This is a genomic window from Herbaspirillum rhizosphaerae (assembly GCF_001189965.1).
GTDB classification, from domain to species: Bacteria; Pseudomonadota; Gammaproteobacteria; order Burkholderiales; family Burkholderiaceae_D; genus Herbaspirillum; species Herbaspirillum rhizosphaerae.
The window spans coordinates 57,672-115,115 of sequence record NZ_LFLU01000006.1 but is presented as its reverse complement, the minus strand read 5'-3'; the positions used below and the strand labels follow the sequence as shown (position 1 = coordinate 115,115).

General features: G+C 60.4%; 49 protein-coding genes and 1 pseudogene (2 of these 50 running past the window's edge). 25 read left to right on the top strand and 25 right to left on the bottom strand.

The genetic code is table 11. The features are described 5' to 3' along the window. Nucleotides 1-600 carry the beginning of an efflux transporter outer membrane subunit gene (locus AKL25_RS10890; RefSeq protein WP_050477684.1) on the bottom strand. It extends 927 nt beyond the left edge of the window, so the window shows 600 of its 1,527 coding nt (coding positions 1-600); its start codon is at nt 598-600; its stop codon lies beyond the left edge, outside the window. A gap of 208 nt (nt 601-808) precedes the next feature. Between AKL25_RS10890 and AKL25_RS10885 the strand changes: the two genes are divergently transcribed. The 5 genes from AKL25_RS10885 (at nt 809) to AKL25_RS10865 (ending at nt 7,491) form a co-directional block, all read left to right on the top strand. Further along, entirely contained in the window at nt 809-1,750 is a 942-nt protein-coding gene (locus AKL25_RS10885; RefSeq protein WP_050477683.1) for a LysR family transcriptional regulator, read from the top strand. Between the two features lie 30 nt (nt 1,751-1,780). Then, nucleotides 1,781-2,155, top strand: a complete 375-nt coding sequence (gene crcB, locus AKL25_RS10880) for a fluoride efflux transporter CrcB (protein WP_050477682.1) — start codon at nt 1,781-1,783, stop codon at nt 2,153-2,155. Between the two features lie 9 nt (nt 2,156-2,164). Continuing rightward, nucleotides 2,165-2,728, top strand: a complete 564-nt coding sequence (locus AKL25_RS10875; RefSeq protein WP_083444648.1) for an NADPH-dependent FMN reductase — start codon at nt 2,165-2,167, stop codon at nt 2,726-2,728. A gap of 123 nt (nt 2,729-2,851) precedes the next feature. Then, the gene (gene clpB, locus AKL25_RS10870) at nt 2,852-5,443 is read left to right on the top strand and encodes an ATP-dependent chaperone ClpB (protein WP_050477680.1); all 2,592 of its coding nucleotides are present in this window, start codon (nt 2,852-2,854) and stop codon (nt 5,441-5,443) included. A 332-nt stretch (nt 5,444-5,775) separates the two neighbouring features. Further along, nucleotides 5,776-7,491 (top strand): sensor domain-containing diguanylate cyclase, encoded by a 1,716-nt coding sequence (locus AKL25_RS10865; RefSeq protein ID WP_050477800.1) that lies wholly within the window; start codon nt 5,776-5,778, stop codon nt 7,489-7,491. A gap of 189 nt (nt 7,492-7,680) precedes the next feature. Here the strand turns inward: AKL25_RS10865 and AKL25_RS10860 are convergent, their stop codons facing one another. Both AKL25_RS10860 and AKL25_RS10855 read right to left on the bottom strand, forming a co-directional pair. Further along, a complete protein-coding gene (locus AKL25_RS10860) occupies nt 7,681-9,909 on the bottom strand; it encodes an FUSC family protein (RefSeq protein WP_050477679.1) in 2,229 nt (742 codons plus the stop codon). Between the two features lie 141 nt (nt 9,910-10,050). Then, entirely contained in the window at nt 10,051-10,581 is a 531-nt protein-coding gene (locus AKL25_RS10855; RefSeq protein WP_050477678.1) for a PaaI family thioesterase, read from the bottom strand. 85 nt (nt 10,582-10,666) lie between these two features. On the opposite strand from AKL25_RS10855, the gene AKL25_RS24175 reads away from it, so the two are divergent. Then, entirely contained in the window at nt 10,667-10,861 is a 195-nt protein-coding gene (locus AKL25_RS24175; RefSeq protein ID WP_157050584.1) for a hypothetical protein, read from the top strand. Between the two features lie 138 nt (nt 10,862-10,999). After that, entirely contained in the window at nt 11,000-12,304 is a 1,305-nt protein-coding gene (gene aceA, locus AKL25_RS10850; protein WP_050477677.1) for an isocitrate lyase, read from the top strand. A 123-nt stretch (nt 12,305-12,427) separates the two neighbouring features. Here the strand turns inward: aceA and AKL25_RS10845 are convergent, their stop codons facing one another. Genes AKL25_RS10845 through modA form a run of 3 tightly spaced genes read right to left on the bottom strand, consistent with a single transcriptional unit; the run spans nt 12,428 to nt 14,597 of the window. Continuing rightward, nucleotides 12,428-13,099 carry a sulfate/molybdate ABC transporter ATP-binding protein gene (locus AKL25_RS10845; protein WP_050477676.1) on the bottom strand — a complete coding sequence of 224 codons (672 nt, stop codon included), beginning with the start codon at nt 13,097-13,099 and terminating at the stop codon, nt 12,428-12,430. After that, nucleotides 13,096-13,773: a molybdate ABC transporter permease subunit gene (modB, locus tag AKL25_RS10840; protein ID WP_050477675.1), complete on the bottom strand. Its 678-nt coding sequence runs from the start codon at nt 13,771-13,773 to the stop codon at nt 13,096-13,098. Before modB ends, AKL25_RS10845 begins: the two co-directional genes overlap by 4 nt. Nucleotides 13,774-13,811: 38 nt before the next feature. Beyond that, complete coding sequence (gene modA, locus AKL25_RS10835) at nt 13,812-14,597, bottom strand: molybdate ABC transporter substrate-binding protein (protein WP_205627235.1); 786 nt, start codon at nt 14,595-14,597, stop codon at nt 13,812-13,814. A 126-nt stretch (nt 14,598-14,723) separates the two neighbouring features. On the opposite strand from modA, the gene AKL25_RS10830 reads away from it, so the two are divergent. From AKL25_RS10830 to AKL25_RS10815, 4 genes are all read left to right on the top strand, one after another. Further along, a complete protein-coding gene (locus AKL25_RS10830) occupies nt 14,724-15,077 on the top strand; it encodes a winged helix-turn-helix domain-containing protein (protein WP_050477674.1) in 354 nt (117 codons plus the stop codon). Between the two features lie 11 nt (nt 15,078-15,088). Then, the gene (locus AKL25_RS10825) at nt 15,089-16,825 is read left to right on the top strand and encodes a ClcB-like voltage-gated chloride channel protein (RefSeq protein WP_050477673.1); all 1,737 of its coding nucleotides are present in this window, start codon (nt 15,089-15,091) and stop codon (nt 16,823-16,825) included. A gap of 194 nt (nt 16,826-17,019) precedes the next feature. After that, nucleotides 17,020-17,907, top strand: coding sequence for a 23S rRNA (adenine(2030)-N(6))-methyltransferase RlmJ (locus tag AKL25_RS10820; RefSeq protein WP_050477672.1), 888 nt, complete (start codon nt 17,020-17,022; stop codon nt 17,905-17,907). 162 nt (nt 17,908-18,069) lie between these two features. Then, nucleotides 18,070-19,410 (top strand): EAL and HDOD domain-containing protein, encoded by a 1,341-nt coding sequence (locus tag AKL25_RS10815; RefSeq protein ID WP_050477671.1) that lies wholly within the window; start codon nt 18,070-18,072, stop codon nt 19,408-19,410. 48 nt (nt 19,411-19,458) lie between these two features. Here AKL25_RS10815 and AKL25_RS10810 read toward each other — a convergent pair whose 3' ends face one another. Then, the gene (locus tag AKL25_RS10810; protein ID WP_050477670.1) at nt 19,459-20,049 is read right to left on the bottom strand and encodes a hypothetical protein; all 591 of its coding nucleotides are present in this window, start codon (nt 20,047-20,049) and stop codon (nt 19,459-19,461) included. A gap of 99 nt (nt 20,050-20,148) precedes the next feature. Further along, entirely contained in the window at nt 20,149-21,036 is an 888-nt protein-coding gene (locus tag AKL25_RS10805; RefSeq protein ID WP_050477669.1) for a hypothetical protein, read from the bottom strand. Between the two features lie 176 nt (nt 21,037-21,212). Between AKL25_RS10805 and greB the strand changes: the two genes are divergently transcribed. Further along, nucleotides 21,213-21,770, top strand: a complete 558-nt coding sequence (gene greB, locus AKL25_RS10800) for a transcription elongation factor GreB (RefSeq protein WP_050477668.1) — start codon at nt 21,213-21,215, stop codon at nt 21,768-21,770. A gap of 159 nt (nt 21,771-21,929) precedes the next feature. Further along, nucleotides 21,930-23,270: a DUF3422 family protein gene (locus AKL25_RS10795; protein ID WP_050477667.1), complete on the top strand. Its 1,341-nt coding sequence runs from the start codon at nt 21,930-21,932 to the stop codon at nt 23,268-23,270. 73 nt (nt 23,271-23,343) lie between these two features. Here the strand turns inward: AKL25_RS10795 and AKL25_RS10790 are convergent, their stop codons facing one another. After that, the gene (locus tag AKL25_RS10790; RefSeq protein WP_050477666.1) at nt 23,344-23,952 is read right to left on the bottom strand and encodes an FMN-dependent NADH-azoreductase; all 609 of its coding nucleotides are present in this window, start codon (nt 23,950-23,952) and stop codon (nt 23,344-23,346) included. Between the two features lie 140 nt (nt 23,953-24,092). Between AKL25_RS10790 and AKL25_RS10785 the strand changes: the two genes are divergently transcribed. Both AKL25_RS10785 and agp read left to right on the top strand, forming a co-directional pair. Next, nucleotides 24,093-25,043 (top strand): LysR family transcriptional regulator, encoded by a 951-nt coding sequence (locus AKL25_RS10785; RefSeq protein ID WP_050477665.1) that lies wholly within the window; start codon nt 24,093-24,095, stop codon nt 25,041-25,043. Nucleotides 25,044-25,330: 287 nt separating this feature from the next. Then, on the top strand, nt 25,331-26,596 hold the full coding sequence (agp, locus tag AKL25_RS10780; RefSeq protein ID WP_205627234.1) for a bifunctional glucose-1-phosphatase/inositol phosphatase: 1,266 nt from the start codon (nt 25,331-25,333) through the stop codon (nt 26,594-26,596). Nucleotides 26,597-26,599: 3 nt separating this feature from the next. Here the strand turns inward: agp and AKL25_RS10775 are convergent. From AKL25_RS10775 to AKL25_RS10760, 4 genes and pseudogenes are all read right to left on the bottom strand, one after another. After that, nucleotides 26,600-28,901, bottom strand: a pseudogene (locus tag AKL25_RS10775) (RelA/SpoT family protein). A gap of 37 nt (nt 28,902-28,938) precedes the next feature. Next, complete coding sequence (rpoZ, locus tag AKL25_RS10770) at nt 28,939-29,142, bottom strand: DNA-directed RNA polymerase subunit omega (RefSeq protein ID WP_007881846.1); 204 nt, start codon at nt 29,140-29,142, stop codon at nt 28,939-28,941. 92 nt (nt 29,143-29,234) lie between these two features. Beyond that, on the bottom strand, nt 29,235-29,876 hold the full coding sequence (gene gmk, locus AKL25_RS10765) for a guanylate kinase (protein ID WP_050477664.1): 642 nt from the start codon (nt 29,874-29,876) through the stop codon (nt 29,235-29,237). A gap of 60 nt (nt 29,877-29,936) precedes the next feature. Further along, nucleotides 29,937-30,830, bottom strand: a complete 894-nt coding sequence (locus AKL25_RS10760; RefSeq protein ID WP_050477798.1) for a YicC/YloC family endoribonuclease — start codon at nt 30,828-30,830, stop codon at nt 29,937-29,939. A 323-nt stretch (nt 30,831-31,153) separates the two neighbouring features. Between AKL25_RS10760 and rph the strand changes: the two genes are divergently transcribed. From rph to AKL25_RS10735, 5 genes are all read left to right on the top strand, one after another. Beyond that, nucleotides 31,154-31,888: a ribonuclease PH gene (rph, locus tag AKL25_RS10755; RefSeq protein WP_050477663.1), complete on the top strand. Its 735-nt coding sequence runs from the start codon at nt 31,154-31,156 to the stop codon at nt 31,886-31,888. A 190-nt stretch (nt 31,889-32,078) separates the two neighbouring features. Beyond that, nucleotides 32,079-32,663 carry an RdgB/HAM1 family non-canonical purine NTP pyrophosphatase gene (gene rdgB / locus AKL25_RS10750; protein WP_050477662.1) on the top strand — a complete coding sequence of 195 codons (585 nt, stop codon included), beginning with the start codon at nt 32,079-32,081 and terminating at the stop codon, nt 32,661-32,663. Continuing rightward, the gene (hemW, locus tag AKL25_RS10745; RefSeq protein ID WP_205627233.1) at nt 32,660-33,916 is read left to right on the top strand and encodes a radical SAM family heme chaperone HemW; all 1,257 of its coding nucleotides are present in this window, start codon (nt 32,660-32,662) and stop codon (nt 33,914-33,916) included. Before rdgB ends, hemW begins: the two co-directional genes overlap by 4 nt. 140 nt (nt 33,917-34,056) lie before the next feature. Next, nucleotides 34,057-35,259, top strand: a complete 1,203-nt coding sequence (locus tag AKL25_RS10740; protein WP_050477660.1) for an EAL and HDOD domain-containing protein — start codon at nt 34,057-34,059, stop codon at nt 35,257-35,259. A gap of 3 nt (nt 35,260-35,262) precedes the next feature. After that, on the top strand, nt 35,263-37,311 hold the full coding sequence (locus AKL25_RS10735) for a putative bifunctional diguanylate cyclase/phosphodiesterase (RefSeq protein ID WP_050477659.1): 2,049 nt from the start codon (nt 35,263-35,265) through the stop codon (nt 37,309-37,311). 21 nt (nt 37,312-37,332) lie between these two features. Here AKL25_RS10735 and AKL25_RS10730 read toward each other — a convergent pair whose 3' ends face one another. After that, a complete protein-coding gene (locus tag AKL25_RS10730; RefSeq protein ID WP_050477657.1) occupies nt 37,333-38,043 on the bottom strand; it encodes a GntR family transcriptional regulator in 711 nt (236 codons plus the stop codon). 265 nt (nt 38,044-38,308) lie between these two features. On the opposite strand from AKL25_RS10730, the gene AKL25_RS10725 reads away from it, so the two are divergent. Further along, nucleotides 38,309-39,625 (top strand): MFS transporter, encoded by a 1,317-nt coding sequence (locus AKL25_RS10725; RefSeq protein ID WP_050477656.1) that lies wholly within the window; start codon nt 38,309-38,311, stop codon nt 39,623-39,625. 38 nt (nt 39,626-39,663) lie between these two features. After that, the gene (locus AKL25_RS10720) at nt 39,664-40,938 is read left to right on the top strand and encodes a glucarate dehydratase family protein (protein WP_050477655.1); all 1,275 of its coding nucleotides are present in this window, start codon (nt 39,664-39,666) and stop codon (nt 40,936-40,938) included. A gap of 14 nt (nt 40,939-40,952) precedes the next feature. On the opposite strand, the gene AKL25_RS10715 is transcribed toward AKL25_RS10720, so the two are convergent. Both AKL25_RS10715 and AKL25_RS10710 read right to left on the bottom strand, forming a co-directional pair. Then, nucleotides 40,953-41,342: a hypothetical protein gene (locus AKL25_RS10715; protein ID WP_050477653.1), complete on the bottom strand. Its 390-nt coding sequence runs from the start codon at nt 41,340-41,342 to the stop codon at nt 40,953-40,955. Between the two features lie 141 nt (nt 41,343-41,483). Then, entirely contained in the window at nt 41,484-42,521 is a 1,038-nt protein-coding gene (locus AKL25_RS10710; protein ID WP_083444647.1) for a 5'-methylthioadenosine/S-adenosylhomocysteine nucleosidase, read from the bottom strand. Between the two features lie 203 nt (nt 42,522-42,724). Between AKL25_RS10710 and AKL25_RS10705 the strand changes: the two genes are divergently transcribed. Beyond that, on the top strand, nt 42,725-42,928 hold the full coding sequence (locus AKL25_RS10705) for a hypothetical protein (protein WP_050477650.1): 204 nt from the start codon (nt 42,725-42,727) through the stop codon (nt 42,926-42,928). Nucleotides 42,929-43,022: 94 nt separating this feature from the next. Here AKL25_RS10705 and AKL25_RS10700 read toward each other — a convergent pair whose 3' ends face one another. The 7 genes from AKL25_RS10700 to AKL25_RS10670 all read right to left on the bottom strand — a co-directional run bounded on the left by AKL25_RS10700 (nt 43,023) and on the right by AKL25_RS10670 (nt 53,538). Beyond that, nucleotides 43,023-43,958, bottom strand: a complete 936-nt coding sequence (locus tag AKL25_RS10700; protein ID WP_050477649.1) for an alpha/beta fold hydrolase — start codon at nt 43,956-43,958, stop codon at nt 43,023-43,025. Between the two features lie 320 nt (nt 43,959-44,278). Continuing rightward, a complete protein-coding gene (locus AKL25_RS10695; protein ID WP_050477648.1) occupies nt 44,279-44,866 on the bottom strand; it encodes a flavin reductase family protein in 588 nt (195 codons plus the stop codon). A 351-nt stretch (nt 44,867-45,217) separates the two neighbouring features. Continuing rightward, the gene (locus AKL25_RS10690; RefSeq protein ID WP_050477647.1) at nt 45,218-47,962 is read right to left on the bottom strand and encodes a nitrate reductase; all 2,745 of its coding nucleotides are present in this window, start codon (nt 47,960-47,962) and stop codon (nt 45,218-45,220) included. A gap of 13 nt (nt 47,963-47,975) precedes the next feature. Further along, nucleotides 47,976-49,238 (bottom strand): NAD(P)/FAD-dependent oxidoreductase, encoded by a 1,263-nt coding sequence (locus tag AKL25_RS10685; RefSeq protein ID WP_050477646.1) that lies wholly within the window; start codon nt 49,236-49,238, stop codon nt 47,976-47,978. Further along, nucleotides 49,235-49,591 (bottom strand): nitrite reductase small subunit NirD, encoded by a 357-nt coding sequence (nirD, locus tag AKL25_RS10680; protein ID WP_050477796.1) that lies wholly within the window; start codon nt 49,589-49,591, stop codon nt 49,235-49,237. The genes AKL25_RS10685 and nirD overlap by 4 nt, the downstream gene beginning before the upstream one ends. A 19-nt stretch (nt 49,592-49,610) precedes the next feature. Continuing rightward, nucleotides 49,611-52,187 carry a nitrite reductase large subunit NirB gene (gene nirB, locus AKL25_RS10675; RefSeq protein ID WP_050477645.1) on the bottom strand — a complete coding sequence of 859 codons (2,577 nt, stop codon included), beginning with the start codon at nt 52,185-52,187 and terminating at the stop codon, nt 49,611-49,613. Between the two features lie 13 nt (nt 52,188-52,200). Beyond that, nucleotides 52,201-53,538, bottom strand: coding sequence for an MFS transporter (locus AKL25_RS10670; protein ID WP_050477644.1), 1,338 nt, complete (start codon nt 53,536-53,538; stop codon nt 52,201-52,203). Nucleotides 53,539-54,015: 477 nt separating this feature from the next. On the opposite strand from AKL25_RS10670, the gene AKL25_RS10665 reads away from it, so the two are divergent. Together AKL25_RS10665 and AKL25_RS10660 are read left to right on the top strand one after the other, a co-directional pair. Next, complete coding sequence (locus AKL25_RS10665) at nt 54,016-55,464, top strand: aldehyde dehydrogenase family protein (protein WP_050477643.1); 1,449 nt, start codon at nt 54,016-54,018, stop codon at nt 55,462-55,464. Next, nucleotides 55,445-56,386 (top strand): AraC family transcriptional regulator, encoded by a 942-nt coding sequence (locus AKL25_RS10660; protein ID WP_050477642.1) that lies wholly within the window; start codon nt 55,445-55,447, stop codon nt 56,384-56,386. The genes AKL25_RS10665 and AKL25_RS10660 overlap by 20 nt, the downstream gene beginning before the upstream one ends. A 6-nt stretch (nt 56,387-56,392) precedes the next feature. On the opposite strand, the gene AKL25_RS10655 is transcribed toward AKL25_RS10660, so the two are convergent. Both AKL25_RS10655 and AKL25_RS10650 read right to left on the bottom strand, forming a co-directional pair. Then, complete coding sequence (locus AKL25_RS10655; protein ID WP_050477641.1) at nt 56,393-57,034, bottom strand: DUF1109 domain-containing protein; 642 nt, start codon at nt 57,032-57,034, stop codon at nt 56,393-56,395. Beyond that, nucleotides 57,031-57,444 carry the 3' portion of a sigma-70 family RNA polymerase sigma factor gene (locus AKL25_RS10650; protein WP_050477640.1) on the bottom strand. 171 nt of this gene lie beyond the right edge of the window, so 414 of the gene's 585 nt are visible here — the last part of the coding sequence; its start codon lies beyond the right edge, outside the window; the stop codon is at nt 57,031-57,033. The genes AKL25_RS10655 and AKL25_RS10650 overlap by 4 nt, the downstream gene beginning before the upstream one ends.

The window sequence follows — 57,444 nt, the reverse complement described above, 5'->3', positions numbered from 1 at the left end:
ACCGTATTGCAGCGACAACTGCACATAGGTGCGCACGACGTTGCTTTCCAGGTCGAGCTGGGCGGCGCGGGCATCGGCGGCGACGGCGTGGATTTCATCCTGGGCGCGTTCGGTGGTGTTGCGATTGCGGTCCCACAGGTCGAGGTTGTAGGAGAGGCTGAGCGCGGCGGTGTTGTTCCAGGTCAGCTTGTCGCGGAAGGCGGCGCCGTAATAGACGTTGTCGGACCAGTCCTTGCGGCCAATGGCAGCGTCCAGTTGTGCTTGCGGCAACTCGCCGGCATGGGCGACGACGGCCATGGCTTGCGCCTGGCGCACGCGGGCGGCGGCAATCGCCATACTGGGGTTGCCGGCGACGGCGGCGGCGACCAGACGGTTCAATTGCGGGTCTGCGTAGGTTTCCCACCAGGCGCGCTTGGGCCAGCCGGCTTCGGCGCCGGCCTGGCGGATGGCATTGCCGACATCGAGCGTGTTGGGCTGCTGCAAAGCCGCCTGCGGCTTGATGCCGCCATTGTCGGCGCATCCCGCAAGGAAGAGCAGTGACGTCATGCAGAGCGCCAGGAGCGGCGCAGCAAGAAGGCGTTTGTCAGCAGTGGTGTTCATCAGACTATCCCAAAAAATGCAAATATCAAGCGATACTCATTCTATTTGGTAACGATCTAGAGAAAAACTGCAGGAAACACAAAGGGTCTTTTCAATTATTGCAATAATGATTGCGCTGTTTTGGGTAACAATGCAGCATCCGGAAAGCCTTTTTGCCTCATTTTGTTGCTTCGCACTGCAAAAACGCCCGGATTCAAGACAGGAAGATATGGATACCTTGCAAAACATGCGCATTTTCATGCGCGTAGTCGATGCTGGCAGTTTTACGCTGGCCGCGCAACAAATGGATTTGACCACCGCGCACGTGTCGCGCGCGGTTGCCGATCTGGAGCGTCATCTGCGCACGCGCCTGCTCAACCGCACCACGCGCCGCATCGCCCTGACCGAGGCCGGCGAGCGTTATCTGCTGCGTTGCGAACAGATCATGTCCTATGTGCAGGAGGCCGAAGCCGAAGCCGGCGATGCCTACGTCAGGCCGTCCGGGCGCCTGCGCATCCACACCATGACCAGTTTCGGGCAGCGTTATGTGATCCCGGCGATTTCCAATTACCAGAAGCGCTATCCCGACGTCGCCATCGAACTGACGCTGGCGCAGCGCGTGCCGGATCTGCTGGAGGAAGGATTTGACGTCTCGCTGGTGCTGGCGCGCGAGTTGCCGGATTCGGGCCTGATCTTCCGCCAGCTCGGCAGCATTTACAGCATCTTGTGCGCGTCGCCGTTCTACCTGGAGAAGCACGGTGCGCCGCAAAAGCCGTCTGATTTGCTGGGTCATTCTTGCTTGCAACTGGTGAGTTCGGTGTCGCCATTGGATGAATGGGTCATGGAAGGTCCGGAGGGCAAGGAAACCGTGGCCATCAAATCCAACTTCCAGGTCAACGTCGCCGAAGCCATGCTGTTGAGCCTGAAAGAAGGCATGGGCATCGGCGTTTTGCCGATCTATTCCGCGGTCGACGCCTTGCGCGCCGGCACCATCGTGCGCGTGCTGCCGCAGTACCGCATGCAGCACATGGGCGTGTATGCGTTGTATCCGTCGCGGCAATATCTGGACGCCAAGATCAGCACTTGGGTTGACTGGATGCACGAAAGCGTCGACAAAGCCTTGCAAGACGATCATCAGGCGCTTGACCGGATCACGGTTCATTCGCCATGATCGCGTATCGATAAAAACGGAGTATCAAACATGCAATGGCTTGCAGTAGGAATGGGGGCGGCGCTGGGCGCCTGGTTGCGTTGGGGATTGAGCCTGTGGCTCAACGCCGCCGGCCAGGCGCTGCCGCTGGGAACGCTGGCGGCCAACTGGGGCGGCGGTTTCGTGATCGGATTTCTGGTGGCCTTTTTTGAAGGGCACGCGGCGTTGCCGCCGGAATGGCGCTTGTTTCTGGTCACCGGCTTTCTGGGCGGCCTGACGACGTTCTCGACATTTTCGGCGGAAGCCATGCTGCTGCTGCAACGCGGCGACTATGTCTGGGCCGTGGCGCACTCCGGCTTGCATCTGCTGGGATCGATTGCGCTGTGCGCGGCAGGTTTCGCCGCCTATCGCGCGCTGTTCGCGTAAAAGGCCGTCATGGAGCGTGCCGTACGGCCTTTTCGTGTCCTGACCCTATCGGGCAGTTTGCGGGCGGCATCGTCCAATACCGCCTTGCTCGAAGCCGCCGCCGCACTGGCGCCGGCACAGCTTGATCTGGCGTTGTATCGCCCGTGGGGCGAGCTGCCATCCTTTAATCCTGACCTTGAGGGGGCCGAGCCGGCCGAGGTGTTGCATTTCCGGACGGCATTGCGTGATGCCGACGCCGTCCTGATCGCCAGTCCCGAATACGCGCATGGCGTACCGGGAGCTTTCAAGAACGCGCTGGACTGGGTGGTCGGCAGCGCTGAATTCATCAACAAGCCGGTAGCCGCCATCAACGCTTCCGGCCGTGCGATACACGCGCAGGCATCTTTGCTCGATACGCTTGCCATGATGAACGCAGATGTCGTCGTGGCAGCTTGCCGGACCGTCGCTTTGCCGACCAACAAGCTCGATCGCACCGCGATGCTGGCCGATGCCGGGATTGTCGCGACGTTGCGTGAGGCGCTGCATGCGCTCCACGCGCACCTCTTGTCGCTGGAATTGTCGACTGGTAGTTGATTTGGCAAGTGAGCCCGCAGTTGATCTGCATCAAATCCGCTCAAGTCAGACCGGATGCTTCCTTGAAATACGTCCGTACGGCCCAATTTTCTAAGTATTCAAAATTCGGAGCGAAAGCACACCATGCGTATCGACAAACTCACAACAAAATTGCAGGAAGCTCTGGCGGATGCCCAGAGTCAGGCTGTCGGCAACGACAACCAGTACATTGACCCCGTCCATCTGACGCTGGCTTTGCTGGCGCAGGATGACGGCGGCGCCCGTTCGCTGTTGCAGCGCGCCGGCGTCAATGTTGCCGGGCTGACTTCAGCCTTGCAGCATGCTTTGACACGCTTGCCCAAGGTCTCGGGCAACGGCGGCGAAGTGCAGATCGGCCGCGAGCTGGTGGCCTTGCTCAACCTGGCCGACAAGGAATCGCAAAAGCATGGCGACCAGTTCATCGCCAGCGAAATGGTCTTGCTCGGCCTGGCCGACGACAAGTCCGACGCCGGCCGCGCCGCGCGTGAAAACGGCCTCTCGCGCAAATCGCTGGAAGCCGGTATCAGCACTGTACGCGGCGGCGCCAGCGTGTCTTCGCAAGAGGGCGAAGGGCAGCGCGAGGCGTTGAAGAAGTACACCCTCGACCTGACCGAGCGCGCCCGCAACGGCAAGCTGGATCCGGTGATCGGCCGCGACGATGAAATTCGCCGCGCCATCCAGGTGCTGCAACGCCGCAGCAAGAACAATCCCGTGCTGATCGGCGAACCCGGCGTCGGCAAGACCGCCATCGTCGAAGGCCTGGCGCAGCGTATCGTCAGCGGCGAAGTGCCGGACAGCCTCAAGTCTAAGCGCGTGCTGTCGCTCGACATGGCGGCCTTGCTGGCCGGCGCCAAGTACCGCGGCGAGTTCGAGGAGCGCCTGAAGGCCGTCCTCAAGGAAATCGCCCAGGACGAAGGCCAGACCATCGTCTTCATCGACGAGTTGCACACAATGGTCGGCGCCGGCAAGGCGGAAGGGGCGATGGATGCCGGCAACATGCTGAAACCTGCGCTGGCGCGCGGCGAGCTGCATTGCGTCGGCGCCACCACGCTGGACGAGTATCGCAAGTACATCGAAAAGGATGCTGCGCTGGAGCGCCGCTTCCAGAAGATCATCGTCGACGAGCCGAGCGTGGAAGCCACGATTGCGATTTTGCGCGGCCTGCAGGAAAAGTACGAAGTGCATCATGGCGTCGACATCACCGACCCGGCGATTGTCGCCGCAGCGGAGTTGTCGCATCGCTATATCACCGACCGTTTCCTGCCGGACAAGGCGATCGACCTGATCGACGAAGCCGCGGCCAAGATCAAGATCGAAATCGACTCCAAGCCGGAAGTCATGGATAAGCTCGACCGCCGCCTGATCCAGCTGAAGATCGAGCGTGAAGCCGTCAAGCGCGAGAAGGACGAAGCCTCGCAGAAGCGTCTGACGCTGATCGAGGAGGAAATCGTCAAGCTGGAGCGCGAATACGCCGATCTGGAAGAAATCTGGAAAGCCGAAAAAGCGACCGTGCAAGGCAGCCAGCATCTGAAAGAGGAAATCGAACAGATCCGCTTGCAGATGGACGATGCGACGCGCAAGAGCGACTGGCAGAAGGTGTCCGAACTCAAGTACGGCAAGCTGGCCGAACTGGAGAAGGCGCTGGAAACGCAAAACAAGCAGGATGCGGCCAGCGAACAGACCGTCGGCAAGCCGCGCCTGGTGCGTACGCAAGTCGGCGCCGAAGAAATTGCCGAGATTGTTGCGCGCGCCACCGGTATTCCCGTTTCGCGCATGATGCAGGGCGAACGCGAGAAATTGTTGCACATGGAGGAAGTATTGCATCAGCGCGTGGTGGGGCAGGACGAGGCGATTGTTGCAGTCTCGGATGCAATCCGCCGTTCGCGCGCCGGCCTGGGCGATCCCGGCAAGCCTTACGGTTCGTTCATGTTCCTCGGCCCTACCGGGGTCGGCAAGACCGAGCTGTGCAAGGCCTTGGCGTCTTACATGTTCGATACCGAAGAAGCGATGATCCGCATCGACATGAGCGAATTCATGGAAAAGCATTCGGTCGCCCGCCTGATCGGCGCGCCGCCGGGCTACGTCGGCTATGAAGAGGGCGGTTACCTGACCGAAGCGGTGCGGCGCAAGCCTTACAGCGTGATCCTGCTGGACGAAATCGAGAAGGCGCATCCGGACGTGTTCAACGTCTTGCTGCAAGTGCTCGACGACGGCCGCATGACCGATGGACAAGGCCGCACGGTGGACTTCAAGAACACCGTGATCGTGATGACCTCCAATCTCGGTTCGCACAAGATCCAGGCGATGGAAGACAGCGATCCGGCGGTGGTGAAGATGGCGGTGATGGCCGAGGTCAAGTTGCATTTCCGTCCGGAGTTCATCAACCGGGTCGACGAGATCGTGGTGTTCCATGCGCTCGACGAAAAGAACATCGGCGCGATCGCCAAGATCCAGCTGCATATCCTGGAAAGCCGTCTGGCCAAGATGGATATCGGCCTGGTGATTTCGGATGCCGGCTTGCAAAAGATCGCCGAGGCGGGATTCGATCCGGTATACGGCGCACGTCCGTTGAAACGCGCCATCCAGCAGGAAATCGAGAACCCCTTGTCGAAGCTGATTCTGCAAGGGAAGTTCGGTCCCAAGGACGTCGTACATGTTGGTGTCGAAAATGGTGCACTTTCGTTTAATGCCAACTGAGGCCAGCTGAAATGACTTGATCAAGCTCTTGTAATTATGTTATCTAGTTCCCTGATGTTCGGAAAAATGCCACAGAGAAAATCGGTATTTTTCATAGCATCAGGGAATTTTTTTGCGTAAACGATTAAACTCTGGGATCAGAGGACGAAGGCGCACCGATCAGGTCTTATCTGGTGCGAAATCGTATATAAAAAACAATAAAGCACGTGGTCAACCCGTATGGGCGATTATGGCAATGATGGCAATCTTAAAGATTCCGCCAACCGGCAAGGGGTGAAATTCTGAAGCAATCTTCATTACAGCGGCTGTTCATTCTGCCGTTTGTGTTCCTGATGTTATGCCTGGTGGTGACGATAGGCTGGTTTTTGTATCGCGCCGGCGATGATGCGACTGAGGTGCTGGCGCGCAATGCGCTGATGGACACCATGAGCCGCGTCGGCCAGGCGACCGACCGGCAATTGCTGGGCGCGCGCGAGACCTTGCGCGTCGTCGCGCCGGACCCGATTCCGCCGGCGGAAAAGGGCGGCCAGCCGGTGTTCATTCCTTTCCCCAAAGACAAGGCGATGCTGGAAGAGCGCTTGTGGCTTGCCAATAGTCTTTTCGACGATCCTAGCTATGTCTACTTCGGCGGCGCCGACGGCAGCTTCCTGGGCGTGAAACAGGAAGAGATGAATCTGTTCATGTACAGCACGCGCGATCCGCAGGGCAAGAACTACGTGTATCACCTGCGCGGTCCCGGCACGGCGCCGACGCTGATTGCCACCCAGGACTACGAACCGCGCACCCGCCCCTGGTACATCCAGGCGATGCAGCGCAAGCGCGAAACCTGGTCGCCGGTGTTTACCGACTTCCGCCTGAAATTCCTCGGCATCACTTTGTCCAAGCCGGTCTATACGCCGGACGGTACTTTGCTGGGCGTTGCGACCAGCAGCATCGGCCTGCGCCGCCTGAGCGAATTCCTGCAGGCGCTGCCGCTGAGCAAGAACGGCGTGGCCTTCATCGTGGAAATGTCCGGCGACCTGATCGCCACCTCGGTGAACGAGCCTGTGCACAAGGTCAACGGTTCCGATTTCATACGCCTGAACGCCAGCCAGAGCAGTTCGCCGCTGGTGCGCCAGGCCTATGCCGATCTGACGGCCTACCTCAAGAAGCAGAAGCTTGAGCCCGGCAAGCTGGTGATTCAGCCGTTGCAAGTCAGCGGCCCCAAGACCGAACTGGCCTTCCGTCTGCATCACGACGACGCCGGGCTCGACTGGGTGGTGGTCAGTGCTGTGAGCCGTTCGGATTTTCTCGGTTCCGTCACCGGCGGCGTCTATCAGACCTTGCTGCTGGGTTTGATTGCGGTCTGCATGACCTTTGTGCTGGGCTTTGCCATCTTGCGCTGGGTCTTGCGCGATATCCGCAAACTGACCCTGGCGGCCAAGAGCATCGGCAACGGCGAGCCTTTCCCCTTGCTTAACATTGATCGTCGCGACGAGATTGGCCAACTGGCGCAAAGCTTCCAGGAGATGGAACGCAACCTGCGCACCGACCGCCTGACCAACGTGCTCAACCGCGATTCCTTCATTGCGCAGATCGACTTCCGCCGCCGCAAGGGCAACGAAGCAACGCCGCTGCGCTTTGCCTTGCTGTTCATCGATCTCGACAAATTCAAGTCGATCAACGACCAGTACGGGCATGACGAAGGCGACAAGGTGCTGGTGTCGGCGGCGTCGCAATTGCAGCACGCCTTGCGCAAGGACGACTCGGTAGCGCGCTTTGGCGGCGACGAGTTCGTGGTCTATCTGCATGGTGTGTCGGATGAAGAAATCGCCAAGTCGATCGCCGAGAAGATCCGCAACTTCCTCAACCAACCGATCGAGGGGCGCGACGGCAATCAGTACATCGTCGATGCTTCCATCGGCGTGGCGCTGTTCCCGCAGGACGGCCTGGATATCGAGACCTTGCTGCGCGTAGCCGACGAGCGCATGTTCGAGCAAAAGCGGATGCACCGGGTAATGTCGTACGACGGGCCGGATACGCCGCCGGAGCCGGAAGACAAGGCCTGACGAGGACGCAGGGCAGCAAGGATGGCAGAGAAGAGCCGTGCAGACTGCACGGCTTTTTTTCGTCTGTTGCGGATGAACCGGCATTTCTCGAAGGATTGCGGTTCAAGACGTCCGATGGGATCGACTAGCCAGTGCTGTAAAAAGACGGAGGAAAAGTAAAACAGCGGGAGTGAAAGCTCCCGCCGTTTTTTATGCCAGCTCTGCTTTGCGCAGGATGTTTTCGATGGCGCCGGTCTGCGCCACGATTTCCTGCAAGTCGTTGTCGAGCAGGGCGGAGCGGCGGCGCAGCGTGTGCCAGCCGGACCATTCGATGGTTTCCGGCTGCGTGGCGAGTGCGACGTCTTCGGCGGCAACCGTGTCCGCCAGAGGATTTGCAACGGCCGGCGCAACATCTTCGACCGGCACGGTTTGCTTTGCGCCCGGTCCTTCAAGAATGCTTTGCGCCTGCAACAGATGTGCGGTTGCGTTCAGATAGGTCTGCTCGATCAGCTTGTTGACCGGCTCGCGCGGCAAGCCTTCGGCGTGGCGGCGCAGCATGATGCGCAGGGCGGCGATATGGGCCGCGACCAGATAGTTTTGCACCACGAAGCGGTTGATCTCGCGCACGGCGCGCTGCTTACTGATCGGCTCGTCCATCATGCGCACCTGCGCGGAGATCAGCGCCGACAGGCTGTCCATGAAGCCCTTGCGGCAGACGCGATAGAAGAAGTCGTCGCCGACCTTGCCTTCCAGCATGTCGCGGCTGGCCTTGATGTAGCGATGGCTGGCGTGCAGCACGTTCTTGAGCAGGCGCGGCAGGTCGCGGTATTCCCAGCTTGGCAGCACGTAGCTGAAAATGGTGGCGATGGCCACGCCGATGATGGTGTCGATCAGGCGTTCGCTGACCACGCCGTGATGGCCGGCCGGCAGAAGCAGGTTCAGCAGCATCAGGATTTGCACCGACGCCGCAATCGCGGTGTAGCGATATTTGACGTAGGTGAAGGCGGGTGCGGCCACGCTGGCGATGAACAGGACTGCCAGCAATCCCATCGGGTCGTGCACAAAGCGCAGGATCAGCGCCGTGATCAGGCAGCCGATGATGGTGCCGATCAGGCGGTCGCTCATGCGTTGCTTGGTCGAGCTGAAATTGGGTTTGAGGATGATGACGATGGTCAGCACGATCCAGTAGCCGTGCGACATGTAAGGCAGGGCGGAAGCGATCCACAGCCCGGTCGACACCGCCAGCGCCACGCGGATGGCGAAGCGGAAGATGGGCGATTGCCAGCGCAGGTTGGCGATCAGCAGCCCGGCCTTGTACTTTTGTTGCGTCAGGAACGGCGTCATGTCCGAGCCGGGCAGGATAGGGATGGCGTCAATCGGGGTGCGCGTCGCCAGATGCAGTTGCGAGATCAGTTCGATGATGTCGAGGATCTTGTTGTACGTCACGCGCAGCACGGTAATCGCTTCGTCCGGAATATGGCCGGCCAGGCTGTCCTGCTGCAACTGCTGGAGTTCGTATTGCACGGCGCGCAGCTCGGCCTTGTAGTTGACGGTCGGCGTCGAGGCGCGCTTGCGGGTGACGGCGTAGGCGATCGATTCGATGTCTTCGGCCGTCTTGTTGGCGAGGTCGCGCAGGAAGATGATGACGTCGGTGTCGCCGAAATGGCTGCGCAGCAGGGCGTAGTCGGCATGCGTCGACAAGACCTGTTCGTACAGCTCCAGCATGCTCAGGTGGACATGCACCAGCAAGCCGTCCTGTTTGGTGTGCATGTCGCGCAGCACCAGGTCGCGCGAGGCCTGCAGCTTGTCGGCCAGCACGATCTGCTGGCGCACCAGGGTCGTGAACTGCGCCTGCAAATCGCTGCGCACGTCGTAGAAGTCGGCCTTGATGCGCAGGTAGCGCGCCAGTTCGAACAGCGCTTCCGCGAGCACCTGTTGTTTGACGCGGCGCCGCAAAAAGTACGACACGATCATCGAGTAGGTCAGGTAGCCGAGGCCGCCGGCGAGGAAAAAGCCTGCGTGCAGGAAGGCTTCGTTGAACGGCACGCTGTTTTCCATCGACAGCGTCATCACCATCAGCGCGGCGAATTGCAGCGGCAGCGTCTTCTTGCCGTACACCACCATCATGCTGGCGAGGAAGCTGACCAGCACCATCGCCACGCTGACCAGCCAGTGGATAGGCGCGCACAGGCTGATGACCAGCATGACCAGGGTGCACAGCAGCACGCCGGCCAGCATTTCATTGAATTTGTGGCGCAGCGGACTTGGCAGGTCCATCAGGCTGGTGCAGAGCGCGCCGAGGAAGACCGTCATGGTGGTCTGCATGTCGGCCATGTTGAAGACCAGCATGGTGAGCCCGACGACACCCGTGGCGATGCGCAGGCCGGTATAGAAATAATGGCTGAAGAGGAAAGTGCGTATATCCAGGGCGTAATGCATGTAGGCAGTCGGCGTAAATTTCTATAAACGCCATTCTGACCCTTCTATCCCCAATAGACAACAGATTCACCACCGGAGGGCTTCTGAAAGAACTGTCGGACGATGCCGCCATTCATCCGACGTATTTGCTTGACTAATTATTTACGGCAGCGGGAACACCAGGCAGGTCGTCGTCGCGTGCGCGTAGATCTTGCCGTCGACGTCAACGATGCGGCCTTCGGCGATGCCGACGCGGTTGCCGACCTGGATGACCTTGCCTTCGGCGCGTACCGGGCCGGTTTTGGCTGTCAGCGCGCGGATCAGGTTGACCTTCAGTTCCAGCGTTGTATAACCCACGCCCTGCGGCAGCACCGAGTGCACCGCACAACCGACGGCCGAGTCGAGCAGGGTGCAGAAGTAGCCGCCGTGCACGCTGCCCAACGGGTTGTAGTGTTGCTTGCCTGGCGTGCCCTGAAACACGATGCGGCCCGGTTCGCCTTCAATCGGGATGAAGTCCATGGTTTCGCCGATCGGCACCGACGGCAACTCGCCATCCCAGATGCGCTGCAAAAATTCCATGCCGGTACCGGCCTTCAGATCATCCATCGAGGCGACGCCGGGTGCGGCGAGTTTGGCGCGGACTTCGGCTTCGCGGGTTTGCCATTGCTTGAGTGTCTCTTCTCTGCTGCTCATGTTTTTCCTTGTCTTTATGAATGAGGTCGATGCGGATAACTACGGATAAGGGAGGTGAATCGCCGGTCCCTGAATTGTTACTTTTATGATGAAAGAATGGCGTCATTATGCCTCGCCTGTTTTTGTTTGCGTGGTCGCAGGCGCGAAATCGACGGCAAAAAAGGCGATTTTTCATGATGCAAAAACATCGTTTCATAATGTGAAAAATACGATTGCGCAGCATCATGGATTTATTTCATTTTCAGAAATTTCGTTTCGTATCGCAAAATTGAACAATTAAGTATTTGAATAATAAGGAAAATAATTTATTGATATGTCTTATATAAGACATTGTTGCTGCGCACCTAAAAGCCTACTATGAAGTCATGGAATTCACTTTTTGACCTCCATTTTTCTACTACCTTCAAGGAGATTGACCATGACGACACGTGAACAGCAAATTCAGGCATTGGCAAAAGACTGGGCAGAAAATCCACGCTGGAAAGGCGTCAAGCGCAACTACAGCGCCGACGACGTGGTGCGTCTGCGCGGCTCGGTGCAGATCGAACACACGCTGGCCAAGCGCGGCGCTGAAAAGCTGTGGAATCTGGTCAACAACGAGCCGTTCGTCAACGCGCTGGGCGCACTGACCGGCAATCAGGCCATGCAGCAAGTGAAGGCCGGCCTGAAAGCGATCTACCTGTCCGGCTGGCAAGTTGCCGGCGACGCCAACCTGGCCGGTGAAATGTATCCCGACCAATCGCTGTATCCGGCCAACTCGGTGCCGATGGTGGTCAAGCGTATCAACAACACTTTCCAGCGCGCCGACCAGATCCAATGGTCGGAAGGCAAGAACGACATCGACTTCTTCGCACCAATCGTGGCCGATGCGGAAGCCGGTTTCGGCGGCGTGCTGAACGCCTATGAACTGATGAAGTCGATGATCGATGCAGGCGCGGCCGGCGTTCACTTCGAAGATCAGCTGGCATCGGTGAAGAAGTGCGGCCACATGGGCGGCAAGGTGCTGGTGCCGACACGCGAAGCGGTGGAAAAGCTGAACGCGGCGCGCCTGGCGGCCGACGTTTCCGGCACGACCACGCTGGTGATCGCCCGCACCGACGCCGAAGCAGCCGACCTGCTGACGTCCGACGTGGACGACAACGACAAGCCTTTCCTGACCGGCGAGCGCACTGTCGAAGGCTTCTTCAAGACTCGTCCCGGTATCGAGCAAGCCATCTCGCGCGGCCTGGCCTATGCGGAATACGCCGATCTGGTGTGGTGTGAAACCGGCAAGCCGGACCTGGCCTTCGCCAAGAAATTCGCCGAAGCCATCCACGCCAAGTTCCCGGGCAAGATGCTGTCGTATAACTGCTCGCCGTCGTTCAACTGGAAGAAGAACCTGGACGACGCCACCATCGCCAAATTCCAGAAGGAACTGGGCGCCATGGGTTACAAGTTCCAGTTCATCACGCTGGCCGGTTTCCACGCGTTGAACTACTCGATGTTCAACCTGGCGCACGGCTATGCACGCAACCAGATGTCGGCCTTCGTCGAGTTGCAGGAAGCCGAATTCGCCGCCGCCGACAAGGGCTTTACCGCGGTCAAGCATCAGCGCGAAGTCGGCACCGGCTATTTCGACGCGGTGACGCAAGCGATCCAGCAAGGCCAGTCGTCGACCACCGCTTTGCACGGTTCGACCGAAGATGAGCAATTCTTCGACGGCAAGGAAAAGAAAGTCGCCTGAGGCCGGGTCTCAAACAGAGAGAACGGTATCAGGCTGGAGAGAATGTCTGAGGAGACTGGGGGGCTATAGCCCCGATGATGGGAAAGCCGCACTTCACAAGAGTGCGGCTTTTTTTATTTGCGCTTATTTGTGTTGTTTGATCGTGCCGTCGCGCACTTCAAAGACGGCGTCGCCAAGGATGTCGACGTCGGCCGGGTCATGCGTGATGATCAGCATCGGCACGCGCAATTGCTGCTGCAAGTCGCTCAGCTCGCGGCGCATGCGTTTGCGCAGCGACAGGTCGAGCGCGGAAAAGGGCTCGTCCAGCAGCAGGATATCGGGCTGCGCCACCAGCGCGCGCGCCAGGGCCACACGCTGGCGCTGGCCGCCGGAAATCTGCGAGGGATAGCTGCCTGCCGTCGCTTCCAGGCCGAACGCCTGCAGCCACTTTGCCACCATCGGATGCGCTGCCGGACGGCGCAGATTGAAGCAGCCGCGTTGCAGGCCGAACGCAATATTCTGCGCCACCGTCAGATGAGGGAACAGGGCGTAATCCTGAAACAGATAAGCGACGTTGCGCTGCTGCGGACGGACGTTGATGTCGTGCGCGGCGTCGAACAGCGTGCGCTGATTGAGGTTGATCTTGCCTTCGTCGGGCGTCATCAGGCCGGCGATGGCTTTGAGCGTCAGGCTCTTGCCGGCGCCCGAGGGGCCGTACAGCACGATGCGGTCGCTGTCGGATGAAAAGGCGATATTGAGATCGAACACGCGGTCATTGGCGCGCAGTTCTTTGCGGATATGGACGTCGACGCTCATGACAGATCCGCCCGGCGCGCATGTCCCGGAACCAGCCGTCCGGCGAGCAGCAAGACCGCAACGCAAGTCACCGAGGTGATCACGACCAGCAAGGTTGCGGTGGCGTCGTCGCCGGCTTGCACCGCTTCGTAAATGGCGACCGACAAGGTTTGCGTACGTCCCGGCAGATTCCCAGCGATCATCAGCGTCGCGCCGAATTCGCCCAGCGCGCGCGCGAATGCCAGCAACACGCCGGCGGTAATGCCGCGCGCCGCCAGGGGCAGGCTGACGCGGAAGAACACGCCGGCCTCGGAGACGCCCAGCACGCGGGCGGCGTTTTCCAGTTGCTTGTCGACGTTTTCAAAGGCCGCGCGGGCCGATTTCAAGACCAGCGGGAAGGCGACGATGGTGGAAGCAATCACCGCGCCTTGCCAGGTGAAGACCAGCTCGATGCCCATGTCGGCCAGCCAGGCGCCGAAGACGCCGCGCTTGCCGAGCAGCACCAGCAGGTAGTAGCCAAGCACGGTCGGCGGCAGCACCAGCGGCAGCGTCAGGATGGAATCGATCAGGTCGCGCAGGGGCGAGCGCCAGCGCGACAGGCCGTAGGCCGCCGCGACACCCAAGAAAAGATTAAGCACCGTTGCCCAGCCCGCGACTTTCAGCGAGAGGAGCAACGGGGTCCAGACTGAACCCATATAGTCCGCGAATGAGAGTTGAATCAGCCCGCAGGGTATCAGGGTTTGAGGAAGCCGTAACGGGCCAGCACGGCCTGGCCGGCAGCCGATTGCACGTAGGCGAGGTATTTGTTGGCCAGGTCCGCTTGTGCGGTGTTGGCGGTGACGGCGATCGGATAAGTGGCAGGCGTGTCGGATGGAATGCGGATGGCAACCTTGACCTTGTCCGGCATCACGGCGGCATCGGTGGCGAACACGAAGCCGGCTTCGACTTCACCGCGCGCGACGTAGTCCAGGCTCTGGCGCACGTTTTGCGCCATCACGCCTTTGGCGAGCACGGCATCCCACAGGCCGGCATTTTCCAGCGCTGTCTTGGTGTAACGGCCGAACGGCACCGAGGCCGGATTGCCGAGCGCAACTTTCTTGACGCTGGCCTGGGTCAGGTCCTTCAGATTGGCCAGCGGCAGCGTGCTGTCGTTCGGCACGATCAGCACGATCTGGTTGGCGGCGAAGTTCTTGCGCGTGGCCGGCTGCACGGCTTTTTCCGCGACGGCTTTGTCCATGGCGGTCTGGTCGGCGGATGCAAATACGTCAGCCGGCGCGCCGCGCACGATTTGCTGCATCAGGATGTCGGACGCGCCGAAATTGTTGATGACCTTGACGCCGGGATTTTGCTGTTCGAACGCCGTGCCGAGATCCTTGAACGCATTGGTCAGGCTGGCGGCCGCGGAGACCACGAGGTCGGTGGCGTGCGCAGTCGTCGCCGCGAAAGGAATGGCCAGCAGGACGAAGGCGGCGGACGCAGCGAGCCGGCGCATGGTTGGTGCGGTGAAGGAGATGGACATGGGAGTTCCTGTGTTCTTGAATTGGGAAGGCGAATCTCGTCGGAATATACGTAAGGATATAGCGATAGTCAATTCGCTGCTGCATATACATATAATTTGGTGAAAGCCCTTGCTACAATCTGCTCCATGACAAATTCCAAAACCGTAAGACTGCGCCTGATGCAAGGCGAGACGATTGCCTTCGGCCCCGGCAAAGCCGCGCTGCTGCTGGCGATAGAACGCACCGGCTCGATCTCCGGTGCGGCGCGGGAGATGGAAATGTCTTATCGCCGCGCCTGGCTGTTGGTGGAGGAAATGAACCGCTGCTTCAGCAAGCCGCTGGTGGAGACCGCCACCGGCGGCGCCAAGGGCGGCGGCGCCAGCATCACCGAGATGGCGCGCGATGTGATCTCCTGTTACCAGCGCATGCAAAAGAAAGCCGATACCGCAGTTGAAAAAGACATGCAGTATCTGCGTTCCCTCATCGTCGACAAGGACTGAAGACTTCGTCGATGCGCACGACTCTCCTCAAATTTCGTTTTCGCCTGCAGAACCTGTTCCGCATGTCGGAAAGCCACGCCATGCTGCTGTGGGCGGCCATCATCGGTTTCGTCGGCGCACTGGCGACCATCTTTTTTCGCGAATGCATCGGTTGGGTGCAGTACCTGCTGACCGGCCATAGCGGCAGCTTTGTTGAAATCGCCAAGGGCCTGTCCTGGCAGATGCGCGTGCTGCTGCCGACCGGCGGCGGCGTGGTGGCCGGCCTGATCCTGATCTGGGCCAAACGCATGCCGGCCGGGGCCACATCCGACTATATGGAAGCAGTCGCCATCGGCGACGGCCGCATCCCTGTCCGTCATACCTTGCTGCGCAGCCTGTCGTCGCTGGCGACGGTGGGCTCGGGCGGCTCGATCGGGCGGGAAGGGCCGATGGTCCAGCTGGCGGCTTTGTGCGCTTCGCTGGTCGGGCGTTTTGCGCACTTTCCGGCGTCGCGCATGCGGCTGCTGGTAGCGTGCGGCGCGGCGGCGGGGATTACGTCGGCTTACAACGCGCCCATTGCCGGCGCCTTCTTCGTGACGGAGATCGTGCTCGGCGCGCTGGTGATGGAAAGCTTCGGCCCGGTGGTGGTGGCGTCGGTGGTGGCCAACATCACCATGCGCGAACTGCCGGGTTACGCGCCGGCCTATGAGATGCCGTACTTTCCCGAAGTCGGCGGCGTCGAGATCATCCTGTTTGTGGTGCTGGGCATCATCGCCGGCCTGCTGGCGCCGCAGTTCTTGCGGCTGCTGGATATCAGCAAGCAGCTGTTCCAGAAAACCCGTTTGCCGCTGCCGCTGCGCCTCGGTGTGGGCGGCTTGCTGGTCGGCTTGCTGTCGATTCAGGTGCCGGAAGTCTGGGGCAACGGTTACAGCGTCGTCAATTCGCTGCTGCATACCAACTGGCTGTGGTCGACCGTGCTGGTCGTCATGCTCTACAAAATCGTCGCGACCGCGTTGACCACCGGTTCCGGCGCGGTGGGCGGGATCTTTACGCCGACCCTGTTCGTGGGCGCGGCCATCGGCTTCCTGTTCGGCGACGTGGCGCATGCGCTGTGGCCGCATGCGATCTCGCAGCCGTTTGCCTATGCGATGGTCGGCATGGGCGCGTTTCTGGCGGCGGCCACCAATGCGCCGTTGATGGCGATCCTGATGATCTTCGAGATGACGCTGAGCTATCAGGTCGTGCTGCCGCTGATGCTGTCGTGCGTGGTGGCGTATTTCATTGCGCGCAGCCTCGACGGCAATTCGATGTACGAGATCACCCTCAAGCGCCATCGCGACGCCGCCGAGCGCATCCGGCTGCGCGGCACCCACATGAGCGAACTGATCAAGCCGGCGGAAACCGTGTTGCAGAAGGACGCGCCGTTTTCCGAGGTGACGCGGATTTTCCTGCAATACCCGGTGAAGTACATTTACATCACCGACCAGGACAACCGTTATCTGGGCGTGGTCGCCCTGCAGGACGTGACATCGTTGCTGCTTGACAAGAATGACACCGAGGCCAAGCGCGCCGGCGACTTCATGCGTACGCATTTTTTGCATGAAGTGACGCCGGATATGTCGCTGGGCGAGGCTTTGCAGTTGTTTCTCGATCATCAGGGCGAGCGCTTGCCGGTCATCGCCAGTGTGGAAAACCCGGAGTTGCTGGGGGTGGTTTTCAAGACCTCATTGCTGGATGCGTATTTCCGCCTGGATCGTTCGGGAGAGTAGGTTGTAAAAATGTGTTGGCAGCTTTGTAACAAACAAGGGGCAGGGCGACTATTGCGCTGGCAACCTTGTTAGAATGCGAGATTATTTGTGAGAAAGTACCAAATTGCATCGATTTTTGATCGCAAGGGTGCTGCCACAGCTGGCTGTTGACGCCATTTTGACGCCATTAACATATCAGGGATTCGAACGATTTTATGCTGAGCTACCGCCATGCCTTTCACGCTGGCAATCATGCTGATGTGCTCAAGCACATGGTGACGATCCAATTACTGCGTTATCTGGGCCAGAAAGATACCCCCTACATGGTGATCGACACCCATGCAGGCGCGGGCGTCTACGCGCTGGATGGAAACTACGCCAGCAAGAATGCCGAGTACGAAACCGGCATCGCGCCCTTGTGGGATCGTACCGATTTGCCTGCCGCCGTTGCCGAGTACGTGCAACTGGTGAAAGATCTCAACCCGAGCGGCAAGATGCGTTATTACCCCGGGTCGCCCTATTGCGCCAACCAGGTGATGCGCGAGCAGGATCGCCTGCGCCTGTTCGAACTCCATCCGACTGAAAGCAAAGTGCTGGCGGATAACTTCCGCAAGCTCGACGCGCACGCGGCCGAGCAGGGCAAGCGCCCGAGCGGTCGCGGCCGGCGCGTGCTGGTCGAACGGGGCGACGGTTTCCTGGCGCTCAAGGCGCTATTGCCGCCGCCATCGCGCCGTGCGCTGGTGCTGATCGATCCTCCTTACGAAGACAAGCGCGACTACCAGCGCGTCAAGGAAACCCTGCAGGATGCGCTGGTGCGCTTCCCGACCGGGACTTATGCGGTCTGGTATCCTGTGCTGCAACGCATTGAGTCCAAGAATTTTTCCGATCGCCTGAAGCGCCTCGGCGCCAAGAGCTGGCTGAATGTCACGCTGTCGATCAGCTCGCCGCAGCCGGACGGCTTCGGCCTGCATACCAGCGGGATGTTCTTGCTCAATCCTCCATGGACGCTGGAAGCCACTCTCAAGGAAGTCATGCCCTACCTGGTCAAGGTCCTGGGGCGCGACGCCGGCGCCGGTTTCCTGCTGGAATCGGGGGAAGCCTAGGATGCTTCGTCCTGACAAGATCGGCGCGGAGGCGGGCAGGCATTGCCGTCTCACCTGTGAAATGTTTTCTGGTATTCGCGATGCATCACGGCATACAATAGGCGGTCATGCCGAAGATATATTGTCTGTCGAAAGTGCTGGGGTTATTTACAACAAGAAATCATGACTGAACCGTCTCCTGATCACGCCGCCCCGGCGCAAACGCAACAACATGCCCACGACTTTTTCCTGGCGCGACAACCGATCCTGAATCGCGAACAGGAGTTGATCGGCTACGAGCTGCTGTTCCGCAATGCCGCCTTCGGTCCCGCCAATGTCAACGATGACGTGTCGGCGACTGCATCGGTGATCGCCCATGCGTCCGAACTCGGCCTCAACAACGTCATCGGCAGCCTGCACGGCTTCATCAACGTCGACGCCACCGTGCTGATGAGCGACTTCATCAATTTCCTGCCGTCCGACAAGGTGGTGCTGGAAATCCTCGAGACCGTCAAAGTCACGCCTGAACTGGTCAAGCGCGTGACCGAACTGTCCCGCGCCGGCTACGTGTTCGCGCTCGACGACGTGATCGCCGAATCCGAAGACATCGCCCAGCTGTTGCCGCTGGTGAAAATCATCAAGATCGACGTCATGGAGCTTGACGCCAGCAAGCTGCTCAAGCTGAGCATGCACTTCAAGCGCGCGCAAAAGATGCTGCTGGCGGAAAAGGTCGAGACGGTCGAGCAATTCCGCGACTGCGTGACCTTCGGTTTCGATTACTTTCAAGGCTACTACTTCGCCAAGCCGGTGATCCTGCAAGGCAAGAAGCTGGAAGCGTCGAAGATCGTCATCATGCACATCCTGACGCTGCTGGTGCGCAACGTCGACAATGGCGAAGTGGTGCGCTACATCAAGCGCGACGTGGCATTGAGCCTGACGCTGCTGCGCCTGGTCAATACCCCGGTGTACGGCTTCATGAAGCACATCGATTCGCTGGGCCAGGCCCTGATCGTGCTGGGCCGCCGTCAATTGAAGCGCTGGTTGCAGATCCTGCTGTTCGCCAATACCGAAAAGGACAAGGCGCATTCGCTGTCGCCCTTGCTGATCCTGGCGGCGACGCGCGGCAAGATGCTCGAGCTGATCACCGAGAGGATCCGCCCAGGCCGCCGCAAGATGTCCGAAATCGCCTTTACCGTCGGCATCATGTCGCTGGTTGACGCGCTGTTCGGCATGCGCATGGAAGCCATCCTGACCCAGATCACGGTCAGTTCCGAGATCCGCGATGCCTTGCTGTTCCGTACCGGTTATTACGGCGAGATCCTGCAACTGGCGGAGTGGACCGAGAAAGCCGACAAAACCGCCACCGAGATGAACGATCTGCTGACCGGTCTGCAATTGTCTCCGGAAGACTTCTACGATCTGGAAACGCAGGCCTTCGAGTGGGGCAACAACATCTCCACGAACATGGGACATGCGCCGGCAAAGAAAGCTGAAGAAGCCGACGCCAGCAAGGTATCCGAGTAATTCGGCTGACCCGGCAGGCAGAAAAATCTGCCGCGCCGGCAGCCGCTGCTATCCGCCCCGATCACGCCGCCTTGCGGCGTATTTTTTTATCAGGCGCATCAGGCGGTTGCTCTGGCCGTTGCGGTTGAACCAGCGTGCCTTGACGCCATCCCACCAGCTGCGCCGCATCGCAGTCAACGCCGCCATGCCGGCTTCCACATGCTGCCATGCCTGCGTGGCGCGCAGCTGGGCAATCATCCTGTCCTTGAATCGCAGTACCGCATCATGGCAGCGGACGAACCACGGCAAGCTCAGCAAGGCTTTTTGCGTCAGGCTGTAGAGACGGGCAACCAGCGCCGTGCCGAGCACCTTGGCGGTGACGATGATCGCCAGGCCGAGCGTGGGATGGCCGTGGGTGATGGAGAGCAGGGCGAGAATCTTGACCGGCAGCAGCAACAGGCTGGGCAGGATGAAAATGGCCAGCGCCGCATAAGGTGAGAAATTGCCGATCCAGGATTCGACGCGCGCAATGAAGGGAATCAGCGGCAACCGCGCCAATACGCGCTTGCTGGCATTCCACAGCCACTCTTCGAACAGCAGCAGAATCGCTGCGATGTAGATGAAAGGCGCAAGCAGGTATTTTCTGATCTTGTGCGGCAAGGATGGATCCTTATGGATGCGGAGGGCTTGCGGGATATATGTTGGGCAAGCGCCGGAAATACAAGCCGTTCCGCATCGCGACCAGATCAGGCAACAGGTTTACCCCACCTGGCGCTGCTTGATCAGACCCAGCCATCGATCGCCCCATTTTTCGTCGCTCATGCAGGATGCGTAGTCGGTGACGGTGCGCGCGGCGCGCTCCAGCAGCTGGATGTCGGCTTCATGCTGGCGGGCAACGTGCGGGTCTTCCAGGAACAGCACGCGGCGGCATTGGTGTTCCAGGATCAGTTCGGCAATCTGCGCATCGCCGCCCAGCGGACCGCTGAGGAAAGGCTTGACCCAGTTGCGTCCGGCTTCGCCCTTGATCTTCATCGCCAGCTCGTTGAGCAGGCCGCCGGTGGTGCCGGTGGCGCAGCGGAAGGCGAAGCTGTCGAGCACGTCGAAGTGGCGTTCGGCCAGCGCCAGCATGCGCGACTTCATCGAATCGTGGGCGATCAGCGCGATGCCTTCATTGCTGAGATTGAAGCAGGGATCCAGCTTGGGATCGGGCGCCGCGCCGTTGGCGATCGCTTCCAGCTCGAACCATTCGCGGGCGCCGGCCATCGTCGATAAAAATGGCTTGCCGTGGATGACGCACTGACGCTTGAGCGCGACCGCTTCCGGGAAAGTGGAAGAGGGATCGACCGGATCGATCAGATAAATGATGGCGTCCAGCTTGCGCGCCGGGTCGCTGTCGACCACGCGCGACACCAGCTTCATCAGACCGCCCTGGCGACCGTAGGGAAAACGTTCGATATGCGGATAGTTCGGCAGCAGGCCGAGATGGCCGATGGCGTCGAGCGTCCTGCCGACGACGACCAGTTCCGGTTGCAGCGCTTCGATGCGCGCGCGCGATCCTTGCAGCAGCTGAACCAGCGCAGAATTCGGGGCATCCTGATGCGCGCGGTTGGCGGCCAGGCCGATACGATAACGAGTGGTGGTAGACATGGAAGTGGCGGATGGAGGCGTGGTTTTTGTGGGCTGGAATGTCGTGAGAACACTGAAAGAACATCGTCGCGTGAATATGCGTTATCAGCGAAATGCGTCCTCGACGACTTTAACATACCGCTACAATGATGGACAGGTTGGACCGCCTGTCCCCAGTGAAATAGGCAAGTGAGAACATGAATAAAGCATTCGTAAAAGAATCCGACGGTGACGATGACGACGAGCTGACCTTGCCGGCGATTCCGGCCGGCTCCAAGAATTACATGACGCCGGCCGGGCACAAGCGCATCAAGGACGAATTGCTGCATCTGATCGACGTCGATCGCCCGGAAGTCGTGCGCATCGTGCACTGGGCGGCCTCCAACGGCGACCGTTCCGAAAACGGCGACTACATTTACGGCAAGCGCCGCTTGCGCGAAATCGATCGCCGCATCCGCTTTCTGACCAAACGGCTCGACATCGCCGAGGTGGTCGATCCGACCATCCATCACGGCAACGACCAGATCTTTTTCGGCGCCACCGTGACCTATGAGAACCAGGACGGCATCGAACACACCGTCACCATCGTCGGCATCGACGAACTCGATCCGCTCAACGGCAAGATCAGCTGGGTTTCGCCGGTGGCGCGCACGCTGACCAAGGCGCGCGAGGGCGACGAGGTGAGCTTGCAGACGCCGGCCGGCGTCGAGCAATTGACGATTCTTGCAGTGAGCTATCCGGCGCCGTCGGCCTGAACGCCGCTTTCCGGTTGACATCATTCGCGTGAAGCCTCTGCCGCCGCAGATCTTGCGCTGAATGAATGCGTGGAACGAATCCTGCTTCGATGCTTATGCCGCTTGCGCCGCTTTGCTCAATCCAATCCGAATTCCATTTTTGATTGAAAAGGTGATTCCATGTCCATCGTGTACGCCAATCTGAATCATCCCCAGCGTGTCGCCCTGGCCGCGGAAGTGCATTCGCGGCCGTTTTTGCATCTCAAGGCGCCCGAGAGTCTTACCCATCTGGCGGTCTATGTGCGCGACCAGGCGGCTGACGCCAGCCGCCACTCGACCTTCCAGCATGCGTTGCTGACCGATCTGTGCGTGCATTTCGGCGTGACGGCGCCGGGCGTGGACGCCAAGCATTTCTTCTACGATTTCGGGCGCTTTCGCCTGAAGTGGGAATGCCACACCGAATTCGCCACTTACACCTTCGCGCAGCACCACGAGTCGGAACTGACGATAGACGAAGCCTTCATCGACGCGCCGCTCAAGCACGTGCCGCAACAATGGCTGCTGGCCTTGCAGGGCAAGATCATGGTGGCCGCGCACGTGGTGCTGGAGCGTGTGCCGAAAGAGGAGAACGGCGGCTGCATCTCCGGCATGCAGCGCCTGTTTGAAGGCAAGCTGCTGTCGTCGAGCAAGGTGCTGCAAGGCGGCGAGATCTGGACCGATTTCCTGATCCAGGCCGATGGGTTCAGCCGCTTCGTGGTGCGCGACATCGACTTGCGCGACATGCAGGGCGGGCGCCTGGCGCAGCGTATCCTGGAGATTGAAACCTACCGCATGATGGCTTTGCTGGGCTTGCCGCATGCGCAACAGGCGGCGCCGGTGTTGAGCGCGATCGAAAGCGATCTGGCGACCTTGACCGCGACCATGGTCGACACCGATCATGTCAGCCCGGAGCAGGCGCAGGTCGAAGATGAACGGATCCTGCGCAAGATCACCGGACTGGCGGCGCGCATCGAGAAGATGTCGCTGGAAAACAGCTATCGTTTTTCCGCCTCGCAAGCGTATTTCCGGCTGGTCAAGGCGCGCATCGAAGAGTTGCGCGAGAACCGCGTAGAGGGCGTGCCGACCATCGGGGAGTTCATGGAGCGGCGTCTTGCGCCGGCCATGGATACCTGCACCTCGGTAGCGCGCCGGCAGGAAGCGCTGGCCGAGCGCATCGCCCACACCAACGATTTGCTGCGCACGCGCGTGGGCATCGTGCAGGAGCAGCAGAACCGCCAGATCCTGGAATCGATGAACGCGCGCGCTGCGCAGCAACTTCGTTTGCAACAGGCGGTGGAGGGTTTGTCTGTGGCGGCGATCTCTTACTACATGGTGGGCTTGTTCGGTTATGCGGGCAAGGCGCTCAAGGCGGCGGGCGTGCCGATCAATCCGGACATCGCAACCGGCGTGATGGTGCCGGTGTTTGCCGCTGGCGTCTGGCTGGGGTTGCGGCGACTGCACAAGACCATGCACGACGCCTGAGCCGGCCGCTTGCCTGCACAAAAACAAAAAGCCGGATCTTGTGGATCCGGCTTTTTCATTGCAGGGACAGCAATCAGACGTTGGCGCTGATTTTTTCCTGCGCTTGCGCGATGGCTTGCTTGGTCTTTTCTTCGCCCATCGAGACGCCTTCAGCGATTACCAGTTCGACATCGGTGATGCCGAGGAAACCCAGCACGCCACGGATATACGTGCCCTGGAATTCCAGCGCTTGCGCAGGACCTTCCGAATACACGCCGCCGCGCGACAGAATCACGATAGCGCGCTTGCCGGTAACCAGGCCGGTTGCGCCCTTGTCCGTATAGCCGAAAGTACGACCGGCGCGGCAGACGTGGTCGATCCATGCCTTGAACGCCGATGGCGGTGCGAAGTTGTACATCGGGATGCCGATGACCAGCGTGTCGGCGGCCAGCAGTTCGTCCACCAGCTTGTCGGACAGGGCGATGATCGATTGCTGTTCGGCGCTGCGCTTGTCGGCTGGCGTGTAATAGGCGCCGATCAGCGCTTCGGTGATGTGCGGCAGAGTGTCTTTTGCCAGATCGCGACGGACGATAGTGCCGCCGGCGTTCTTGGCTTGCCATTGCTCAACGTAGGACGCGCTCAGTTGGCGGGTGATGGAGCCGGTGAAGCGGGCGCTGGAGTCGATATGAAGAAGAGTGCTCATGCTTGTTCCTTGGAAAGTTGCCTTGGATGAATACTGCGTCGGTGTCGCGGGAAAGTAGCGATGGAAGGAATATAAAGGCTTTCCAATAACATCAATAGATGGGAGAATTTGATTTCACTAATCCATTTATGGAGTGAATCATGCTGGACCTCAACGATATCGCCGTCTTTGTCCATGTGGTGCGCGCCGGCAGCTTTGCCGCCGCCGGCCGCCGCCTCGGCATGCCGTCCAACACCATCAGCCGGCGCCTGCAGCTATTGGAAGAGAGCCTGGGAGTGCGCCTGCTGCAGCGCTCTACGCGGCAATTGAACATGACCGCGGCCGGGCGCGAGTTCTTCGACCGCTGCGCGCCGGGGATCGAAGACATCCAGCAGGCCGGAGCAACCTTGTCCGAAGGTAATCGCGAACCAAGCGGCGTGCTGCGGGTGGCCGCACCGGCCGACTTTTTCGACAACTTCGCCATGGAGTGGGTGGCGGAATTCATGCAGCGCCATCCGAAGGTGCAACTGGAGTTTGTGCTCAGCGACGAGCGCGTCGACCTGATCGCCGAAGGCATCGACCTGGCGTTTCGCGCCGGGCAGTTGCCGGACTCAAGCCTGGTGGCCCGCAAACTCGGCGAAAGCTATCGCGGCCTGCTGGCCAGTCCGGCGTATCTGAAAAAGCACGGCATGCCGGCTTCGCTGGAGGAGTTGGCGCAACACGATTGCCTCGCCGCCGCCAACACCGTGCAAGCTGCGCTATGGCGTCTGGAAGGGCCGTCAGGGGCCGAAAGCATACGCATCGTGCCGCGCCTGTGCATCAACACGGCGCAGGGCTTGCTGCGCGCCACACGCGCCGGGCTGGGGATTGCCTTGCTGCCGGTGATGGTGGCTGCCGAAGACTTGCGACGCGGCAGCCTGGTCGCCATCCTGCCGCAGTATCAGCGCGATCTGAGCGGCATGTACGCGGTCTATCCCAACCGGCGTCAGTTGTCGCTGGCGGTGAGCGCGTTGATTGAGTTCGTTGCGGAGAAGGTCAAGCACGGCGCTTGCGACGGCACCCATAAGGAGATGCGATTCGCCGTGCCGGAGCAGCAGGCGGAATTGGCATGAGGCGAGCGTCAGTCGGCGCGGCGGCCGCAAGCAGCGGATCGCGCCGCCCGCTGACGCGGACGGAAGGCGTCAAGTTCTTCGTCTAGGCCTCACTCGACAAGTAACGATCTTTTTCTGCATTTGCAAGTTCTTGCATTCGTATCTCTTTGAATTTCTTCCTGTTTCTCAGCTTGTCTTCGTGTATTGGATGCAGCGGCCCCAAATAGCCGGGTTAAGATATTTTTGCTTGTCTAAGAGCAATATTTTCAATTCCCATGCTGTTTGTGAATGAAATGAATGGAGCCGCCATGATCCCCTCAAAAATGATCTGCCTGATGCTGCCTGCCATCCTTGCCTTGCCCTCGGGTCTTTCCGCCCAGCCAAGCGATGGCAATTTGCAGTTGCAGCAGGTATTGATGCTTAGTCGCCATAATCTGCGCGCGCCGCTGTCCGATAACGGCAGCGTGCTGGACCAATCGACCAGGAAGCGATGGCCGCAATGGGAGGTGCAGGGCGGTTATTTGACGGCCAAGGGCGGGGTTCTTGCAGTCTACATGGGGCATTACACCCGCGAGTGGCTGGTGCAACAGGGATTGGCAAAAAAGTCGGAGTGCCCCACGCCTGACGATGTGTTTGTGTATGCAAACAGCTTGCAGCGGACGGTCGCCACCGCACAATTCTTCGTTGCCGGCGCTTTTCCCGGCTGCGATATCGCGGTTACTCACCAGCCCAGGATGGGCACCATGGATCCTACCTTCAATCCTGTGGTTGTCAATGACAGCGCGACTTTCAATCAAGCCGCCTTGGCCGCCATGCAAAAGGTGGAAGCAGATCTCCATCTGAAGCCGGCTTACCAGCGGCTCGAGAAGATCATCAGCTACAAGGATTCCGCCGCTTGCGAAGGTAAAAAGGACTGTTCGCTGAGCGGCGGCATGCAAAACAAATTCAGCGCCGATATCGGCAAGGAGCCGTCAGTCAGCGGTCCTTTGAAGGTGGGAAATTCAATGATGGATGCGTTTACGCTGCAATACTACCAAGGCTTTCCCGCAGAGCAGATTGCCTGGGGCGAGATCAAGACGCCTGAGCAGTGGCGCGAGCTGTCGGCAATCAAAAACGGCTATCAGGATGCGCTGTTTGCCTCACCGCTGGTGGCGCGCGAAGTTGCGGCGCCCTTGCTTGCGTATATTCGCAAGAGCATGACTGAACAGAACAGGGGAAGCGCGCCGAAAGTGACGTTGATGGTCGGTCACGATTCCAATGTTGCTTCACTTCTCAGCACCCTGGATTTCAAAGCCTATGATTTGCCGGAGCAGAATGAAAAGACGCCGATTGGCGGGATGATAGTCTTTGAGCGCTGGCGTGACGCTAACAACAATAAAGATCTGATGAAAGTCGAGTATGTCTACCAGAGCACCAGTCAGCTTCGCGACGCCCAGCCCCTGAGCATGGCAAATCCGCCGAAGCGGGTGACCCTGCAGATGAATGCCTGTCCGACAGACGCCAAGGGTTATTGTGCCTGGGACACGTTTGTGCAAGTCCTCAATGGTGCGCAGAAAGGAGCGGCAGGGCCCTAGGGCCTAGCTGCGTTCGCGCAGGATGCGGGTCACGCTGTCGATGCTGCGGATGCCGCGCATGGTGCGCGCCAGATGCACACGGTCTTCGACCTGGATGGTGAAGCGCAGGTGTTTCATCGCCGGATCGCCATCGTCATCCATGCTGACGGAAACGATGTGCGCATCGGCTTCGCCGATTTCGGCAGCGATGCGTGCAAGTGTGCCTTTCTGGTTATGGACCAGAATGGTGATGCGGCATTCAAAGCGGCGGTTCAGCTCGCCGGCCCAGGTCACTTCAATCCAGCGATCCGGTTCTTTTTCAATGTGCCGCTTGGCGGTTTCGCAATCTTCCACGTGGACGATCAGCGCCTGGTCGTGCTTCAGATGGCCGATCAGTTTGTCGCCCGGGATCGGCAGGCAACAGGCGGCCAGTTGCACGGTGGAGCCTTCGTTGCCGGTGATGACGACCGGATCCGGTTTGCTCGGCAAGACATGGCCTTCGACGTCGAGCTGAGGAATTGATCCTCCGCCTTCGGTCATGCCCATGATGTGGCGCGCCACCAGCGGCGCCATGCGCGTGCCGATGCCGATGTCGGCGTACAGCTCGTCCATGGTCTTGGCGCTGGATTCATTGAGCAGACGCTCGATGATCGCCGACGGCAGGTCGGGTTCCAGGCCGATGGTATTGAGCGCATTGGTCAGCAGGCGTTTGCCCAGCGCTTGCGACTCCACCAGATTGGCGGTGCGCAGGCGATGGCGGATTGCCGAGCGGGCCTTGCCGGTACGCACGTAGCCAAGCCAGTTCGGGCTTGGGCGCGACGACGGCGAGGTGATGATTTCAACGATGTCGCCGTTGTGCAGTTCGGTACGCAGCGGCGCCGGTTCGTGATTGATCACCACGGAGGTGGTCTGGTCGCCGATGTCGGTGTGGATGCTGTAGGCAAAATCCAGCGCCGTGGCGCCGCGCGGCAGGGCGATGGATCTTGGATTTCGGCGTGAACACATAGACGGAATCCGGGAACAGGTCGACCTTGACGTGTTCCAAGAATTCGGCCGAGTCGCCGGTTTGCTTCTGGATATCCAGCAGCGACTGCAGCCAGGCGTGCGTGCGCTGCTGCAGATCGGTCAGGCTGCCTTCGTCGTCCTTGTACAGCCAGTGTGCGGCGACGCCGGATTCGGCGACGCGGTGCATGTCCTGCGTACGGATCTGGAACTCCACCGGCGTGCCGTAGGGGCCGATCAGCGTGGTATGCAGCGACTGATAGCCGTTAAGCTTGGGAATCGCGATGTAATCCTTGAACTTGCCCGGCATCGGCTTGAACAGCGAATGCAGCGTGCCCAGCGCAACGTAGCAATTGGCGAAGCTGTCGACCACCACACGGAAGCCGTAGACGTCCAGCACCTGCGAGAACGACAAATGCTTGTTGCGCATCTTGCGGTAGATGCCGAACAGCGTTTTTTCACGGCCGTCGACCTGGGCCGGGATGCCGGCGGCGATCAGCGTGCTGGTGACCGACTCCAGGATCTTGGTCACGACTTCGCGGCGATTGCCGCGCGCAGCCTTGACCGCCTTGAGCAGCGTGCGGTGGCGCAGCGGGTAGAGATGCGAGAACGACAGTTCTTGCAACTCGCGGTAAATGTTGTTGAGGCCGAGGCGATGGGCGATCGGCACATACACTTCCATGGTCTCGCGGGAAATGCGGCGTTTCTTGTCCGGCGGCATCGAGCCCAGCGTGCGCATGTTGTGCAGGCGGTCGGCCAGTTTGACCAGGATCACGCGCACGTCGCGCGCCATGGCCAGCAGCATCTTGCGGAAGTTTTCCGCCTGCGCTTCGATCTGGCTCTGGAATTCGATCTTGTCCAGCTTGGACAAACCGTCGACCAGCGACGCGACTTGCGCGCCGAAGCGTTCGATCAGCTCTTCCTTCTTGACTCCCTGGTCTTCCATCACGTCGTGCAGCAGCGCGGCCATCATGGCTTGCGCATCGAGCTTCCAGTCGGCGCAGATTTCAGCGACCGCGAGCGGATGCGAGATGTAGGGTTCGCCCGACTTGCGCATCTGGCCCAGGTGCATCTCGTCCGAGAAGCGATAGGCTTCCTTGACCTTCTTCAGTTCGGAAGGCGTGAGGTATTCCTCGAGCTTGAGCGTCAGATGGGTAAACGTCGCCACGCCGCTGTGCAAAGCGGGAGCAGGGTTTGTTGCAGGGGGAGTTTGCGCGTTTTGTTTCGACGCCGAGCGTCCGGAAGACGCTCGGGTAGTGTTGCTAGTAGTACCAGATGCTGATGACGGAGAACCGAGGGTTGAATCTGTTGGTGTCAGGCTCATACGTTGGTGTTGTCAGCAGCATGGACGTTGGTCAAACTCAGGCAGGCACTTTTTTCAGCATCTCGATACCGACCTTGCCGGCGGCGATTTCGCGCAGCGCTGTCACGGTTGGCTTGTCCTTGGCGTCCACTTTCGGTGTGTGGCCTTGCAGCAGTTGACGTGCGCGATAAGTCGCAGCCAGAGTCAGCTGAAAGCGGTTAGGGATTTGCTTGAGGCAATCTTCAATCGTGATACGGGCCATAAATACTCCTGATTACTTGGTTCTTACATGGTTCTGGTTCAGCTTAAATCAAGCCCGATCCAGCGCGGAAGCGGCAATGCTGCTTGTGCCGCCTAGCTGCTGGCATGGATGCCCAGCTGAGTGAATAAGAAAGTGTTGCGCGCGGCTTGTTGCGGGAAGCGGCAGCGGGCCGCTTTGACAATTGCTGTTAATTCCGACAAAGCGACTGCAAACTCTTGATTAATAATAACATATTCGAACTCCGGAGAGTGAGCGATTTCGCCGCCGGCCGCCAGGATGCGGCGTGTGATGACGTGCGGCTCGTCCTGTCCGCGCTTTTTCAGGCGCTCTTCCAGCGCCGCAATCGACGGCGGCAAAATGAAAATCCCGATCGCGTTCGAAAACTGTTTCTTTACCTGCTGCGCGCCTTGCCAGTCGATTTCCAGCAGCACGTCGGTGCCGTTGGAGATCTGGTCGGCGATCATCAGGCGCGAGGTGCCGTAGTAGTTGCCGTGGACTTCGGCCCATTCCAGGAATTCGCCTTCCGCCTGGCGCTTCAGGAAGTCGTCGGCGGTGGTGAAATAGTATTCGCGGCCGTGTTCCTCACCCGGGCGCGGCGGGCGCGTGGTGTAAGAAATCGACAGCTTGATTTCCGGCTCTTGCTGGAGCAGGGCGTTGACCAGCGTGGATTTGCCGGCGCCGGAAGGCGCGACGACCATGAACAGGCTGCCGGAGGTAGGATTTTTTGCGGGCATGGAATGCTCTCTCTTCGTTCTGATGGAAGGTCTTTTTAATATGGGCGCTTAGTTCAGCACTTACTCGAGGTTCTGCACCTGTTCGCGCATCTGGTCGATCAGCAGTTTCAATTCCATCGACGCATCGGCGAGTTCTTTCATGGCGGCTTTCGAGCCGACCGTGTTGGCTTCGCGGTTGAGCTCCTGCATCATGAAATCCAGACGTTTGCCGACCTGGCCGCCTTTTTTCAGGATATGGCGGGTCTCGGCCAGATGGGCCGACAGGCGCGCCAGTTCTTCTGCGATATCGATGCGGATGCCGTACAGCGTGACTTCCTGGCGGATGCGTTCCAGCACTTCTTCGCGGGGTAGCGACGCCGTCGCGCCGTCTTTGGTCACCAATCCCAAGGCTTCCTGCATGCGTTCCGTGGCTTTTTGCTGGAACTGCGCCACCAGTTGCGGCACCAGCGGCGTGATGCGTGCGACAATTGCTTCCATCGCGTCGACACGGCTTTCCAGCACGGCTTGCAGGGCAGCGCCTTCGCGCGCGCGGCTGTCGATGAAGGCCGTCAATGTTTCTTGCAGGGTCGACAGCACGTCCGCTTGCAGGGTGTCCTGGCCGATTTCGGCTTCTTCGATCACGCCCGGCCAGCGCAGCAGCTCGTTGACGGTCAGCGGCGCCGCTTCGGCGAATTGCTTGCGGACCTGGCGTTGCAAGTCGGCCAGAGTCGCCAGCAGCGTCTGGTTGAGCGCCTGGCTGGCGCCTTCCGCCGTCTTGCGGCCGAAGCTCAGGCGGCATTCGACCTTGCCGCGCACCAGCTTGCTGATGATGGCTTCGCGCATCGCCGGCTCGACGGCGCGCAGGTCGTCGTTGACGCGGAACTGCAGGTCCAGGAAGCGCGAGTTCACGCTCTTCATTTCGACGGTAATGGCGCCGGCAGCGGTTTCGCGTTTGGCGACGGCGTAGCCGGTCATGCTATAAATGGTCAATCGATTCTCCGGGTGCAGGCCATCCTGTTTGCGTGGATGGCCGGATGATTTGCGGGGAGCGCGGTGCGCTTCCTTTACAAACCGGCAATTTATCAAGACAATGCCGGTGAAAATTTATTACGTCACGTCAGCAGCCGGCTTGATCCAACAAGGCTTGCTGACGACTGAGGCGTGATTGTATTTGGGTTTGGATAGCGCATTGTAAAAAGTTTGCCGGTTCTGCGCCACTGCGCCATCAAAACAAGCTCTCCGGTATTGCCCTGAACACAATGATCAGGGCCTCCGCCACCGACTTCTAGAGGAAACACATGACTGACTTTCAACGTCCCAGCGGACGCGCCACTGCCGATTTGCGTACCGTCCGCCTGACGCGCCATTACACCAAGCACGCCGAAGGCTCGGTGCTGGTGGAGTTCGGCGACACGCGCGTGCTGTGCACGGCCAGCATCGAAGAAAAGGTCCCGGGTTTCCTGAAAGGCAAGGGGCAGGGCTGGATGACCGCCGAATACGGCATGCTGCCGCGTTCCACCCACACCCGCATGGACCGTGAAGCCGCCAAAGGCAAGCAATCCGGCCGCACCCAGGAAATCCAGCGCCTGATCGGCCGCGCACTGCGCGCCGCCTTCGACCTGGAAGCCTTCGGCGAGCGCACGCTGCATCTGGACTGCGACGTGCTGCAGGCGGACGGCGGTACGCGCACGGCGGCGATCACCGGCGCGATGGTCGCTGCCTATGATGCGTTTTCCGTGCTGCTGGGCCGCGGTCTGATCACCTCGATCCCGGTCAAGAGCTTCGTTGCCGCCATTTCGGTAGGCGTCTATCGCGGCGTGCCGGTGCTGGATCTGGACTATCTGGAAGACTCGGACTGCGACACCGACATGAACGTCGTCATGACCGATGCCGGCCATTTCGTCGAAGTACAGGGCACGGCCGAGGGCGCTGCGTTTGACCGCGCGACATTGAACAGCTTGCTGGATATCGCCGACAAGGGCATCAAGGAATTGTTGTCTCTTCAGAAACAAACGCTGGGCCTGGCGAAGTAAACTGCGTCGATGTAGTTGTTAAGCAGTGCCGAAATAACACTTCTGCGGCAGGCAGAGCGTGGGCATCGTTTCAGCAGCTTCGGCCGAATCCTTTTACAATCCCGACATGCCATGTCCGTTATCCGCGGACATGGCGTTTTTACGTTCGCCATTCATCCGCGGCCATTTGCGGAGTTATCAGCCATCAGCCATGACACAAAAAATCGTTCTCGCTTCCAATAATCAGGGAAAACTCAAAGAATTCGGCGCCTTGCTCGGCGAAATCGGCCTGGACGTGCGTCCACAAGGCGAATTCAACGTCCCGGAGGCAGAAGAACCGTTCGCCACCTTCGTCGAAAACGCGCTGACCAAGGCGCGCCACGCCGCGCGCCTGACCGGCTTGCCGGCGCTGGCCGACGACTCCGGCGTGTGCGTCAACGCCCTGGGCGGCGCACCCGGCGTGTGGTCGGCACGCTATGCCGGCGAGCCGAAGTCGGATGCCGCCAACAACGCCAAGCTGATCGCCGACCTGGCGGCGCATGCCGACAAGTCGGCCTACTATTACTGCGTGCTGGTCTACGTGCGCCACGCCGACGACCCGCAGCCGGTGATTGCCGACGGTTCCTGGCACGGCGAAATCGTGGCGGATGCGCGCGGCGAAGGCGGTTTCGGCTACGACCCGTATTTCCTGCTGCCGGCGTTGGGCAAGACCGCCGCTGAACTGAGTGCTGCAGAAAAGAATGCCCACTCGCACCGCGGCCAGGCCTTGCGTGCACTGGTAGAGAAGCTGCGATGATTATTCCGATCAAGCCAGTCAGCGTCGACTTGTCGTCGATGTCTGGCCAGCCAAATCTGCCCGGTCCGGCGCAAGCCGCACTGGCTTTTCTGAAGCCAGGCAGCCTGCAACTGACGGCGTTGCCGCCTTTGTCGCTGTATGTGCATTTCCCGTGGTGCGTGAAGAAGTGTCCCTATTGTGATTTCAATTCGCATGAAGTGAAGGGCAGTTTCCCCGAAGACGCCTACCTCGACGCCTTGCGCGCCGACCTCGAATCGGCGTTGCCGCTGATCTGGGGTCGCAAGATTTATTCGATCTTCATCGGCGGCGGCACGCCCAGCCTACTGTCGGCGGCCGGCCTCGATCGCCTGTTGTCGGACATCCGCACCTTGCTGCCGATGGACGTCGACATCGAGATCACGATGGAAGCCAATCCCGGCACTTTCGAAGCCGAAAAATTCAAGTCTTATCGCGCCAGCGGCATCAACCGCTTGTCGATCGGCATCCAGAGTTTCAACTCCACGCACCTGGCCGCGCTGGGGCGCATCCACGACGGCGACCAGGCGCGCAAGGCGGTTGACATTGCCCATGCCAATTTCGACAATTTCAATCTCGACCTGATGTACGCCTTGCCGTCGCAAAGCGTCGAGGAGGCGCGCCGCGATATTGAGACCGCCATCGCCGCCGCGCCGCCGCATCTGTCGCTGTATCACCTGACGCTGGAGCCGAACACGCTGTTCGCCAAGTATCCGCCGGCGGTGCCCGACGACGACGTCAGCGCCGACATGCAGGACATGATCACCGAGCTGACCACAGCAGCCGGTTACCAGCATTACGAAGTCTCGGCTTACGCCAGGCCCAAGCACCAGGCGCGCCACAATCTGAACTACTGGCAGTTCGGCGATTACCTGGGCATCGGCGCCGGCGCGCACTCCAAGTTGTCCTTCCCGCATCGCATCGTGCGGCAAATGCGCCACAAGCATCCGCAGACCTATCTGGAAAAGATGCGAACCGGCAATGCGATTCAGGAAGAGGGCGAAATCGGCCGCGACGCGCTCGGGTTTGAATTCATGCTCAATGCCTTGCGCCTGCAAGACGGTTTTCCGGCGAATCTGTTCGCTGAACGCACCGGTATGGGTATCAGCAACATCGACGCCGCCCTCAACGAAGCCGAGAAAAAAGGCCTGTTATATCGCGACCACATGAACATCCGGCCGACCGAACTGGGACGTCGATTTTTAAACGATTTACAAGAAATGTTTTTAGTTGAATGATCACTTAGGCAAGTCGTGATTTATCGGGTATATTAGAAAAATATTTGGATTTAGATAAGAATTCTCTTTGGAAACAACCTTATTTATTGTTAATAATTAATTAAAAATGTCTCGGCTGCTCACCGTGACATCTATACAAAATGGCTGTCCAGGATAAAAGCATTCCTTCTTTTCCTCTCGTGTTTCTACAGCCTGTTGCAGACGTTCATTACCTGTGGACGGCTCTGTCGCTTCATGTCTCCCCGTTCGATGAGAACGGATGCGATCTGTTTTCCCGGCTTTTTAACGAATTTGGTCTCGGCGAGGCCCTCAATGGTCTTGCCTGCATTCTTACCGTGCCTAACCCGGAGCGGTTCGCCGGCGAATTCGGGGCGCCGCCCAAAGACACCAACCTGATCCTGCGCATTCCGGTGGAATACTGCGTCGATGCAGAGCGCCATCCTTTGCTGGAACGTCTGAACAAATTAGGCTACGGCCTGATCGCCGATGGATTGCCGTCGCGCCTGGCCTTGTTTTCCGAATACGTGGAATCCATTTCGCTCGACTGCAGCGCCGGCATCCAGCCGGAAGCCGGCAGCTGGCTCACCAGCCTGCGCGGTCCGCATATCGCTGAAAACGTGCCCGATCCGGTGCTGTTCGACGCTTGCCGTGCGGAAGGCTTCCGCTGGTTCAGCGGCGAATATCCTTTGCTGCCATCGTCCGCCATCACGCAAAAGGACGCGATTTCGCGCGGCCGTTTGCTGAAGCTGCTGGAGCTGGTCTCGCACGACGCCGACGCGCCCGAGCTGGAAGCGCTGCTGAAGCAGGACCCGGCCTTGTCGTATCAGCTGTTCAAGCTGGTGAGTTCGGCGGCATTCGGTTTCTCAGCCCACATCACCAATTTCACGCAGGCCATCAATTTGCTCGGCCGCCGCCAGCTGCAACGCTGGCTGCAGCTGTTGCTGTACGCGCGTTTCCCGGGCGACGAGTCGGCCAATCCGCTGTTGCCGCGCGCCGCTGCACGCGCCGCCATGATGGAAGCCCTGTGCCAGCAGATGGATTGCGACCGCGACGAGCAGGACCGCGCCTTCATCGTCGGCATGTTCTCGCTGCTGGACGTATTGCTGGCAATGCCGCTGCGACTGATCATTGAACCGCTCAAACTGCCGCAGGATATCGTCGACGCCCTGATGCAGAGGCGCGGACGGCTGGGCCGTTTGCTGGATGTGGTGGAACGCGCCGAGTATGGCCGCATTCCATTGCGCCACAGCGATCTGGTTTCGGCCGGCGTGACGCCGGAAGGGTATTGCCGCGGCTTGATCCAGGCTTATCGCTGGGCATCCAAAGTCAGCCACGAGGCATAAACGATGATCGCTACGCTCAGCAGCAATGATCTCGCCTGCTGCTCGGCCCTGCTTGACGCAGTGCTGGGGCTGGAAGGCTTGGCCTTGCACGATGCCTTGAGCGAAATCGTTTCGGCTTTCCTCGGTCGCTCCGGCGGCCGTTATTTTTCGGAAGCGCCTTTGCCGAATTCAGCGCTGGCGCAAATCGTCGCGCATGAGGGCTTGCTGTACGGTCACTATGCTTTTCCGGCCGTGGATGATGCCGCCGACAGCCAATACAGCGACGCCGAGATCGCGCGCCTGGCGTCCTTCGCCGGCCTGACCGGCCGCCTGCTGCAAAACCGCGCCGATACCGAAAAGCGCAGCCGCGCGCTGGACCAGATCGAATCCAAGCTGGAACAGCAGGCGCAGATCCTCAACCAGATGCACGAGTCCGTCATCACGATGGACCAGGCCGGCTTCATCACCAGCTGGAACCGCGGGGCAGAGCAGCTCTTCGGTTACACGGCAATCGAAGCCATCGGCCGCAACGTCTTGTTCCTGTACGAAAATGAAGACGAAGACGACACGTCGCTGAGCGACATGTTCCTCTCGCAAGGCGGGCGCGAGATGGAAGTGCGCCGCCGCAAGAAGTCGGGCGAGGCATTCTGGGCCAGCCTGTCGCTGTCGGTGATGCGCGACCAGCACGGCCAGCCCATCGGCATGATCGGCTACATCAACGACATCACCGAACGCAAGAACGCCGAAAAGCTGATTCACCATCTGGCCTACTACGATTCGCTGACCGGCTTGCCCAACCGCACGCTGCTCACGCGCACGGTCGACCAGGCGCTGGTGGCGGCGGAGCAGGACAATGTCTACGGCTGCATCATGTTCATCGACCTGAACCGCTTCAAGCCGATCAACGACACGCTCGGCCACGTCGCCGGCGACATGTTGCTGGTGGAAGTGGCGATCCGTCTGCGCAAGGCCTTGCGCGACGAAGACGTGGTGGCGCGCCTGGGCGCGGATGAATTTGCGATCGCGCTGTTCGACATCGACAAGGATTACCACGCCGGTTTCGTGGCGCAAAAACTGATCGCGCTGTTCGACGAGCCCTTCTTCATCGACGGTCATGAACTGCGCGTCGGCGCCAGCATCGGCATCAGCATGTATCCGCAAGACGCCTCCGACACCGAAACCTTGCTGCGCCTGGCCGACATCGCCATGTACCGGGCCAAGCAGGGAGGCGAAAACAACGAAGGCGGCTACGCGTATTACAGCGAAGAGATGAACCGCAATACGCTCGATCTGCTGCGTATTGAAACCGGCTTGCTGCACGCCTTTGAATACAACGAACTGCTGCTGTACTACCAGCCGAAGATCAACCTGGTCAGCGGCCAGATTACCGGCGCCGAGGCGCTGGTGCGCTGGCAGCATCCCGAACGCGGCCTGCTGCTGCCGGGCGATTTCATTCCCATCGCCGAAGAGACCGGACTCATCGTCCAGCTCAGCGACTGGGTGCTGGAAGCGGCCTGCGCGCAAGCGAGGCAGTGGAAAGATGCCGGCATGGAGCCGATCCGCATTGCCATCAACGTGACTGCGCGCGAATTCACGCGCTCCTTGCCGGACCGGGTGAGGGCCGCGCTAAGCCGCCACCAGCTGACCGGCGAATGGCTGGAGCTGGAAATCACCGAGAGCATGCTGATGCACAGCACCGACCGCGTGATCTCCATCATGGAAAAAGTCTGTCTGCTGGGCGTGACGATCTCGCTCGACGACTTCGGCACCGGCTATTCCAGCCTGTCGTACCTGAAGCGTTTCCCGATCAACACGCTCAAGATCGATCGTTCCTTCACCACCGGCATCCCTGACGACACCAACGATTGCGCGATTGCCAGCGCCATCATCAGCATCGCCAAGCAACTGCGCCACAAGGTCATCGCCGAAGGCGTGGAAAGCATGGAGCAGTTCGAGTTCCTGCGCGAAGCCGGCTGCGACGAGTTGCAAGGCTATCTGTTCTCGCGCCCGGTGCCGGCTGCAGACTTCCATCTCATGCTGACCGAAGGCCGCAAGTTCTCCGCGGCGCTCTGATCGTCAGGTTTCATCCTTTCTTCAATCTTTCAGGTAGTGCGGAAAACGTTCACGGATCTCGTCCAGATGCGACAAGGTCCCGGAAAGGTGCGTGCGCAAGGCCTCCTGAGCGGCCGGCGGGTCACCCGCAGCGATCGCCTTGACGATGGCGGCATGGTCGCGCAGCACCGCATGCGCCTTGCCGGGAATCGGCACGTGCAGCGCGCGCAGGCGATCCAGGTGGCCGCTGTGCCGGCGCACCATCGCCCATAGATCGGGAATGTTCGCCGCCTCGTACATCTGGCGGTGAAATGCCTGGTCGGCTTCGACAAATGCGCTGTAGTCGCCGCTCTCGGCCAGCGCCGTCTGGTTGGAAATGCTGTTTTTCAGGCGCGCCACCAGCGCTTCGTTGGGCGAGGACGCCAGCGTATGCACGATTTCCAGTTCTATCGAACGGCGCAGAAAATGCGCTTGCCGCGCCATCGCAATATCCACCGCGCGCACCACGGTCGCGTGCTGCGGAAAAATATCCACCAATCCTTCTTCGCCAAGTTTCATCAGCGCATCGCGGATCGGTGTCTGGCTCAGGCCGAACTGCAAGGCCAGCTCGGCGCGCGACAGCACGGTGCCGGGCGTGAGCTGCATCGTGATGATGGCTTCGCGCAGGCGTTCGAACACCTGCGGCGCTGCATGGCGCGAGCGGTCCAGTTGATGCGGACGCTGAGGCTGGGAGGAGAGCAAAGGGCTGTTCATGGGTGATCGTCGATGATGAATCCGGTCCGGCAATAAGACAAAAATAAAACCAAAAAGATGGCGGCGCTATCGGCGGAAATGCGTGCCGGATAGGCCGGATCCGGTATCGGCGCTGCAAGATGCTGCGTGATGCCGGTCTGATCCTCTTTGTTACTCGCATGATAAGTCAATTCAGTCGCATTGACACACTAATATATTAGTGTTTTAATGTTTCAACGCAAAGGGCAGCAGCCTTTTCTCATACTAAAAACGCAGGAGACCGGCAGTGAATACAGTGCAGGCAGCAAGCATCGCAGGGCGGCCCTTGTCGCCGCTCGACAAGGCGGTATCGAAGATCAAACAGCGCGTCTTGCCGCTGTTTGTCATCATGTTCATCGTCAACTACATCGACCGCGTCAATATCGGTTTCGTGCGCACGCACCTCGCCGCCGACATCGGCATCGGCACGGCGGCCTACGGCCTGGGCGCCGGGTTGTTTTTCGTCGGCTATGCGATTTTCGAAGTGCCGTCCAACATACTGCTGCAGAAGTTCGGCGCCAAAGCCTGGCTGACCCGCATCATGCTGACCTGGGGGATCGCCGCCACCGCGATGGCCTTCGTGCAGGGCGAGATGTCGTTCTATGCGCTGCGGTTTTTGCTCGGCGTGGCGGAGGCAGGATTCTTTCCCGGCGTGATCTATTACTTCACGCAATGGCTGCCCAACGGCGAGCGCGGCAAGGCGATGGCGATCTTCCTCAGCGGTTCGGCGCTGGCGTCCATCCTCTCGGGGCCGATCTCCGGAGGCCTGCTGCAGATAGAAGGCGGCGGCCTGCACGGCTGGCAATGGATGTTCATTATCGAAGGCCTGGCGTCCGTGGTGTTGTGCGGTTTCGTCTGGTTCTGGCTCGATTCGCGGCCGGAGGACGCCAAATGGCTGACGCAGAGTGAACGCGACCTCATCACCGGCACCATCGCCGCCGAACAGGCCGAACGCGAGAAGACCAAGCCGGCGCATATTTCGGCATGGGCGCTGCTGCGCGACAGCCAGATCGTCATCTTCTGCTTCATCTATTTTTCGATCTCGCTGACGATCTACGGCGCGACCTTCTGGCTGCCCAGCATCATCCGCAAGATGGGTACGTATTCGGATTTCCAGGTCGGCCTGTTCAATTCGATTCCCTGGATCATTTCCATCATCGCCATGTATCTGTTCGCCAGCCTGGCGGCGCGCTTCAAGTTCCAGCAGGCCTGGGCTGCCGCGGCGCTGATCATTGCGGCCATCGGCATGTACGTGTCGACCTTCGGCGGTCCGGTGTTTGCCTTCGTCTCGATCTGCTTCGCCTCGGTCGGGTTCAAGGCGGCGTCCTCGCTGTTCTGGCCGATTCCCCAGTCCTATCTCGATGCGCGCATTGCCGCGGCCGTGATTGCGTTGATCAATTCGCTGGGCAATCTCGGCGGCTTCGTCGCGCCGACCACCTTCGGCTTCCTGGAGCAGAAGACCGGTTCCATCGAAGGCGGTTTGTACGCGCTGGCGGCGACTTCGGTGGTCGCGGCGGTCGTGGTGTTTTTCGCCCGCACGACCGCGCAGGCCGGCAAGCAATGATTCATTACTACTGATTACAGATCCTCGGAACCAAGACCATGAAAATCACACGCGTCACCGTCACACCGATCGCATTCAAGGATGCGCCTTTGCTCAACGCCAGCGGCATCCATGAGCCGTACGCCTTGCGCTCCATCATCGAAGTCGAAACCGACAACGGCCATTTCGGCCTCGGTGAAAGCTACGGCGACGCGCCGGCATTGGCGGTGATGGATAAGGTCAAGACGCAGATGATCGGCCTCGATCCGTTCAACCTCAACGGCTTGCGCGCGATCGTCAAGGCTGCGGTGGCGGGCATGTCGCCGGCCGGCAATGCGGGCGCCGAACTGGCGCCCGGTTCGCACGCCAGCAAAGCCGTCAGCAATGCCTATTCAGCCTTCGAAGTGGCCTTGCTCGACGTGCAGGCGCGCTATCTGAACGTGCCGCTGGTCGACTTGCTGGGCGGTGCAGTGCGCACCGAGATCCCGTTCAGCGCCTATCTGTTTTTCAAATATGCCGAACACATCGACAGCCCGTACCAGCCCGACGCCTGGGGCGAAGCGCTGAGCGAAGAACAGATCGTCGCGCAGGCGCGCAGGATGATCGACGAGAACGGCTTCCAGAGCATCAAGCTCAAGGCCGGCGCTCTGGACCCGGAGCATGAAGTTGCTTGCATCAAGGCGTTGAAAAAAGCCTTCCCCGATGCACCGCTGCGCATTGACCCCAACGCCAACTGGTCGTTGGACACGGCGGTGCGCATGGCGGAGTTGCTGGGCGACGACCTGCAATACTACGAAGATCCGACGCCGGGCCTGGAAGGCATGGCCGAACTGCATCGCCGCACCGGCTTGCCGCTGGCCACCAATATGGTGGTGACCGACTTCGATGAATTCCGCCGCAGCGTGGCGCTGAACAGCGTGCAGATCGTGCTGGCCGATCATCACTACTGGGGCGGCTTGCGCGACACGCAGATGCTGTCGCTGATGTGCGATACCTTCGGCCTGGGCGTATCGATGCACTCCAATTCGCATCTGGGCATCAGCCTGATGGCGATGTCCCATGTGGCCGCCGCGGTGCCGAATCTTTCCTACGCCTGCGACACGCATTACCCATGGCAGGAAGCCGACGAAGAAGTCATCAAGGGCGGCAAGCTGGCGATCCGCAACGGCTGCGTCAGCATCACGCGCGCGCCGGGCCTGGGGGTGGAACTGGACCGCGACCAATTGGCCAAGCTGCACGACCTCTACCTCGGCTGCGGCATCCGCTCACGCGACGATGTGCGCCAGATGCGCAAGTACAAGCCGGACTGGAAGACGGTCAAGCCGCGATTTTGAATAAGATGTCGTCTTTAGTCGGTGCGCGGCACGGGGCTGTTGATTTGAGGTGTGGGTTGACCAAGTTTGCCTGAGATGCCAAAAAGGGACTGTTCAATACGCACGCTCGCCGCAATTTGTCCCACTGTGTTCAGCATGCAGATCCAGGCAGGTTCCGCCAGCTTGAATTGGGGGAGCGACGAGATCGGGGGCGCAGGTTGCGTGCTGTGGTTCGCCGGATCAATCAGACGGACGCCGGTAGCCCATTTTCCCGTGCTGCGCATGATATCGCCGGGGAGAGGGGCCGTCGGCGGAAGTATCTGACCATCGGCTGCAGCTTCATTCGGTTGTGCCATCGCCGACGACGCCCATCCTGTACCGCAGACGATCAACGCAAGGATTGATAGGCTCATTTTTTTGTTCATGCTCAATCTCCTGAAAAATGAATCAGGCATAGGACGATTGAGCAGGCGCAGGGTTCGCCAACAGCGCGTGGCAAGGGAAAATATCGTCAAAATGTAGAAAAATTTCTAGATTCGAGCGACGCTTACCTGTCACGGAACATCTCAGCGCCGCCGTTTCCACGCCTCCAGAAACGCCAGCGTCACATTCGCCTCGTTGGTCTCCGCCAGGCCGCTGCCGAAAAAGGCGCCGACATCCTTGAAGTCATTGCCGCCCGCCAGATCCGAAACGCTGCGAAATGCAATGAAGGGCACGCCGTTGGCATAGGCGACTTGCGCAAACGCCGCCGTTTCCATATCCACCAGCTGCGCCTGCAGCGTGTCGTACAGATAGGTGCGATAGCCGGCATTGGCCAGAAACGCCGTGCCGGAAATCCCGCGTCCGCCGACCTTCAGCGTCGGCTGCACGGCGACGCACAGCGCAGGATTCTTGGGGCCGCAGGTCGCCAGCGCCGGCTGCAGGGTGCGCGCTACGGCCAGCATCTGCGCATCGGCCTGGAACTCGAACCGGAATTCACCCTGCGGCGCATTAGCGGCGTTCATCACAAAACTGTCGCGCATGAACAGGCCGCTGCTGACTTTGCCGCCGGGCGTATCGAACTGGTAATCCGGACGCGCCTTGCCGTTTTCCGTCGCCAGCTTCAATCCCAGGCAACCGACGTTACCTGTATCGCCGGCCTTGCCGCAAGCCGCCGGCAGGCTGCCGTCGCCGTTCCAATAGACCTCCATCGGCATTGCCCAGCTTTCCGGCACGACTACGTCGCCGACATGATTGGCCGGATTGACGCCGCCGGCGATGCCGCTCATGAGCAGGCGCTCGACGTGGAAATGATCCAGCATGAGTTGCGTCGCCATCGTGGCGTTGACCATGCTCACGCCGCTGAGCACGATGACCACCGGATTGCCGCGCAATACGCCGGTAGTAAATCGATTGCCGTTGATGCGCCAGTCGCGCTTCTTTTGCGTCTGCTCCAGCAGGATATCTGCCTCGGCGCCGAAAGCCGAGACGATGCCGATGCGCGGCGTGCATTCGCTGAGACAGCGCTTCTTCTCGGCATGCGCGGCGCCGGAGACTGCCAGCAGCATGCCGCCGGTTAGCAGAGCGCAAGCAAATTTTTTCAATAAGGAGGTCAGGGCGGACACGGGGTTTCTTTCGCTGAGAGGGAGGAAATGATGCGAGATGCGGGTAGTCCGGAGCATGCCCGGGAATGGCGGATTTTGCCAGTGTTGACGGAAAGCCAATACTGGGGCGGCTTCAGGCCGAAAGAGATTATCGTAAAAATTGCTATATGGATATATTGAGTATATGATTGCCGAAAAGAAATAATCCAATCTGGAGGCGGTATATGTGGCAGTCCATGCTTGTCGTCGTTTGCTCTCTTGCCGTCTGCGGCTGCAGCCGCTCTCCCGCAGAACAACTGGCCTACCGCCATGCGGAAGAACAATACCAGATCAACATGGAGCGATCCGAACGCTATCGCCAATCGCTGGAGCAAGGCAATGGCGAAAATACGGCGCCGATCATCGTGACGGTGCGTCCGGCGGACTAGACCTCAGCGTTTCTCCATTCTCGTCCTTGCAAATCGCCGCGCGTAAGACTTTACGCGCGGCGATTTCGTTTTCAGAACGCTTTCTTCGGCAGCGTCAGGATGCCGCAGCGCGTGTCTGCTGCAGGAATGCTGCAATCAGCTGCGAAATCTGTTCCGGCGCATCCTCAAAGCAGTAGTGCCCGACGCCTGGCAAGCGATGGATGGCCGCAGTCGGGAACAGTGCGCTGAACAGCGGCAGGAAATGCTTGGCATGCAATGTCCGGTCTGCTTCCCCCCAGATCGCCAGCGCCGGTTTCGTACGTATCGCCTCCTGGGCGGCGGCATTTGGCGCTTCGAATTGATGTGCCTGCAAGGTAAAGCCCTTGGGCCATCCGATCGCGCCGAGACAATCGGCAGGGCCTGCGAAATGGCTGCCATAGGCTGACAGCCAGGCGTCATTGATGACGGCGTTGTTTTCGAAGCCGTTCAGCTTCAGTGTGCTCAGGATATTGAAGCCGAGTTGCCCCAGCACAGATTCAAGACTGCCGTCTTCGCCAGCTTTGACAATCCACTGGAACCACGGCGCTTCGGCAGCGTTGGCAAGCAGGCGGTCGATCTCGCCAGGCAAGCCGAAAGGCGTCGGCCCGTTGGTTGACACGATGCGTGCAATGCGGTCTGGATGTCGCGCCGCCAGACCCATGCCGAGCGGGCCGCCAAAATCGTGCAGCACCAGCGTGATGTCGCGCAGATCCAGCGCCAGGACGAAACGCTCCAGATTGTCGATGTGATCCTGCAGCCAATAGCTGCGGTCGGCCGGCGTGGCGCTTTTGCCGAATCCCATGTGGTCCGGCACGACCACGCGATGCGTGTCGCGCAACGTGGAAATCAAATGGCGGAACAGATAACCCCAGGTCGGCTCGCCATGCAGGCAGAGCACGACCTCCGCAGCGCGCGGCCCCTCGTCGACATAGTGCATCGCGAAGCCGGAGGCATGGTTGAAATGCGGCGTGAACGGGAAGCTGTTATCGAACGTGGCATCGGCGCGAATCATGAGACGTTTTCTCCTTGTCGGAATGTGAGGTTGCGTGAACGTTTTAATAGTTTTAATTTGAAACCAGATGATTTATATCAATTATGGTTTCAAAATGCAACTTGATTTGCGGCGAGGATCGTATGCAAATTTCTGTGATTTGCATTGCCAATAGCGGTTTATCAGCCGGCGGGCGGTATCGGAGCGTTACGCTGGTGCATGCAGCGGCAAGAAAATGACCGGCACGCCCTGATCAAGGCATGCCCGTATAAAAAATGCAGGGGAGGGAACCGGCTTTTCAAAGCGCCGGAACAGTCCGGCGCCGTGAAGAGACCGATGAGTCAGTGCTCGTCGCCGTTTGCAGCAACGAGCGCATCGCCGATGGCGTAATAGTGACCGCCTGCGATGTAGTGAAGGCTGCGCCATTTTGGATCGGCGTTTTCAAAATTCCAGTGGCCGTTTTGAAAGACGCGATCATCCGCCCATGCAGCGACAACTTCGCCGATAAACAGATCGTAGGTGTTTTGATTGTGCAGTTCGACGATCAGTTTGCAGGCGAGCCAGGCAGAACAGCCGGCGACGAAGGGCATTTCATGTCCATCAAAGCGAAACAGTTCAACGCCGCTGTTAAGCAGTTTCTCAGGCTCATCCGACAAGCTTGTGGATCCTAGCGCCTGGGTCAGTTCCAGTTGGGCCGCGTTCGGAATTTGAATGACGAAGCGATGGCTTTTTTCGACCAGCTCGCGCGTCTTGGTTTGCTTGTCCAGCACCACCGTAATTTTAGGCGGCGCAAAATCCAGGGCGCATGCCCATGCCGCCGCCATGACGTTGTCGATGCCGTCGTGTCCGGCAGAGACCAACACCGTCGGGCCGTGATTGAGCAGTCGGTAGGCTTTTTCCAATGCAACCGGGGAGATGTGTTTGTCCATGGCTTATTAGAACTCATTTCATAAATAGGCGTGAGTGCGAGCTTGCCATGTTTGGGATGAAGTGCAAGGCGCGACTCGGGGTCAAGACTGGACGTCTTGACCCCGAGTCGTAACGCAGCAATTCGCCCAAACAGGCCGCTCCCTCCGGGTTCTTTCCAGAAAGGGCGCTGGCCGCGTTGCGCTCCTTGCGCGTGGCACCGCCACGCAACGCGTCACGCGCCTTGCCAGCGCCCTTTCTGGGAAGAACGCATCTCACGCCTATTTATGAAATGAGTTCTACTTTCGCACCGTCGTTGACCAGCATGAATTATGGCCGATCAGGCCGTGCTTTGCTTGACGGACGCCTCAGGATCAGGCCGTCTCCGCCGCATGCGTCTCCACCAGCAGCTTCTTGATCTCCGGCACGCAGGAACCGCAGTTGCCGCCGGCCTTGAGGCAGGAGGTCACTTCGGCGACGGTTTTCAGGCCTTGTTCGCGTACGGCGCTGCAGATGGTGTTGCGGCCGACGCCGAAGCAGGAACAGACCGTCGGCCCGGTGTCGGCGCCTTTTTCGATCGGCTGGCCGACCAGCAGGCCGACGCGGTCGGCTTCTTCCAGTTGCGTCTTGTCGAACAGGCTCGCCAGCCACGCGCGTGACGGCAGGTCGGGGCGCTTGGACAGGAAGATGCACATGTCGATGCGATCGTTGTCGACGTGCACCGCGCGGTAGACGCCGGCGGTGCTGTCTTCGTATTCCAGCCAGTCGGCGTCGATGTCGTGCACGCCGAGCAGCGTGCGCGCCCATGCGCTGTGGTCGGCAATGACATTGCGGCCGGCCAGTTCATAGCGCGCAAAATCGCGACCCTGGATGCGTGTCCAATGCGTGATTTCATCGAGGGCCAGCGCCTTGCGGCTGAGGATGAAGCCGTGCCACGACACGCCGAATTCTTCGATGTTGACCGGCGTGTGTTTGAACTCCGGCTCGCCCGATACCGGATCGACCACGGGATTGACCAGGGCGCCGACGCGGGCGTCGGAGGCGGTCTGGCTGTTCCAGTGAATGGGAACGAACACGCTGCCGCGCGCGATGCCGCCGCTGTGCTGCACGCGCGCCACCATGGCGCCCCAGCGCGAAGTGATGCGCGCCAGGCCGCCTTCGCGCACGCCGTAGCGCAGAGCATCTTGGGGATGCATGTCGACGAAGGATTCCGGCACGTGATCGGCCAGCCGTGCCGACTTGCCGGTGCGCGTCATCGTATGCCACTGGTCGCGTACGCGGCCGGTGTTGAGCGTGAGCGGGAATTCTTCATCGGGCAAATGCGCCGGGCCGCGCGGCGGCGTGGCGACGAAGCGCGCCTTGCCGTCGGGATGGGAATAGCGATGATTGCCGAACAAGCGGGCAGTGCCCGTGACGGCCCCATCTGCATTGTTCGGTCGCGCAACCGGCCACTGTATCGGTTGCAGTTCGTCGAACTGCTGCTTGCTCATGCCGGTCAGCCCGTCCAGGTTGAACAGGCGATGGCTGTGCCCGTCGATCTGCGGCGGCCCGTTGCGATAGCTGCTCAGGCGTGCATGTTCGTCGAAGATGGCGTGCGGGCCGGCAAAGTCGAAACCGCGATAACCCATGCGGCCGGCGACATCGCAAATCACCTGCCAGTCCGGACGCGCTTCGCCGGGCGCCGACAGGAAGCTGCGCTGGCGCGAAATGCGGCGTTCCGAGTTGGTGACCGTGCCGTCTTTTTCACCCCAACCCAGGGCCGGCAGCAGGATGTGGGCGAAGGCGTTGGTGTCGGTCTTTTCCATGATGTCGGAAGCGACCACCAGCTCGCACTTCGACAGCGCGCGCCGGACCACGTTGGCGTCCGGCATGCTTACCATGGGATTGGTCGCCATGATCCACACCGCCTTGATGCGTCCCGCTTCGATGGCGTTGAACAGGTCGACTGCTTTGAGACCCGGTTTGTCGGCCATGCGCGGCGAACCCCAGAAGGTCTGTACGGTGTCGCGATGCAGCGCGTTGTCCAGATCCATGTGCGCGGCCAGCATGTTGGCCAGGCCGCCGACTTCGCGGCCGCCCATGGCGTTGGGCTGGCCGGTGATCGAAAACGGGCCCATGCCGGGCTTGCCGATGCGGCCGCTGATCAGGTGGCAGTTGATGATGCTGTTGACCTTGTCGGTGCCGGCGGAAGATTGATTGACGCCCATCGAAAACGCCGTGATGACTTTCTCGGTATTGGCGAACAACTCATAGAACGCCAGCAAGTCGTTGACGTCCACCTTGCAGATGCGCGCGACTTCATGCGGATCGGCGCAATCGGCGTCGGCAATCGCCAGCGCTTCGCCGAGACCGGTGGTGTGCGCATCGATAAAGGCGTTGTCGCGCGCGCCGCGATGCGCCAGATAACTCATCAGGCCGTTGAACAGCCAGACGTCGGTGCCGGGCTTGACCGGCAGATGCATGTCGGACAGTTCGCAGGTCGCGGTGCGGCGCGGGTCGATGACGACCAGCTTCATCTCCGGCCGGTTTTCCTTGGCCTTGGCGATGCGTTGAAAGAGGATAGGGTGGCACCACGCCGTGTTCGAGCCGACCAGCACTACCATGTCGGCCAGTTCCAGGTCTTCATAGCAGATCGGCACCAGGTCTTCGCCGAACGCGCGCTTGTGGCCGGCCACGGCCGACGACATGCACAGGCGCGAATTGGTGTCGATGTTGGCGCTGCCGATATAGCCCTTCATGAGCTTGTTGGCGATGTAATAGTCTTCCGTCAGCAATTGGCCGGAGACATACAGCGCGACCGAATCGGGACCGTGCCGGTCGATGATGCTGCGCAGGCCGCCCGCGACCTTGTCCAGCGCCGCATCCCAGCTCACGCGCTGCATGTCGCCACGCTCGTCGCGCATCTTCGGATACAGCAGGCGTCCATCGAGGTCGACCGTTTCGCCGAGCGCCGAGCCCTTGACGCACAGGCGGCCCTTGTTGGCCGGATGCAGTTCGTCGCCGGCAATCGCGATCGTGCCGTCGGTCTGCATCGAAGCGCGCACGCCGCAGCCGACGCCGCAATACGGGCAGGTGGTCTTGGCGCCGACGGTCGAGAGCGGGATGTGGGAGAGATTCACGATAGTGTTCCGATCAGGCTGCCTGGTTGCCTTGGGCCTGGCTGCAGATCGCCTGGCCGAACAGCAGTTGATGACGGATGGCGGAAATGTCGCCGCCTTTCTGGATCAGGTCGAAGTACCACGGGCCGTCCTTGACGTCGCCGTAGAGCACCGCGCCGATCAGCCGGCTGCCCTTGAGCACCAGGCGTTTGTAGATGCCGCGGCGCGGGTCGCGCAGCACCAGGTCTTCGGTATCTGCCGCAGCGATGAAATCGCCTGCCGAATACAGATCGACCCCGGTGACCTTGAGTTTGGTGGCGGTGGCCTGCTGCACATAGCGGCGATGCCCGGCGCCGGCCAGATGGGCGCCGCACACGCGCGCCTGATCCCAGATCGGCGCCACCAGGCCAAAGGTCGCCTTGCGGTGCTGCACGCATTCGCCGACGGCGTAGATGCGCGGATCGTAGGTTTGCAGCGTGTCGTCGACCACGATGGCGCGATCGCAATGCAGGCCGGCGTGTTTCGCCAGTTCGATATTGGGGCGCACGCCGGCGGTCATGACGACCAGATCGGCGGGGATCTCCGAACCATCCTTGAAGCGCACCGCCGTGACGCGATCGGCGCCGACGATGGATTCCGTCTGCGCGTTCAGCAGGAAGCGCAGGCCTTTCATCTCCAATGCCTTCTTCAGCAGCGCTGCGGCAGGCTTGTCCAGTTGCTGGTTCATCAGGCTGTCGGTGACGTGCACCACGGTTACATCCATGCCTTGGCGCAGCAAGCCGTTGGCCGCTTCCAGCCCGAGCAGACCGCCGCCGATCACTACCGCATGGCGATGATTGCGCGCGGCGTCGAGCATGGTGTGCACGTCCTGGATGTCGCGGAAAGCGATCACGCCCGGCAACTCATGGCCCGGCACCGGGATGATGAAAGGCTTGGAACCGGTCGCCAGCAGCAGGCGGTCGTATTGAATTTCCACGCCGGTTTGCGAGCGCACGGTGCGGCGGCGGCGGTCGATTTTTTCAACCGGGTCGCCGGCGTGCAGCGTGATGTTGTTCTGTTCGTACCACTCGCGCGTGTTGAGCATGATGTCTTCCATGCTCTTGTCGCCCGCCAGCACGGGCGACAGCAGGATGCGGTTGTAATTGCCGTGCGGCTCGGCGCCGAACACGGTGATATCGTACAGGTCCGGCGCCAGCTTGAGCAATTCTTCGACCGTGCGCATGCCGGCCATGCCGTTGCCGATGACGACCAGCGACGGTTTTTTTGAAGAGTTGACAGGAGCCGGTGATACGGTCATGCGCCCACCCACACCTTGCCGTGTTCGACCCGCGCCGGATAGGCGCTGACCGAATGTTCGGGGGCTTCAATGCATTCGCCGGTCTGCAGGTCGAAGTGTTGTTTGTAGATCGGCGAAGCGACCACGATGCGTTCGCCGATGCTGCCGACCAGGCCGCGCGACAGCACCGAAGCGTCGGCGTTGGGATCGTAGTTGCCGATGGCGAATATCCGCGTCTCGTTGTGGGCGCCGTCAATGACGCGGAATACCGCGACCTGCTCGCCGTTGATCAGCGCGCAGACGCCGGTGTTGGGCACGATGTCGCCGATGTCGCAGACTTCAATCCAGTGTTCGATTTGTCGGTCGCTGTGCATGTTCATGTTCTCCATCAGGTCAGATTGCTTCTGCCACCACCGGAATATCGATCAGCTTGCGCTCGGCCACCGTGGCCGGACGGATCTGCCCGCGTTCGTCGACGAATTTGACGTTGCTGTCGGCTTCCTTGCTGTTGACGAAGTGGCGGAAGCGCTTGCGGGTTTCCGGATCGTTGACGGCCTTCTTCCATTCGCACTCATAAGTGTCGACCACGTGCTGCATGTCGGCTTCCAGTTCGGCGGCGATGGCGAGCTTGTCGTCGATGACCACGCTCTTCAGATAATCGAGACCGCCTTCCAGATTGTCGCGCCAGGTGCTGGTGCGTTGCAGGCGATCCGCGGTGCGCACGTAGAACATCAGGAAGCGGTCGATGTAACGGATCATGGTCGCCTTGTCGAGATCGGAAGCGATCAGTTCGGCGTGGCGCGGTTTCATGCCGCCGTTGCCGCAGACGTACAGGTTCCAGCCTTTTTCGGTGGCGATGATGCCGACGTCCTTGCCTTGCGCCTCGGCGCATTCGCGGGTGCAGCCGGATACGCCGAACTTGATCTTGTGCGGCGAGCGCAGGCCCTTGTAGCGGTTCTCCAGTTCGATCGCCAGGCCGACGCTGTCGTCCACGCCGTAACGGCACCAGGTCGAGCCGACGCAGGATTTGACCGTGCGCAGCGACTTGCCGTAGGCGTGGCCGGTTTCAAAGCCGGCGGCAATCAGCTCTTCCCAGATGTCCGGCAATTGCTCGACGCGGGCGCCGAACAGGTCGACGCGCTGGCCGCCGGTGATCTTGGTGTAGAGACCGTATTTCTTGGCGATCTGGCCGACCGCGATCAGGCCGTCCGGTGTGACTTCGCCGCCGGCCATGCGCGGCACCACCGAGTAGGTGCCGTCCTTCTGGATGTTGCCGAGGAAGTAGTCGTTGGAGTCTTGCAGGCTGGCGTGTTCTTTCTTGAGCACGAAATCGTTCCAGCACGAGGCCAGGATGTTGGCGGCGACCGGCTTGCAGATGTCGCAGCCGAGACCCTTGCCGTGTTGCGCCAGCAGCTCGCCGAAGCTCTTGATCTTGTTCACACGCACCAGGTGGTGCAGCTCCTGGCGTGAATAGGCGAAGTGTTCGCAGACATGGTTGTTGACGGCCAGGCCTTGCTTCTTCATCTCGGCCTTCATCACCTGGGTGACCAGCGGCACGCAGCCGCCGCAGGAAGTGCCGGCCTTGGTGCAGCTCTTGAGGTCGCCGATGTTGGTGACGCCCGAAGCCACTGCCGTACACAGGTCGGCCTTGGAGACATTGTTGCAGGAACAGATTTGCGCGGAGTCGGGCAGGGCGTCGACGCCCAGGCCGACTTTGACGTTGCCGTCGGCTTGCGGCAGGATCAGGAATTCGGGCGACTCCGGCAATTCGATGCGGTTCAGCATCATCTGCAGCAGCGTGCCGTATTCGGCGGCGTCGCCGACCATGACGGCGCCCAGCAGATGCTTGCCGGATTCGGAAACCACGATCTTCTTGTAGATCTGCTTGCGCTCATCGGTGAACTGGAACGAGCGGCTGCCGGCTTCCTTGCCGTGCGGATCGCCGATGCTGGCGACATCCACGCCCATGAGCTTCAACTTGGTGCTCATGTCGGCGCCGTTGAATTGCGGAGCGCTGCCGGTGTCGTCGCTCAGGTGCGCCAGCACGTGTTTGGCAGCGATGCGCGCCATGTCGTAACCGGGGGCGACCAGGCCGAAAATCTTGCCGTTCCACAAGGCGCATTCGCCGATGGCGTAGATATGGGGATCGGAGGTGATGCAGCTGTTGTCAATGACGATGCCGCCGCGGTCGCCGACCTTGATACCCGACTCGCGCGCCAGTTCGTCGCGTGGACGGATGCCGGCCGAGAAGACGATCATGTCGGTGTCGAGGTGCGTGCCGTCTTCGAAATTCATGCGGTGCGTGCCGGCCTTGCCGTCGACGATTTCCAGCGTGTTCTTTTGCGTGTGGGCGGTGACGCCGAGGTCCTGGATCTTCTGACGCAAGATGCGGCCGCCGCTGTCATCGACCTGCACCGCCATCAGGCGCGGGGCGAATTCGACCACGTGGGTTTCCAGGTTCATGTCGCGCAATGCCTTGGCGCATTCCAGGCCGAGCAGACCGCCGCCGATGACCACGCCGGTCTTTGAACGCTTGCCGCATTCGAGCATCGCTTCCAGGTCTTCGATGGTGCGATAGACGAAGCAATCCTTGCGCTGGTTACCGGCGACGGTCGGGACAAAAGGGTAGGAGCCGGTCGCCATCACGAGCTTGTCGTAAGACATGGTTTCAACGGCGCCGTTGACGTTGACGGTCACGGTTTTGCCGACGATGTCGATGTTCTGCGCCTTGGCGTTGAGCTTGAGGTCGAAGTGGATGCTGCTCTTGCCGGCATCGAAAAATCCGGGCGTCACCAGCGACAGATCGTCGGCGCTCTTGCCGGCGAAGAATTCGGACAGATGCACGCGGTCGTAGGCCGGGCGCGGTTCTTCGCACAGGACGGTGACCTTGATATTGGGCGCGCCGCTTTCGGCAAGCGATTCCAGGAATTTGTGACCGACCATGCCGTGGCCAATGACGATGATGTTCATGATCCGGTTCTCCTCAGGCGGGAATGTTATTGGCGGCGACGGCAAGTGCGGGCTCGTCGCTCTTGTCGGTAGCAGTGAAACGTACAGCGATGGCGCACAGCGCCGATACCGTCACCAGCACACCCAGCATGCTCAGCGTCTGTTGCGTATTGCCGAGGCTCTTCATCAGGAAGCCCGCCAGCACCGCACCGACGTTGCCGCCCGCGCCGATGATGCCGGCCACGCCGCCCAGCGCCTTGCGATCGATAAAAGGCACCAGTGCATAGGTCGCACCGCAGGCCATGTGTGTGAACAGGCCGAAGCACAGCATGGCGATGACGGCCAGCGTCACGCTGCCGGCATGGGCAAACCACAACAGGCCCAGGCCTTCGCCCAGCATCATCACGAACAGCAGGGTGGCGCGGCGATTGAGACCGCCCCGGAGAGCGACCTTGTCGGAGATGATGCCGCCCAGTGCGCGCGCAAACAGCGCCAGCAAACCGAAGCTGGCGGCGGCGATGCCGGCGCTCTTCAAAGACAGGCCGAAGTGATCGACGTAATAGATGGCGGCGATGTTGTGGATGAAGATTTCCACGCCGAAGCAGGCGCCGTAGGTGACGAACAGCATCCACACGCGGTAATTGGCGCTGGCCGCGCGGAAACTTGCCCAGCCGCCTTTTTTGCCGCTTTCAATCGTGATGCCGGCAGCGCGCAATTCATCGAAATTGCCTTGCGGGCAATCCTGGGTGAAGTGCCAGTACAGCGCCGCCATCACCAGCATCAGCAGGCCCGGCACCAGCAGCGCCACGCGCCAGCCGAGGTAGTCGCCCACGCCCAGCATCAGCATCGCAGCCAGCAGCAAAGGCATCAGGCCTTGCGCCACGCCGCCGCCGGCGTTGCCCCAGCCCGCAGTCGCCGCGTTGGCGGTGCCGACCACGTTAGGCGCGAACATCACCGAGGTGTGGTACTGCGTGATCACGAAGCTGGCGCCGACCGCGCCGATGCACAGGCGGAAGAACAGGAAGCTTTCATAACTCTGCGAAAAACCGACGCCGATCACCGGAATGGCGCCGATCAGCAGCAGGCCGGTGTAGGTCTTGCGCGGACCGTAGCGATCGCACATCGGGCCGATGATCAGGCGCACCAGGATCGTCACGGCGACGGCGGCGATATTGATGTTGGCGATCTGCTCGATGGTCAGGCCGAGCTGGCCCTTGATGACCGGCATCAAAGGCGCGCAGGCGAACCAGGCGAAGAAACACACGAAGAAGGCCATCCAGGTCAGATGGAAGGCGCGCATTTGCGGCGAGCTGATCGAGAACAGTTCGATCTTGCCTGCCTTGCTGGAGCTGCTTGGTGAGGTGACGGCCATTTTTATCCCGTAAAAAACAAAAAGGCGCCCGCTCAACAAGGCAAGAATGCCAAGCTAAGCGGACGCCGTTGTCCTGCAGATCCGTCTTTAGATCGGCATTAAGAATTGGGGGGATCGTCGTTGATCCGTATCCGGGTATATGCAAAGCCTGTGCCAGAAGGGCGGAAACCCTTGTCGCAAAAGGGTTTCAGAGGATGTTGGGATGGCGGGGAAGAAACAATGGTGAAAATATATGTCACGTTATGAGGTGTCGCGGTGCACGGCTGCTCGCAAATGGTGCGCTGCACCGGGCGATTTTGGGTAGATGTCCGGTCTGCAGGCCGCTGCATGCAAGCAATCCGGCATATCCCGATGGCAAGAAAATCCACCGGGCGGCAGGATCAGGCAATCCTCCGGCAGCATCGGTCTACCGTGTCCAGGTGCTCGACTCGTACCATGTTTCGCATGCCCACTGCATTCTTTCACCAGGAAACCGACATGCGACACATCAATGAAATCTACATCAACGGCCAGTTCGTCCAGCCTCACGGCACGGAAATCATGGAGCTGATCAATCCAACCAACAAGACCGCCATCGCCGACGTCCGCCTGGCTGACGAAGAGGATGCGCGCCGCGCCATCGCCGCCGCCAAAGCGGCCTACAAGAGTTTTTCGCGCAGCAGCAAGGAAGAACGCACCGGTTATCTGCAAGCCATGCATGACGCCATCCAGCGTCGCTCTCAGGAGCTGATCGAAGTCATGATCGCGGAATACGGCGGCACGCGCCGCATGTGTGCCGGTACGGTGGCGCGCTCGGCCAACAGCTTTTTGCTGGCGATCGAGTTGCTTAACAGCTTCGACTTCGTGCGCCAGGCTGGTACGGCGCGCGTGACGATGGAGCCGCTCGGCGTGGTCGGCCTGATCACACCGTGGAACGCAAACTATGGCTTCATCTGCAGCAAGCTGTCGACCGCGATGGTTGCCGGCAGCACTACCGTCATCAAGCCCAGCGAACTGAGCGCCATGCAGACCCAGCTGCTGACGCAATGTCTGCATGAAGCAGGTTTGCCGCCGGGCGTATTCAATATTGTGACGGGACGCGGCGACACCGTCGGCGCCGAGATCACGCGCCATCCGGACATCGCGAAGATTTCCTTCACCGGCTCGACCGCCGTCGGCAAGCAGATCGCGCGCGGCGCCGTCGACACCATGAAGCGCGTCACGCTGGAACTCGGCGGCAAGTCGCCCAACATCCTGCTCGACGACGCCGATCTGGCGACGGCGATCCCGCAGGCGGTGATGGCGGCGGCGTTCAACAACGGCCAGGCTTGCCTCGCAGGAACACGCCTGATCGTGCCCGAGCAGCGCCTGGAAGAGATCAAGGTCCTGGTCAAACAAGCCGTAGCGGCAATGAAGGTGGGTAACCCCGGCGATGAAGACACCGTCATCGGGCCGCTGGTCACGCACAAGCAATACGAGCGCGTGCAAAGCTACATCCTCCTTGGCGTGGAAGAAGGCGCCGAGCTGCTGGTCGGCGGCGAAGGCCATCCCGAGGGACTGGAACATGGCTATTTCGTCAAGCCAACCGTGTTCGTCAACGTCACCAACGACATGCGCATCGCGCGTGAAGAAATCTTCGGCCCGGTCTTGTCCATCCTGACGTATCGCACCGAGGAAGAAGCCATCGACATCGCCAACGACACCGTCTACGGTCTGCACGGCTACGTCAGCGGCGCCGACCTGGAGCGCGCCAACCGCGTGGCGTCGCAGATCGTGGCAGGGCGCGTCTTCATCAACGGCCTGTATGACGAACCGCGCGCACCGTTCGGCGGCTTCAAGCAATCCGGCATCGGCCGCGAATTCGGGCCTTACGGTCTGGAAGCTTATGTTGAACCGAAAGCCATCATTGGTTACGATGTCCCGGTCCATGAAAACGCCCAACGCTGATTCCGTCGCTGCACCATCCTCCGACCTGCTCGCGCAGTTGCGGACGGAGGTGGCTGCGCATTTCGCCGGTGTGCCGGCGGCGCAGCGCGATGTATTGACGGCGATCCCTTATCTCTCTTTCATCCGCATCTGCCAACCCACGGCGCTGAGCCGCGGCATGCTGGAGCCATCCATGTGCATGGTGGTGCAAGGCCGCAAGAAGGTGCTGATCGGCAAGACCGTCAATCACTACGGCAGCGGCAGCTACGTGTTGTCGGCGATCGATTTGCCGGTGTCCGGGCAGATCGTCGAAGCAGATGAGAAGGAGCCGTACTACGGCGTGCGCATCGACCTCGATCCGAAAGAGATCGCTGCCTTCATCATCGAACTCAATATCCCGGCGCCGCCCAAACGCAGCACGCGCGTCGGTGCCTATGTCGAAGAATCGAGCATCGATTTGCAAGAGACTTTCTTGCGGCTGATACGCCTGCTGGAAAAGCCGCAGGATATCGCCGCCATGTCGCGCATCCTCAAGCAGGAAATCATGTACCGCCTGATCTCGGCGCAGAACGGCGACGTGCTGTATCACACCGTGCTGTCGCATTATCAGGAGCGCGGCGTCAACGATGCGATTCAGTGGATCAAGCAGAACTATGCCGAGCCGATGTCGATAGAGAAGCTGGCCAAACAGGTCCGCATGAGCGTGTCGACGCTGCATCACCGCTTCAAGGCGACTACCGTGATGAGTCCGCTGCAATACCAGAAGCAGACACGTCTGCTGGAAGCGCGCCGCATGCTGATGGCCGGCGGCGTGGAAGCGGCCACAGTGGCGTATCAGGTCGGTTACGAAAGCCCGTCGCAGTTCAGCCGCGAATACCGCCGCTTGTTCGGCGCATCGCCGTTACAGGACGTCGAATACCTCAGGCATCACGTCGTGGAGTAGGGGCATTTACCAGCGCAACAGCGCCGGCCCGAAGATCCATCCCAGCACGGCGGGAATCAGCATGCCGCCCAGGTACCAGATACCCCAGAAAGGCATGCCCATTTCCGGGCAGTGCAGGCAATAGGCGACGGTCGCTACCGAACCGGCCAGCAAGCCCGCCATGGCGCCGGCCAGGCGCAGGCGCGTCGGCGCCAGTTGGCGCACCGCCCAGGTGATCGTCACGCAGGTCGGTATCGAGAGGATGGCGATATTGAAGGGGCAGCGGCGCCAGGTGAAGCCCATGATCAGGTTCAGGCGTTCGCTTTCCGGCGCAAGCGCCAGCACGGCCAGCGCCGCGATCCAGATCACCAGCACCGGCGCGGCCGGCGCGATCCAGCGTTTTCCCAGGCCGGCGCCGGGGCGGCTCAGGCGTGTCAGCAGCCACAGCGAAGCGGCAGCCAGCGACAGCGGGAAAGCCATCTTGAACCAGAACAGCGGCGTGACCAGCATGACGCCGATATCCGGGCGGATGCCGAACCGCAACACCATCAGGATGAAGGCGCCGGCGCCGCCGACCAGGATGGCTTGCGAGAAACGCTTGAACTGCACGTGACGATCCACCGGTTTGACACCGGTTGCCAGCATGGAAATGAAATCGTCGGTCTTCATGAAAACAATCGTATTTTGGCCGCGAGGGATTTGAGGCCGCGGTGTATGCCTATTTTAACGGCGGATTCGGACAGGCCCGTCAGTTGCGCGGTTTCCGCCACCGACATGCCTTGCAGTTTAACGTGAACGATGGGCAGGCGTTGCTTGTCCGGCAATTGTTCCAGCAAGACGTTGATGTCGCGCTTGGCGTCGTTGGCCGGCTCGTCGTCGGAGCTGGAGAAGATGTCGACATAGTCGTCCAGCGGCTCGTTGAAGGCGTCGTGACGCGAGCGCATGCGCAGGAAATCCATCAGCTTGTAGCGCGCAATCGCATACACCCACGCCGTCAGCGGTTCTTCCGCGCGGTAGGTGTGGCGCGCGTTGTGGACGGCCAGCAAGGTTTCCTGCACGATATCCTCGACCTCCTCGTG

Excerpts from the sequence above, each read along its gene's own strand:
- AKL25_RS10740 (WP_050477660.1), top strand. The coding sequence starts at position 34,057 with ATGGCTGTCCAGGATAAAAGCATTCCTTCTTTTCCTCTCGTGTTTCTA.
- AKL25_RS10865 (WP_050477800.1), top strand. The coding sequence starts at position 5,776 with ATGTTATGCCTGGTGGTGACGATAGGCTGGTTTTTGTATCGCGCCGGC.
- aceA (WP_050477677.1), top strand. The coding sequence starts at position 11,000 with ATGACGACACGTGAACAGCAAATTCAGGCATTGGCAAAAGACTGGGCA.
- rdgB (WP_050477662.1), top strand. The coding sequence starts at position 32,079 with ATGACACAAAAAATCGTTCTCGCTTCCAATAATCAGGGAAAACTCAAA.
- AKL25_RS10825 (WP_050477673.1), top strand. The coding sequence starts at position 15,089 with ATGCGCACGACTCTCCTCAAATTTCGTTTTCGCCTGCAGAACCTGTTC.
- crcB (WP_050477682.1), top strand. The coding sequence starts at position 1,781 with ATGCAATGGCTTGCAGTAGGAATGGGGGCGGCGCTGGGCGCCTGGTTG.
- nirD (WP_050477796.1), bottom strand. The coding sequence starts at position 49,591 with ATGCACAGCGACCGACAAATCGAACACTGGATTGAAGTCTGCGACATC.
- AKL25_RS10695 (WP_050477648.1), bottom strand. The coding sequence starts at position 44,866 with ATGGACAAACACATCTCCCCGGTTGCATTGGAAAAAGCCTACCGACTG.
- AKL25_RS10795 (WP_050477667.1), top strand. The coding sequence starts at position 21,930 with ATGTCCATCGTGTACGCCAATCTGAATCATCCCCAGCGTGTCGCCCTG.
- greB (WP_050477668.1), top strand. The coding sequence starts at position 21,213 with ATGAATAAAGCATTCGTAAAAGAATCCGACGGTGACGATGACGACGAG.
- AKL25_RS10655 (WP_050477641.1), bottom strand. The coding sequence starts at position 57,034 with ATGAAGACCGACGATTTCATTTCCATGCTGGCAACCGGTGTCAAACCG.
- hemW (WP_205627233.1), top strand. The coding sequence starts at position 32,660 with ATGATTATTCCGATCAAGCCAGTCAGCGTCGACTTGTCGTCGATGTCT.
- AKL25_RS10805 (WP_050477669.1), bottom strand. The coding sequence starts at position 21,036 with ATGTCTACCACCACTCGTTATCGTATCGGCCTGGCCGCCAACCGCGCG.
- AKL25_RS10845 (WP_050477676.1), bottom strand. The coding sequence starts at position 13,099 with ATGAGCGTCGACGTCCATATCCGCAAAGAACTGCGCGCCAATGACCGC.
- AKL25_RS10730 (WP_050477657.1), bottom strand. The coding sequence starts at position 38,043 with ATGAACAGCCCTTTGCTCTCCTCCCAGCCTCAGCGTCCGCATCAACTG.
- rph (WP_050477663.1), top strand. The coding sequence starts at position 31,154 with ATGACTGACTTTCAACGTCCCAGCGGACGCGCCACTGCCGATTTGCGT.
- AKL25_RS10785 (WP_050477665.1), top strand. The coding sequence starts at position 24,093 with ATGCTGGACCTCAACGATATCGCCGTCTTTGTCCATGTGGTGCGCGCC.
- AKL25_RS10660 (WP_050477642.1), top strand. The coding sequence starts at position 55,445 with ATGAAAACGCCCAACGCTGATTCCGTCGCTGCACCATCCTCCGACCTG.
- AKL25_RS10815 (WP_050477671.1), top strand. The coding sequence starts at position 18,070 with ATGACTGAACCGTCTCCTGATCACGCCGCCCCGGCGCAAACGCAACAA.
- gmk (WP_050477664.1), bottom strand. The coding sequence starts at position 29,876 with ATGCCCGCAAAAAATCCTACCTCCGGCAGCCTGTTCATGGTCGTCGCG.
- modB (WP_050477675.1), bottom strand. The coding sequence starts at position 13,773 with ATGGGTTCAGTCTGGACCCCGTTGCTCCTCTCGCTGAAAGTCGCGGGC.
- AKL25_RS10670 (WP_050477644.1), bottom strand. The coding sequence starts at position 53,538 with ATGGCCGTCACCTCACCAAGCAGCTCCAGCAAGGCAGGCAAGATCGAA.
- AKL25_RS10705 (WP_050477650.1), top strand. The coding sequence starts at position 42,725 with ATGTGGCAGTCCATGCTTGTCGTCGTTTGCTCTCTTGCCGTCTGCGGC.
- AKL25_RS10685 (WP_050477646.1), bottom strand. The coding sequence starts at position 49,238 with ATGACCGTATCACCGGCTCCTGTCAACTCTTCAAAAAAACCGTCGCTG.
- clpB (WP_050477680.1), top strand. The coding sequence starts at position 2,852 with ATGCGTATCGACAAACTCACAACAAAATTGCAGGAAGCTCTGGCGGAT.
- AKL25_RS10735 (WP_050477659.1), top strand. The coding sequence starts at position 35,263 with ATGATCGCTACGCTCAGCAGCAATGATCTCGCCTGCTGCTCGGCCCTG.
- AKL25_RS10830 (WP_050477674.1), top strand. The coding sequence starts at position 14,724 with ATGACAAATTCCAAAACCGTAAGACTGCGCCTGATGCAAGGCGAGACG.
- AKL25_RS10885 (WP_050477683.1), top strand. The coding sequence starts at position 809 with ATGGATACCTTGCAAAACATGCGCATTTTCATGCGCGTAGTCGATGCT.
- AKL25_RS24175 (WP_157050584.1), top strand. The coding sequence starts at position 10,667 with ATGATGAAAGAATGGCGTCATTATGCCTCGCCTGTTTTTGTTTGCGTG.
- modA (WP_205627235.1), bottom strand. The coding sequence starts at position 14,597 with ATGTCCATCTCCTTCACCGCACCAACCATGCGCCGGCTCGCTGCGTCC.
- AKL25_RS10875 (WP_083444648.1), top strand. The coding sequence starts at position 2,165 with ATGGAGCGTGCCGTACGGCCTTTTCGTGTCCTGACCCTATCGGGCAGT.
- nirB (WP_050477645.1), bottom strand. The coding sequence starts at position 52,187 with ATGAACATCATCGTCATTGGCCACGGCATGGTCGGTCACAAATTCCTG.
- AKL25_RS10700 (WP_050477649.1), bottom strand. The coding sequence starts at position 43,958 with ATGATTCGCGCCGATGCCACGTTCGATAACAGCTTCCCGTTCACGCCG.
- AKL25_RS10820 (WP_050477672.1), top strand. The coding sequence starts at position 17,020 with ATGCTGAGCTACCGCCATGCCTTTCACGCTGGCAATCATGCTGATGTG.
- AKL25_RS10665 (WP_050477643.1), top strand. The coding sequence starts at position 54,016 with ATGCGACACATCAATGAAATCTACATCAACGGCCAGTTCGTCCAGCCT.
- AKL25_RS10855 (WP_050477678.1), bottom strand. The coding sequence starts at position 10,581 with ATGAGCAGCAGAGAAGAGACACTCAAGCAATGGCAAACCCGCGAAGCC.
- rpoZ (WP_007881846.1), bottom strand. The coding sequence starts at position 29,142 with ATGGCCCGTATCACGATTGAAGATTGCCTCAAGCAAATCCCTAACCGC.
- AKL25_RS10860 (WP_050477679.1), bottom strand. The coding sequence starts at position 9,909 with ATGCATTACGCCCTGGATATACGCACTTTCCTCTTCAGCCATTATTTC.
- AKL25_RS10715 (WP_050477653.1), bottom strand. The coding sequence starts at position 41,342 with ATGAACAAAAAAATGAGCCTATCAATCCTTGCGTTGATCGTCTGCGGT.
- agp (WP_205627234.1), top strand. The coding sequence starts at position 25,331 with ATGATCCCCTCAAAAATGATCTGCCTGATGCTGCCTGCCATCCTTGCC.
- AKL25_RS10760 (WP_050477798.1), bottom strand. The coding sequence starts at position 30,830 with ATGACCGGCTACGCCGTCGCCAAACGCGAAACCGCTGCCGGCGCCATT.
- AKL25_RS10720 (WP_050477655.1), top strand. The coding sequence starts at position 39,664 with ATGAAAATCACACGCGTCACCGTCACACCGATCGCATTCAAGGATGCG.
- AKL25_RS10790 (WP_050477666.1), bottom strand. The coding sequence starts at position 23,952 with ATGAGCACTCTTCTTCATATCGACTCCAGCGCCCGCTTCACCGGCTCC.